Origin of the sequence: Nitrosopumilus maritimus SCM1, from assembly GCF_000018465.1 — an archaeon.
GTDB classification, from domain to species: Archaea; Thermoproteota; Nitrososphaeria; order Nitrososphaerales; family Nitrosopumilaceae; genus Nitrosopumilus; species Nitrosopumilus maritimus.
The window spans coordinates 734,128-786,975 of record NC_010085.1 but is presented as its reverse complement, the minus strand read 5'-3'; the positions used below and the strand labels follow the sequence as shown (position 1 = coordinate 786,975).

At 33.8% G+C, this 52,848-nt stretch carries 77 protein-coding genes and 1 tRNA gene (1 of these 78 only partly in view); 45 read left to right on the top strand and 33 right to left on the bottom strand.

Features of this window, described 5'->3' with window-relative positions; translation table 11 throughout:
• Positions 1 to 138: 138 nt before the first annotated feature.
• From NMAR_RS09740 to NMAR_RS04780, 6 genes are all read right to left on the bottom strand, one after another.
• A complete protein-coding gene (locus NMAR_RS09740) occupies positions 139 to 297 on the bottom strand; it encodes a hypothetical protein (RefSeq protein WP_187146571.1) in 159 nt (52 codons plus the stop codon).
• 359 nt (positions 298 to 656) lie between these two features.
• The gene (locus NMAR_RS04800) at positions 657 to 1,124 is read right to left on the bottom strand and encodes a hypothetical protein (protein ID WP_012215281.1); all 468 of its coding nucleotides are present in this window, start codon (positions 1,122 to 1,124) and stop codon (positions 657 to 659) included.
• A 67-nt stretch (positions 1,125 to 1,191) separates the two neighbouring features.
• On the bottom strand, positions 1,192 to 1,425 hold the full coding sequence (locus NMAR_RS04795) for a hypothetical protein (protein WP_012215280.1): 234 nt from the start codon (positions 1,423 to 1,425) through the stop codon (positions 1,192 to 1,194).
• A gap of 712 nt (positions 1,426 to 2,137) precedes the next feature.
• Positions 2,138 to 2,467: a hypothetical protein gene (locus NMAR_RS04790; RefSeq protein ID WP_012215279.1), complete on the bottom strand. Its 330-nt coding sequence runs from the start codon at positions 2,465 to 2,467 to the stop codon at positions 2,138 to 2,140.
• Positions 2,468 to 2,502: 35 nt separating this feature from the next.
• Entirely contained in the window at positions 2,503 to 3,093 is a 591-nt protein-coding gene (locus NMAR_RS04785; RefSeq protein ID WP_012215278.1) for a hypothetical protein, read from the bottom strand.
• A gap of 41 nt (positions 3,094 to 3,134) precedes the next feature.
• Positions 3,135 to 3,338 (bottom strand): hypothetical protein, encoded by a 204-nt coding sequence (locus NMAR_RS04780; protein ID WP_148680105.1) that lies wholly within the window; start codon positions 3,336 to 3,338, stop codon positions 3,135 to 3,137.
• 57 nt (positions 3,339 to 3,395) lie between these two features.
• Here NMAR_RS04780 and NMAR_RS04775 point away from each other — a divergent pair, with 57 nt between their 5' ends.
• The 4 genes from NMAR_RS04775 (at position 3,396) to NMAR_RS09735 (ending at position 5,173) form a co-directional block, all read left to right on the top strand.
• A complete protein-coding gene (locus tag NMAR_RS04775; RefSeq protein WP_012215277.1) occupies positions 3,396 to 3,644 on the top strand; it encodes a hypothetical protein in 249 nt (82 codons plus the stop codon).
• 482 nt (positions 3,645 to 4,126) lie between these two features.
• Positions 4,127 to 4,399: a hypothetical protein gene (locus NMAR_RS04770; RefSeq protein ID WP_238523208.1), complete on the top strand. Its 273-nt coding sequence runs from the start codon at positions 4,127 to 4,129 to the stop codon at positions 4,397 to 4,399.
• A 41-nt stretch (positions 4,400 to 4,440) separates the two neighbouring features.
• The gene (locus NMAR_RS04765) at positions 4,441 to 4,977 is read left to right on the top strand and encodes a hypothetical protein (protein WP_012215275.1); all 537 of its coding nucleotides are present in this window, start codon (positions 4,441 to 4,443) and stop codon (positions 4,975 to 4,977) included.
• Between the two features lie 52 nt (positions 4,978 to 5,029).
• Entirely contained in the window at positions 5,030 to 5,173 is a 144-nt protein-coding gene (locus NMAR_RS09735) for a hypothetical protein (protein ID WP_187146570.1), read from the top strand.
• On the opposite strand, the gene NMAR_RS04760 is transcribed toward NMAR_RS09735, so the two are convergent.
• The 4 genes from NMAR_RS04760 to NMAR_RS04750 form a co-directional block, all read right to left on the bottom strand.
• Positions 5,170 to 5,436 (bottom strand): hypothetical protein, encoded by a 267-nt coding sequence (locus NMAR_RS04760; protein WP_012215274.1) that lies wholly within the window; start codon positions 5,434 to 5,436, stop codon positions 5,170 to 5,172. The two genes, NMAR_RS09735 and NMAR_RS04760, sit on opposite strands and share 4 nt — an antisense overlap.
• A gap of 87 nt (positions 5,437 to 5,523) precedes the next feature.
• Positions 5,524 to 5,655 (bottom strand): hypothetical protein, encoded by a 132-nt coding sequence (locus NMAR_RS10010; protein ID WP_274377698.1) that lies wholly within the window; start codon positions 5,653 to 5,655, stop codon positions 5,524 to 5,526.
• Between the two features lie 89 nt (positions 5,656 to 5,744).
• Positions 5,745 to 5,990, bottom strand: a complete 246-nt coding sequence (locus NMAR_RS04755; RefSeq protein ID WP_012215273.1) for a hypothetical protein — start codon at positions 5,988 to 5,990, stop codon at positions 5,745 to 5,747.
• A 63-nt stretch (positions 5,991 to 6,053) separates the two neighbouring features.
• The gene (locus NMAR_RS04750) at positions 6,054 to 6,371 is read right to left on the bottom strand and encodes a GIY-YIG nuclease family protein (protein ID WP_012215272.1); all 318 of its coding nucleotides are present in this window, start codon (positions 6,369 to 6,371) and stop codon (positions 6,054 to 6,056) included.
• Positions 6,372 to 6,465: 94 nt separating this feature from the next.
• Between NMAR_RS04750 and NMAR_RS04745 the strand changes: the two genes are divergently transcribed.
• Together NMAR_RS04745 and NMAR_RS04740 are read left to right on the top strand one after the other, a co-directional pair.
• A complete protein-coding gene (locus NMAR_RS04745) occupies positions 6,466 to 8,148 on the top strand; it encodes a helicase C-terminal domain-containing protein (protein WP_187146578.1) in 1,683 nt (560 codons plus the stop codon).
• A gap of 155 nt (positions 8,149 to 8,303) precedes the next feature.
• Positions 8,304 to 8,858: a hypothetical protein gene (locus NMAR_RS04740; RefSeq protein ID WP_012215270.1), complete on the top strand. Its 555-nt coding sequence runs from the start codon at positions 8,304 to 8,306 to the stop codon at positions 8,856 to 8,858.
• Here NMAR_RS04740 and ilvD read toward each other — a convergent pair.
• Positions 8,848 to 10,524, bottom strand: coding sequence for a dihydroxy-acid dehydratase (ilvD, locus tag NMAR_RS04735; protein ID WP_012215269.1), 1,677 nt, complete (start codon positions 10,522 to 10,524; stop codon positions 8,848 to 8,850). The genes NMAR_RS04740 and ilvD overlap by 11 nt on opposite strands.
• Before the next feature lie 96 nt (positions 10,525 to 10,620).
• On the opposite strand from ilvD, the gene NMAR_RS04730 reads away from it, so the two are divergent.
• Positions 10,621 to 10,815: a hypothetical protein gene (locus tag NMAR_RS04730; protein ID WP_012215268.1), complete on the top strand. Its 195-nt coding sequence runs from the start codon at positions 10,621 to 10,623 to the stop codon at positions 10,813 to 10,815.
• Between the two features lie 4 nt (positions 10,816 to 10,819).
• Here NMAR_RS04730 and NMAR_RS04725 read toward each other — a convergent pair whose 3' ends face one another.
• Positions 10,820 to 11,419: a hypothetical protein gene (locus NMAR_RS04725; protein WP_012215267.1), complete on the bottom strand. Its 600-nt coding sequence runs from the start codon at positions 11,417 to 11,419 to the stop codon at positions 10,820 to 10,822.
• A 107-nt stretch (positions 11,420 to 11,526) separates the two neighbouring features.
• Here NMAR_RS04725 and NMAR_RS04720 point away from each other — a divergent pair, with 107 nt between their 5' ends.
• On the top strand, positions 11,527 to 11,931 hold the full coding sequence (locus tag NMAR_RS04720; protein WP_012215266.1) for an HIT family protein: 405 nt from the start codon (positions 11,527 to 11,529) through the stop codon (positions 11,929 to 11,931).
• Here the strand turns inward: NMAR_RS04720 and prf1 are convergent.
• From prf1 to NMAR_RS04705, 3 genes are read right to left on the bottom strand one after another with little or no spacing between them, the layout of a single operon-like run.
• Complete coding sequence (gene prf1 / locus NMAR_RS04715) at positions 11,924 to 13,204, bottom strand: peptide chain release factor aRF-1 (RefSeq protein WP_012215265.1); 1,281 nt, start codon at positions 13,202 to 13,204, stop codon at positions 11,924 to 11,926. The two genes, NMAR_RS04720 and prf1, sit on opposite strands and share 8 nt — an antisense overlap.
• A gap of 55 nt (positions 13,205 to 13,259) precedes the next feature.
• Positions 13,260 to 13,904 carry a DsbA family protein gene (locus tag NMAR_RS04710; protein WP_012215264.1) on the bottom strand — a complete coding sequence of 215 codons (645 nt, stop codon included), beginning with the start codon at positions 13,902 to 13,904 and terminating at the stop codon, positions 13,260 to 13,262.
• A 35-nt stretch (positions 13,905 to 13,939) separates the two neighbouring features.
• Positions 13,940 to 14,569: a DUF4443 domain-containing protein gene (locus NMAR_RS04705; RefSeq protein WP_012215263.1), complete on the bottom strand. Its 630-nt coding sequence runs from the start codon at positions 14,567 to 14,569 to the stop codon at positions 13,940 to 13,942.
• Positions 14,570 to 14,649: 80 nt separating this feature from the next.
• Between NMAR_RS04705 and NMAR_RS04700 the strand changes: the two genes are divergently transcribed.
• The 7 genes from NMAR_RS04700 (at position 14,650) to phnE (ending at position 19,160) form a co-directional block, all read left to right on the top strand.
• Positions 14,650 to 14,865: a CbtB domain-containing protein gene (locus NMAR_RS04700; RefSeq protein WP_012215262.1), complete on the top strand. Its 216-nt coding sequence runs from the start codon at positions 14,650 to 14,652 to the stop codon at positions 14,863 to 14,865.
• A 12-nt stretch (positions 14,866 to 14,877) separates the two neighbouring features.
• Positions 14,878 to 15,606, top strand: a complete 729-nt coding sequence (locus tag NMAR_RS04695; protein WP_012215261.1) for a CbtA family protein — start codon at positions 14,878 to 14,880, stop codon at positions 15,604 to 15,606.
• Positions 15,607 to 15,671: 65 nt separating this feature from the next.
• Positions 15,672 to 16,004, top strand: a complete 333-nt coding sequence (locus tag NMAR_RS04690) for an ArsR/SmtB family transcription factor (protein ID WP_012215260.1) — start codon at positions 15,672 to 15,674, stop codon at positions 16,002 to 16,004.
• A gap of 5 nt (positions 16,005 to 16,009) precedes the next feature.
• Positions 16,010 to 16,360 carry a helix-turn-helix domain-containing protein gene (locus NMAR_RS04685; protein ID WP_012215259.1) on the top strand — a complete coding sequence of 117 codons (351 nt, stop codon included), beginning with the start codon at positions 16,010 to 16,012 and terminating at the stop codon, positions 16,358 to 16,360.
• An 87-nt stretch (positions 16,361 to 16,447) separates the two neighbouring features.
• Positions 16,448 to 17,536, top strand: a complete 1,089-nt coding sequence (locus NMAR_RS04680) for a phosphate/phosphite/phosphonate ABC transporter substrate-binding protein (RefSeq protein WP_012215258.1) — start codon at positions 16,448 to 16,450, stop codon at positions 17,534 to 17,536.
• Between the two features lie 18 nt (positions 17,537 to 17,554).
• A complete protein-coding gene (locus NMAR_RS04675) occupies positions 17,555 to 18,385 on the top strand; it encodes a phosphonate ABC transporter ATP-binding protein (RefSeq protein WP_012215257.1) in 831 nt (276 codons plus the stop codon).
• Entirely contained in the window at positions 18,369 to 19,160 is a 792-nt protein-coding gene (gene phnE, locus NMAR_RS04670; RefSeq protein ID WP_148680103.1) for a phosphonate ABC transporter, permease protein PhnE, read from the top strand. The genes NMAR_RS04675 and phnE overlap by 17 nt, the downstream gene beginning before the upstream one ends.
• A gap of 2 nt (positions 19,161 to 19,162) precedes the next feature.
• On the opposite strand, the gene NMAR_RS04665 is transcribed toward phnE, so the two are convergent.
• From NMAR_RS04665 to NMAR_RS04655, 3 genes are read right to left on the bottom strand one after another with little or no spacing between them, the layout of a single operon-like run.
• A complete protein-coding gene (locus NMAR_RS04665) occupies positions 19,163 to 20,188 on the bottom strand; it encodes a formate--phosphoribosylaminoimidazolecarboxamide ligase (protein ID WP_012215255.1) in 1,026 nt (341 codons plus the stop codon).
• Positions 20,189 to 20,215: 27 nt separating this feature from the next.
• Positions 20,216 to 20,425 carry a hypothetical protein gene (locus NMAR_RS04660; protein ID WP_148680102.1) on the bottom strand — a complete coding sequence of 70 codons (210 nt, stop codon included), beginning with the start codon at positions 20,423 to 20,425 and terminating at the stop codon, positions 20,216 to 20,218.
• A 49-nt stretch (positions 20,426 to 20,474) separates the two neighbouring features.
• Positions 20,475 to 20,660, bottom strand: a complete 186-nt coding sequence (locus NMAR_RS04655) for a hypothetical protein (protein WP_148680101.1) — start codon at positions 20,658 to 20,660, stop codon at positions 20,475 to 20,477.
• Positions 20,661 to 20,770: 110 nt separating this feature from the next.
• Between NMAR_RS04655 and aspS the strand changes: the two genes are divergently transcribed.
• The 7 genes from aspS to NMAR_RS04620 all read left to right on the top strand — a co-directional run bounded on the left by aspS (position 20,771) and on the right by NMAR_RS04620 (position 28,867).
• Complete coding sequence (aspS, locus tag NMAR_RS04650) at positions 20,771 to 22,081, top strand: aspartate--tRNA(Asn) ligase (RefSeq protein ID WP_012215254.1); 1,311 nt, start codon at positions 20,771 to 20,773, stop codon at positions 22,079 to 22,081.
• Between the two features lie 10 nt (positions 22,082 to 22,091).
• Positions 22,092 to 22,358, top strand: coding sequence for an Asp-tRNA(Asn)/Glu-tRNA(Gln) amidotransferase subunit GatC (locus NMAR_RS04645; protein ID WP_012215253.1), 267 nt, complete (start codon positions 22,092 to 22,094; stop codon positions 22,356 to 22,358).
• Positions 22,358 to 23,803 carry an Asp-tRNA(Asn)/Glu-tRNA(Gln) amidotransferase subunit GatA gene (gene gatA / locus NMAR_RS04640; RefSeq protein ID WP_012215252.1) on the top strand — a complete coding sequence of 482 codons (1,446 nt, stop codon included), beginning with the start codon at positions 22,358 to 22,360 and terminating at the stop codon, positions 23,801 to 23,803. The genes NMAR_RS04645 and gatA overlap by 1 nt, the downstream gene beginning before the upstream one ends.
• Complete coding sequence (gene gatB, locus NMAR_RS04635) at positions 23,800 to 25,203, top strand: Asp-tRNA(Asn)/Glu-tRNA(Gln) amidotransferase subunit GatB (protein ID WP_012215251.1); 1,404 nt, start codon at positions 23,800 to 23,802, stop codon at positions 25,201 to 25,203. Before gatA ends, gatB begins: the two co-directional genes overlap by 4 nt.
• A 3-nt stretch (positions 25,204 to 25,206) precedes the next feature.
• Positions 25,207 to 25,470: a hypothetical protein gene (locus NMAR_RS04630; RefSeq protein ID WP_012215250.1), complete on the top strand. Its 264-nt coding sequence runs from the start codon at positions 25,207 to 25,209 to the stop codon at positions 25,468 to 25,470.
• Positions 25,471 to 25,513: 43 nt separating this feature from the next.
• Positions 25,514 to 27,439: an AMP-binding protein gene (locus NMAR_RS04625; protein ID WP_012215249.1), complete on the top strand. Its 1,926-nt coding sequence runs from the start codon at positions 25,514 to 25,516 to the stop codon at positions 27,437 to 27,439.
• 69 nt (positions 27,440 to 27,508) lie between these two features.
• Positions 27,509 to 28,867: a pyridoxal phosphate-dependent aminotransferase gene (locus NMAR_RS04620; protein WP_012215248.1), complete on the top strand. Its 1,359-nt coding sequence runs from the start codon at positions 27,509 to 27,511 to the stop codon at positions 28,865 to 28,867.
• On the opposite strand, the gene NMAR_RS04615 is transcribed toward NMAR_RS04620, so the two are convergent.
• The 3 genes from NMAR_RS04615 to NMAR_RS04605 all read right to left on the bottom strand — a co-directional run bounded on the left by NMAR_RS04615 (position 28,864) and on the right by NMAR_RS04605 (position 31,147).
• Complete coding sequence (locus tag NMAR_RS04615) at positions 28,864 to 29,421, bottom strand: SHOCT domain-containing protein (RefSeq protein WP_238523207.1); 558 nt, start codon at positions 29,419 to 29,421, stop codon at positions 28,864 to 28,866. The two genes, NMAR_RS04620 and NMAR_RS04615, sit on opposite strands and share 4 nt — an antisense overlap.
• A 99-nt stretch (positions 29,422 to 29,520) precedes the next feature.
• Entirely contained in the window at positions 29,521 to 30,744 is a 1,224-nt protein-coding gene (locus NMAR_RS04610; protein ID WP_012215246.1) for an ornithine cyclodeaminase, nickel-pincer nucleotide-dependent, read from the bottom strand.
• 55 nt (positions 30,745 to 30,799) lie between these two features.
• The gene (locus tag NMAR_RS04605; RefSeq protein WP_012215245.1) at positions 30,800 to 31,147 is read right to left on the bottom strand and encodes a hypothetical protein; all 348 of its coding nucleotides are present in this window, start codon (positions 31,145 to 31,147) and stop codon (positions 30,800 to 30,802) included.
• 35 nt (positions 31,148 to 31,182) lie between these two features.
• On the opposite strand from NMAR_RS04605, the gene NMAR_RS04600 reads away from it, so the two are divergent.
• Positions 31,183 to 31,524: a hypothetical protein gene (locus tag NMAR_RS04600; protein ID WP_238523206.1), complete on the top strand. Its 342-nt coding sequence runs from the start codon at positions 31,183 to 31,185 to the stop codon at positions 31,522 to 31,524.
• On the opposite strand, the gene NMAR_RS04595 is transcribed toward NMAR_RS04600, so the two are convergent.
• Both NMAR_RS04595 and NMAR_RS04590 read right to left on the bottom strand, forming a co-directional pair.
• Positions 31,521 to 31,745, bottom strand: a complete 225-nt coding sequence (locus NMAR_RS04595; RefSeq protein WP_012215243.1) for a hypothetical protein — start codon at positions 31,743 to 31,745, stop codon at positions 31,521 to 31,523. The two genes, NMAR_RS04600 and NMAR_RS04595, sit on opposite strands and share 4 nt — an antisense overlap.
• Positions 31,745 to 32,278 (bottom strand): HD domain-containing protein, encoded by a 534-nt coding sequence (locus tag NMAR_RS04590; RefSeq protein WP_012215242.1) that lies wholly within the window; start codon positions 32,276 to 32,278, stop codon positions 31,745 to 31,747. The genes NMAR_RS04595 and NMAR_RS04590 overlap by 1 nt, the downstream gene beginning before the upstream one ends.
• An 80-nt stretch (positions 32,279 to 32,358) precedes the next feature.
• On the opposite strand from NMAR_RS04590, the gene NMAR_RS04585 reads away from it, so the two are divergent.
• Both NMAR_RS04585 and NMAR_RS04580 read left to right on the top strand, forming a co-directional pair.
• Positions 32,359 to 32,895: a cob(I)yrinic acid a,c-diamide adenosyltransferase gene (locus tag NMAR_RS04585; RefSeq protein WP_012215241.1), complete on the top strand. Its 537-nt coding sequence runs from the start codon at positions 32,359 to 32,361 to the stop codon at positions 32,893 to 32,895.
• Positions 32,896 to 32,938: 43 nt separating this feature from the next.
• Positions 32,939 to 33,012 (top strand) — tRNA-Phe (locus tag NMAR_RS04580).
• 48 nt (positions 33,013 to 33,060) lie between these two features.
• On the opposite strand, the gene NMAR_RS04575 is transcribed toward NMAR_RS04580, so the two are convergent.
• Positions 33,061 to 33,348: a hypothetical protein gene (locus NMAR_RS04575; protein ID WP_012215240.1), complete on the bottom strand. Its 288-nt coding sequence runs from the start codon at positions 33,346 to 33,348 to the stop codon at positions 33,061 to 33,063.
• A 241-nt stretch (positions 33,349 to 33,589) separates the two neighbouring features.
• On the opposite strand from NMAR_RS04575, the gene NMAR_RS04570 reads away from it, so the two are divergent.
• Genes NMAR_RS04570 through NMAR_RS04555 form a run of 4 tightly spaced genes read left to right on the top strand, consistent with a single transcriptional unit; the run spans position 33,590 to position 34,835 of the window.
• On the top strand, positions 33,590 to 33,904 hold the full coding sequence (locus tag NMAR_RS04570; RefSeq protein WP_148680100.1) for a hypothetical protein: 315 nt from the start codon (positions 33,590 to 33,592) through the stop codon (positions 33,902 to 33,904).
• Between the two features lie 34 nt (positions 33,905 to 33,938).
• Positions 33,939 to 34,178 carry a hypothetical protein gene (locus NMAR_RS04565; RefSeq protein WP_012215238.1) on the top strand — a complete coding sequence of 80 codons (240 nt, stop codon included), beginning with the start codon at positions 33,939 to 33,941 and terminating at the stop codon, positions 34,176 to 34,178.
• Positions 34,172 to 34,390 carry an Lrp/AsnC ligand binding domain-containing protein gene (locus NMAR_RS04560; protein ID WP_012215237.1) on the top strand — a complete coding sequence of 73 codons (219 nt, stop codon included), beginning with the start codon at positions 34,172 to 34,174 and terminating at the stop codon, positions 34,388 to 34,390. Before NMAR_RS04565 ends, NMAR_RS04560 begins: the two co-directional genes overlap by 7 nt.
• A 34-nt stretch (positions 34,391 to 34,424) precedes the next feature.
• The gene (locus NMAR_RS04555) at positions 34,425 to 34,835 is read left to right on the top strand and encodes a VOC family protein (protein ID WP_012215236.1); all 411 of its coding nucleotides are present in this window, start codon (positions 34,425 to 34,427) and stop codon (positions 34,833 to 34,835) included.
• Here NMAR_RS04555 and NMAR_RS04550 read toward each other — a convergent pair.
• Positions 34,832 to 35,218 (bottom strand): hypothetical protein, encoded by a 387-nt coding sequence (locus tag NMAR_RS04550; RefSeq protein WP_012215235.1) that lies wholly within the window; start codon positions 35,216 to 35,218, stop codon positions 34,832 to 34,834. The two genes, NMAR_RS04555 and NMAR_RS04550, sit on opposite strands and share 4 nt — an antisense overlap.
• Positions 35,219 to 35,275: 57 nt before the next feature.
• Positions 35,276 to 35,647: a hypothetical protein gene (locus tag NMAR_RS04545; protein WP_012215234.1), complete on the bottom strand. Its 372-nt coding sequence runs from the start codon at positions 35,645 to 35,647 to the stop codon at positions 35,276 to 35,278.
• A gap of 137 nt (positions 35,648 to 35,784) precedes the next feature.
• Between NMAR_RS04545 and NMAR_RS09730 the strand changes: the two genes are divergently transcribed.
• Complete coding sequence (locus NMAR_RS09730; RefSeq protein WP_187146569.1) at positions 35,785 to 35,931, top strand: hypothetical protein; 147 nt, start codon at positions 35,785 to 35,787, stop codon at positions 35,929 to 35,931.
• Between the two features lie 13 nt (positions 35,932 to 35,944).
• Here NMAR_RS09730 and NMAR_RS04540 read toward each other — a convergent pair whose 3' ends face one another.
• Positions 35,945 to 36,736, bottom strand: coding sequence for an adenylate/guanylate cyclase domain-containing protein (locus NMAR_RS04540; RefSeq protein WP_148680099.1), 792 nt, complete (start codon positions 36,734 to 36,736; stop codon positions 35,945 to 35,947).
• Positions 36,737 to 36,938: 202 nt separating this feature from the next.
• Here NMAR_RS04540 and NMAR_RS04535 point away from each other — a divergent pair, with 202 nt between their 5' ends.
• The gene (locus NMAR_RS04535; RefSeq protein ID WP_012215232.1) at positions 36,939 to 37,775 is read left to right on the top strand and encodes a hypothetical protein; all 837 of its coding nucleotides are present in this window, start codon (positions 36,939 to 36,941) and stop codon (positions 37,773 to 37,775) included.
• Between the two features lie 180 nt (positions 37,776 to 37,955).
• The gene (gene ilvA, locus NMAR_RS04530) at positions 37,956 to 39,164 is read left to right on the top strand and encodes a threonine ammonia-lyase (RefSeq protein ID WP_012215231.1); all 1,209 of its coding nucleotides are present in this window, start codon (positions 37,956 to 37,958) and stop codon (positions 39,162 to 39,164) included.
• On the opposite strand, the gene purE is transcribed toward ilvA, so the two are convergent.
• Positions 39,165 to 39,740: a 5-(carboxyamino)imidazole ribonucleotide mutase gene (gene purE / locus NMAR_RS04525; RefSeq protein WP_012215230.1), complete on the bottom strand. Its 576-nt coding sequence runs from the start codon at positions 39,738 to 39,740 to the stop codon at positions 39,165 to 39,167.
• A 99-nt stretch (positions 39,741 to 39,839) separates the two neighbouring features.
• Here purE and NMAR_RS04520 point away from each other — a divergent pair, with 99 nt between their 5' ends.
• From NMAR_RS04520 to NMAR_RS04505, 5 genes are read left to right on the top strand one after another with little or no spacing between them, the layout of a single operon-like run.
• On the top strand, positions 39,840 to 40,982 hold the full coding sequence (locus NMAR_RS04520) for a 5-(carboxyamino)imidazole ribonucleotide synthase (RefSeq protein WP_012215229.1): 1,143 nt from the start codon (positions 39,840 to 39,842) through the stop codon (positions 40,980 to 40,982).
• Between the two features lie 33 nt (positions 40,983 to 41,015).
• Positions 41,016 to 41,408, top strand: a complete 393-nt coding sequence (locus NMAR_RS04515) for a hypothetical protein (RefSeq protein WP_012215228.1) — start codon at positions 41,016 to 41,018, stop codon at positions 41,406 to 41,408.
• 7 nt (positions 41,409 to 41,415) lie between these two features.
• Positions 41,416 to 41,553 (top strand): hypothetical protein, encoded by a 138-nt coding sequence (locus tag NMAR_RS09725; RefSeq protein WP_187146568.1) that lies wholly within the window; start codon positions 41,416 to 41,418, stop codon positions 41,551 to 41,553.
• Positions 41,540 to 41,809, top strand: coding sequence for a hypothetical protein (locus tag NMAR_RS04510; RefSeq protein ID WP_238523203.1), 270 nt, complete (start codon positions 41,540 to 41,542; stop codon positions 41,807 to 41,809). The genes NMAR_RS09725 and NMAR_RS04510 overlap by 14 nt, the downstream gene beginning before the upstream one ends.
• 36 nt (positions 41,810 to 41,845) lie before the next feature.
• A complete protein-coding gene (locus tag NMAR_RS04505; RefSeq protein WP_012215226.1) occupies positions 41,846 to 42,514 on the top strand; it encodes a nucleotidyltransferase family protein in 669 nt (222 codons plus the stop codon).
• Between the two features lie 9 nt (positions 42,515 to 42,523).
• Here NMAR_RS04505 and NMAR_RS09720 read toward each other — a convergent pair whose 3' ends face one another.
• The gene (locus tag NMAR_RS09720; protein WP_187146588.1) at positions 42,524 to 42,673 is read right to left on the bottom strand and encodes a hypothetical protein; all 150 of its coding nucleotides are present in this window, start codon (positions 42,671 to 42,673) and stop codon (positions 42,524 to 42,526) included.
• A 99-nt stretch (positions 42,674 to 42,772) separates the two neighbouring features.
• Here NMAR_RS09720 and NMAR_RS04500 point away from each other — a divergent pair, with 99 nt between their 5' ends.
• From NMAR_RS04500 to NMAR_RS04490, 3 genes are all read left to right on the top strand, one after another.
• Entirely contained in the window at positions 42,773 to 43,738 is a 966-nt protein-coding gene (locus NMAR_RS04500) for an LLM class flavin-dependent oxidoreductase (RefSeq protein WP_012215225.1), read from the top strand.
• Between the two features lie 2 nt (positions 43,739 to 43,740).
• A complete protein-coding gene (locus NMAR_RS04495) occupies positions 43,741 to 44,850 on the top strand; it encodes a thiolase family protein (protein ID WP_148680098.1) in 1,110 nt (369 codons plus the stop codon).
• A 98-nt stretch (positions 44,851 to 44,948) separates the two neighbouring features.
• Entirely contained in the window at positions 44,949 to 45,155 is a 207-nt protein-coding gene (locus NMAR_RS04490) for a hypothetical protein (RefSeq protein ID WP_238523202.1), read from the top strand.
• Here the strand turns inward: NMAR_RS04490 and NMAR_RS04485 are convergent.
• Positions 45,148 to 45,975 carry a hypothetical protein gene (locus NMAR_RS04485; RefSeq protein WP_012215222.1) on the bottom strand — a complete coding sequence of 276 codons (828 nt, stop codon included), beginning with the start codon at positions 45,973 to 45,975 and terminating at the stop codon, positions 45,148 to 45,150. The two genes, NMAR_RS04490 and NMAR_RS04485, sit on opposite strands and share 8 nt — an antisense overlap.
• A 45-nt stretch (positions 45,976 to 46,020) precedes the next feature.
• Positions 46,021 to 46,215 carry a hypothetical protein gene (locus NMAR_RS04480; protein ID WP_012215221.1) on the bottom strand — a complete coding sequence of 65 codons (195 nt, stop codon included), beginning with the start codon at positions 46,213 to 46,215 and terminating at the stop codon, positions 46,021 to 46,023.
• A 317-nt stretch (positions 46,216 to 46,532) separates the two neighbouring features.
• Between NMAR_RS04480 and NMAR_RS04475 the strand changes: the two genes are divergently transcribed.
• From NMAR_RS04475 to NMAR_RS04460, 3 genes are all read left to right on the top strand, one after another.
• Positions 46,533 to 47,081 carry a PDDEXK family nuclease gene (locus NMAR_RS04475; protein WP_012215220.1) on the top strand — a complete coding sequence of 183 codons (549 nt, stop codon included), beginning with the start codon at positions 46,533 to 46,535 and terminating at the stop codon, positions 47,079 to 47,081.
• Positions 47,082 to 47,490: 409 nt separating this feature from the next.
• Positions 47,491 to 47,940, top strand: coding sequence for a hypothetical protein (locus NMAR_RS10060; RefSeq protein WP_148680306.1), 450 nt, complete (start codon positions 47,491 to 47,493; stop codon positions 47,938 to 47,940).
• 55 nt (positions 47,941 to 47,995) lie between these two features.
• Entirely contained in the window at positions 47,996 to 48,310 is a 315-nt protein-coding gene (locus NMAR_RS04460) for a hypothetical protein (protein WP_012215218.1), read from the top strand.
• A 296-nt stretch (positions 48,311 to 48,606) separates the two neighbouring features.
• On the opposite strand, the gene NMAR_RS04455 is transcribed toward NMAR_RS04460, so the two are convergent.
• Entirely contained in the window at positions 48,607 to 48,993 is a 387-nt protein-coding gene (locus NMAR_RS04455) for a hypothetical protein (protein WP_012215217.1), read from the bottom strand.
• A 90-nt stretch (positions 48,994 to 49,083) separates the two neighbouring features.
• Between NMAR_RS04455 and NMAR_RS04450 the strand changes: the two genes are divergently transcribed.
• Together NMAR_RS04450 and NMAR_RS04445 are read left to right on the top strand one after the other, a co-directional pair.
• On the top strand, positions 49,084 to 50,421 hold the full coding sequence (locus NMAR_RS04450) for a threonine synthase (RefSeq protein WP_012215216.1): 1,338 nt from the start codon (positions 49,084 to 49,086) through the stop codon (positions 50,419 to 50,421).
• A 152-nt stretch (positions 50,422 to 50,573) separates the two neighbouring features.
• Positions 50,574 to 51,827, top strand: coding sequence for a hemolysin family protein (locus NMAR_RS04445; protein WP_012215215.1), 1,254 nt, complete (start codon positions 50,574 to 50,576; stop codon positions 51,825 to 51,827).
• On the opposite strand, the gene NMAR_RS04440 is transcribed toward NMAR_RS04445, so the two are convergent.
• A protein-coding gene (locus NMAR_RS04440) for a type II glyceraldehyde-3-phosphate dehydrogenase (protein ID WP_012215214.1) crosses the window boundary here: on the bottom strand, positions 51,824 to 52,848 show its 3' portion. Its footprint extends 28 nt past the window's final position; 1,025 of the gene's 1,053 nt are visible here — the last part of the coding sequence; its start codon lies beyond the right edge, outside the window — the gene reads right to left on this strand; the stop codon is at positions 51,824 to 51,826. The two genes, NMAR_RS04445 and NMAR_RS04440, sit on opposite strands and share 4 nt — an antisense overlap.

Below are 52,848 nucleotides of genomic sequence, written 5' to 3'. Positions count from 1 at the left end.
TGAATCTGCCATGATGATTTTATGACATTTACAATAGCAGTTTGTATGTGGCATGTCATTATTCATTCTGTACTTACATTCTTTGGTATGTTCTATTTGTGACACCTCAAACCCTCCTTTCTAAACTTAAATGACATTTCATTGACTTGCAGATTTGTACTCAAAATACTCTTTTATCTCTTCATTGAGTTTTTTTATTAGAACTTCATCTGTAAAATCTGATTTTTTTAATAAACCCCATGTTTCTTCAATTCCTTGCTTTAAGACAAATAATGTTCTTTTATCATCACAATGCATATTCTCTGTCTTAGATTATGGAATTTATGTATTAAATTAAAAAAATAATCCTTAGAAAATTCTAAGGTGTCTCGTTGATGTTTTTTGTTTTTTTACACCAACAGTTTGGACTGCATAGGGATTTAGGCATGCTCTTCTTCAGATATTAGCCATGAAAGACCAATTGCTTCTTCCCATGATGAATTGAAATTGTTATTATTCATAATTAGAAGTGGAAAATTTTCTATTTAACAAGAATGAACGATTCATCAGTATCAAAAATATGAACAAATCAGTAGTCATTCTTTATATCTAATTTTGAATAGAACTGTTACCCGACCATAGATGGTACGATTCAAATTATTTTGAATCTTACCATTTTAATTTGATAGTGTTGACATTTTCTCATAGTAGTATTCTTGTTTCTTCAAATCCTTTTCATTGATGATTCTAAATTTTCTAATTGGTATGAGTTTGGAGATTTCCTCATATGTGGTAATATCAATTGCATCTGCTGCATAGGCAATTTGTAATAGGGGGGCCTTTTCTTCTATGATTGGTTTTACCTGGTTATAGCCACTACTTTGTCTCATTCCTGTTCTAAACAACCCTATGTGTTTGTCACTTTTTGAGACTTGGGGATCTTGATAGCAACAAAGTGCAAATTCATCTTCCTCTTTTTCAATAATTGTCAATCTGGTAAATTTGTCGCTCCAATTCTCAATATTTTTTGAAATTTCTGCGGCCTCTTCCTTGTCTTCAAAAACTATTGATACGACAATCCTATCTTTTTCATGAGCCCATGAAATACCGTAAAAATTTTTTCTCCAGTCAATCTCAAATGACATAAAATTTCTAAAAAATTCTCACATTAATGCTTTCTAATGTTGGTATGTCTTTGTAAGAAAAAAAAGACTAGCATTCTTTGCCACATTCACATCCTCTGCTTGTAAACAGATTCTTGAATGCTTCAAATCTTGACTGGGTAATTGATGGTTTTGTTCTTCCAACAATTTTGAATAATTTGATCCCAGTTTCAGAGCTAGTTCCTTTCAATGCCCATGAACCATTCTTCATAAGATATGGTTGTGGGTCTTTCATTGACACTTTTTTACGTGCCTTGATATCGTATGCCTCTATTACTGACATGCCTCCTAATTGCTAAATTTCTATTATTAATCAAAAGTGAATTTTTTACAGTATCTAGCTGAAAAATAATTTCCAAAAATTAATGTCCATGCTGAACCTGTTTGAGAAAAAATATTATGGAATAGTAAGTACGCCTATCTCGCACTCACATTCCTCACGTTTTCCGCAATATGGACAATTACAATCACAATTTAGTAATGCTGTCCCGCATGTTGTGCACTTGGTATACTCTGCAAAATCTTCTCTCATGTTGATTAATACATTACAAAATTGATAAATCGTCTGCAAAGTTTTGTGTACATTAGTTTTGATTTTGGATTTTTTTTAAACAAATGTTTGGAAATTGATTGTTGGTTTTTTTATATTTCGAGCCTGTATTAGTAGTGACGCCTTCGATTAGTGGTCTAGGCATGCTATAAACGACCACTATTCCAAGACGTTGTCAGTCTCTTTTTTTCAATAGTGCCTCTTGAGGTGATTTGTCTTTGTTAGATTCCCAATGCCAATTATGATGCTTTTTCCAATGTTTTTCTAATTCATCCGTAGTTGGTTCTTTTCCTAATGGGGTCCCACATAATTTACACTGTATCATTTTTCTTACTGTCTTCCTTTTTCTTTTTTGGTTTTATTACAGGATGACATTGTGCAGGTAAATTCTCATCATCCATGCATTTTTGAACTGATTCTAGAAAATAAATATTTGTTTGAATGTTTATGTTGTTTTCTTTTTTTTGAAATTGTTTGTTTTCTGTCTTTTCCTTTTTTGTTCTGAATTCATTATAGAATATGCTTGACCTGCTTTACACAATTTCATCTCCCCTGATATTTCATCATGTATTGATTCTATTTTCCCTTCTGAGAGTAATTCACCTACCACATCCCATGCTTTGCTCTCAGACATTTCAAATTTGTATGGGATAGTTGTGACTTTGGTAAAAAAACCATTTTCAGAATTTCTCAAAATGAACTTCTCTACTTTTTGTTCCATACTCAATGAAGGACCTTTCTTTTGAAATTTTCTATATGGTCTTTTTTGGGACATATTTACTCAAGATATGTTTGGGTGTTTTAGATAAATCACTTTGCATTAATCGTGTCCGGATCATTGTTTCCTGGCAGATATTTGTCTCCCAAAATTGCTTTCATTTTTTCATCGAATTCTTCTTGTAGTCTTGTCAAGTACATTTCAGCTTCAGTCTCATCCTCTGGAATTCCAGTATCTGTATCATAATTGAAACCTGTTGCCAAATGATAAAATTCTTCAAAAAATTCCTTACAATCAATAACGTCGGCATCTGAATCTATGGTTGCAACAAAACACTCATTGTCTATTCTAAAATTCAAGCAAATCTCTTCCTCAATCATCACATCTGCCATGACTGCCATGAGATATGGTATGTGTTTCTCATCGATTTTCTTCTCATTCACATTTGAAATCCATAATTCTTCGCCATCTAGCATATGATCAAATGTTTTGACAACCATATCTCTAATCTCTGAATCTGGATAAGCAGATTTTGACTTCCATAAACTATCCTCATACTCTTGAGGTTTTACATAGATTGCATCAAATCTCAAATCCTCGTTTAATTGATCAAATTCCCAAACTTGTTTGTTAGTCCACATTGGTGAAAACATTCCAATTAATTCTCTTGTTGTTTGGTTCAATATTTTGTCCTAATTTCTCTATTGTTTAATGTTAACTAGACCTATTGAATTCCTGATTTTAGATACTCTATGGTGCACTCTGCAAGCTCTTTGTTAGAGTGTTTTTTTATGTCATGTTTACAATTGGGACATATTCCCTCTCGATCTTCAGTAAATTCATCCCCAACTTGCTTCATACAACATTCCATTAACTCTGCTGTTGAATGTGATTCCATTGCAAGTTTACATGTAGGGCATTCTGTCATATCTTTCTTAATTATTAATTTCTAATAAATTATATTTAATTTTAAAAATTAATTCTTGTGGATTTTCAAAAATTTCAAAATGTAAAGTGTATTTGTAATGAATCTGTTAATTTTGAATTAATTGATGAAATTGAATGTGATTGGGGCAATCATGTTGTTATTCAGTGTCCAAAATGTCAAGAATTATTCTCAATTGATAATGAATGTCCTGCTTTTCATGATGTTTTGGATTTGGAGAAAAATAATTTCCAACTGTTTTCTGATAAAGAAAAATTTGATTATGCATCAAACTCTCACCCTAATTGATTGGCCACAGATAAAAGTTGATAATCAATGCCGTGATGCGTTAATGCGATTATCAACCATCCAGCTACACCTATGGCAATACTTTACTTCTAAGAATCTTGATAAAATAAAAAAACAATGTAAAAATTGATCATTGAAATCAAAAAAGTTAATCTGATTAGCCGAACAAAAGAATGAATCCTACTGCTAATGCGGCCACTGATATACCCATCCACATGTAAAACTTGCTGTTCATCATAAAATGTTGAAATTATCTAAAATTAATAGTTTAGATTTGGAAAGCAAGCAAGTTTGATATCTTTTTTGCATCGACTCTTTGGGAGTTACGGCCAGATATCAAACAGGCAATCATCCTTGCTTCCAATATTTGTAATGATTAGTATCTTCAAAAATTCTTAAAATAAAATGTGTCTTGATTTTTGATCAAAATGGGTTGAAAAAATGATCCATTTTTGTGCCTGATCAATTTGAGCCTAGAATTCTTGTTGACTGTTCAAGGCAAATCCGTTCTAACAAAAAATTTTTCAGTTCTAAAGCACAACAATTCTTGCTTGTTAATCACGTGCAAAGGAATTAAAAAAAATGGAATTCATGAAAAATGCCCCTTTATTCATGAGGGGGATTGGGGAGATTTGGAATTGACAGAACATCAAAATTTTCACGATGCCCAAGAATCTCAAAACTATTCTTGGCTAGGATTTGATACCTCTCAGGCTATTGGAAAATTCAGTGGACGTGATGGAAAGTCTTCTTGAATCACAATCTAATTATGCTGAAATTTTCAAATTATTAACTAATGAGCGAAAATGAGAATCTATTTTGGTCAAAACATTATTCTCTAAAATGGTCTGATTTTAAGGCAGAACACAACCCTGCATCATATGCAGATTCTCATAGTGTGATAAAATATAGATTCACTTGGACCGTTGATTCTGAAAAAATGGGAAGCGAAATACTGTTTTTAATAAAAAACATTCAGGTTTCTGTAGAGTTTTGCCCTTTGTTGTCTTCAGTTAGACCTTCTGAGACAAGCGATCAATTACTAAAATATGAACAAGGGCGTTTTGATTTGGCAGAATTAGTAAAACGTGAACATATCTCAAACTTACAAACTAAATTTGAAGGCAAAAACTTTCCAACACGAGGAAAAAACGAAGAACAGAGAAAACAACTTGCAAAAGAAGATTCTGGAAAAATGATTGCTCAAGAAATAGAGCAATTACAACAAATTTTAGAAAAAAGATTACAAGAATATGATGAAACTACTGATTATGGAAACAATCCAGAAAAACAGTTGGAATATGCTTTGAAATTTGAAGAATTAAAATTATAATGTCTTGCAGTGCAGACTGATTTTTTATAATCTATTTTTTTGATGCCAAAATATGGAAACTGCCAAATTGCCTAAATTCAATTGGGGTGAAGTATCTGAACTTAATTCAGGTCACACTTCAGAAGAATGGGGAATAAGCACAAAAAAACCACTGCCAAAAACATTTGTTGCGTACACTGTTTCTTGGAATGATTAGTGCTGATTCTCAAAAATTTTATTTTCATGAACTGAATTAATGTAATTTACCAAACTTCGATAATATTTTAGATGGAAGTCCAAGTCTCTAATCTCAGTTTGTTTTAGTTCTTCTAACTCTGGTCCAAAATCTCTTTTGTCTGACTGAATTTGATGCATAGTGTTTTCATTAATTTCAATCATGTGAAATAGGCTGTGAAGGACTTCTTCTTTGGTTAGTGTTCTGTCACATGATTTACGAAGTAATGCTTCAACCCAATCCATATTGTTTTGAAACCAAGTTGTTATATCACCACCTGAATGTGATTATTTCTTACCTTTACTCTATTTTTTTTAATTGAGGCTGAAAATTTAGTTTTTTTGTGCCTTCTTTTTTCTATCCATTATTTCCTTATTTCTTTCTGCATCTGAATGTACTTCTACATGGTCATATAGTGCTTCTTTTGAATCAAAAATCTGTTCACAGTAATAGCATTGATGCATTGCTAAATTACTGCATTCTTAGATTAATTGTTTTCTCCAATGATTAGGTGTAGAATGATGAAAAATAAAATAAAAAGAAACTTGGTGGGTTATCCACCAGACTCGTATGCTGCTCTAACTTCAGCTGCTCTATCACCAAATGGATCTTCATGCCACTGTTCTTTATTCAGTTGGACCATTCCAGTATCTGATGAAAATGCGCCTTGTTCTGCAGCGGGTGCTAGTACTGCATCATCTCTAAGATAATTTTCTTGGTTATCGTGTGCATAGACCATAATTCCAGCCAATGCAGCTACTCCAATTGCAATACCTGCATAAATCATTGCGTTTCCCATGTTGAGAATTTCATATTTTTTCTATTAATCCAGTAGGTCTTCAGTGCAATGCACTGAAAGAATCTATCGTGTCTCTACTTTGATCTCAGAATTACAGGAAGGTAATTCATTCGTCTCATTTCTGAACTGTTCAATTAGTTGTAATTGCAGTTCCTTTGGGTTATCTTCAAAAACTCTTTGATAATATTGAGTTTTTTTCATGCATTCATTATCTTCAAAATCTGTATCTACATATTTTGTAAATGTCTCTTCAAGATTACTGGTCTCTCCAATGTATATTGGGTGTTTGCTTCTGTTGTATAGTACGTATACACCAGGGTTTGGTTTTACAAATTTTGCACTTTCTAACCAAACTCTCATCTTATCATCAAGTAATTCCATGATCTATAGTGTATTTACTAGATATTAAACTAGATTACAACTATTGATATCACAAGAACCTTCATGCTTTTAATATAAAGACTAAATCATAACAATCCTGTCACTTTTAGAAAAATTTCCAGAGCAATTCACTCCTAGAGATATTCAAAAAGAAATTCTTGCAGATATTGAAGAGCAATTTAACTCGGGCTACAAGAAAATCGTTCTATGTGCACCAACCGGAGTTGGAAAATCTCTAGTTGGTGCAACTGTTTCTAAATTTTTTGATAGTTCGTTTACTGTAACTGCATCAAAACATCTTCAGGATCAATACATCAAGGATATACCTTTTCTCAAACCTGTAAAAGGAAAACAAAATTTCCCTTGTTTAAAATTAATGGCTTCTGAAAAAGTAGACAATTCTAGAAGAGCTATGAGATGGGGACTAACCTGTGAAAAAGGAGAATGTATTGAAAGAACCAGTAAAAACGGTAAAGAAGTAATTGAAACCTGCAAATTCAAACCTACAATAAAACAAGTTGAAGAAAACACTCAGGATTCCCAGTCATGTCATTATTATCTTCAAAAATATGAGGCACTAGTCTCCAAACACTCTCTTTGGAATTATCATGCATTTTTTCAAATTATGAAATTTAACAAGAAACTGTTTGAAGATTATTTGGATAGAAAGGTCTCTGTTTTTGATGAGGCTCATAAAATTGAAGATCAAATTATTCAGTTTGTAGGATTTGATATCTTTGCTGGACAAGTTGATGAATGTAATCTTAATGCAGACAAGTATGATTTTGCTGATTTAGATTCTATGATATCTTTAACTGACGACATTGCATATTCTTATGCAAAAAAAATCAAAGATATCAAAGAAAGTCCTGGTTTTGAAAATGATCCTGATTATGAATTGATATCAAGATTAGAAAGAAGATATGATAGAGCGGCACAGGCAAAAATCGACATTTCTTCAGACAAAAATAATTTTGTTGTAAATGATCCTGTACGTGATTTGAATGGAAATTTTCGAACTATTTCTGTAAAACCAATTGATGTATCAAAATTTGCAAACGAGTTTTTTGAAACAGAATATCAAATTTTCATGTCTGCTACAATTGACAAACAAAGTTTTTGTGAAAATATGGGTTTGAAAAAAGATGAAGTTGCATTTGTTGACACTCCAAAATCTCCATTCCCAATTGAAAACAGAAATGTTGATCTGTTGAACATTAGGAGATTAAGTTATGGTTCAACTGAAGAAGATGAGTTAGAAGTAATCAAAACAATTGATCGAATACTAGATGAACATTCTACTGAACGTGGGTTAATTTTGACATCATCTATTCCAAGATGTCAAAAAATTCTAAGATACCTTTCTCCAAAAAACACTCGTAGAATCAGAATATGTCACAGTAAAAACAAGGATGGTAAAACTCAAGATGAAGTAATATCAGAACACGCCTCTGATCCTACTGGGGTTTTACTCTCATCTTCTCTTTGGGAAGGAGTTGATCTAAAAGATGACCTTTCTCGTTTTCAGATTATTGCAAAGGTTCCCTACCCTAACTATAAGGAAAAAAGAATCAAGGCCAAGATGGACAAATTTCCCCTTTGGTATACCTCTCAAACATTGACAAAACTACTACAGGGATTTGGACGTTCTATTAGGAGTGAGGATGATTGGGCTAGGACCTATGTTCTTGATGCTGCTGCAAATAATGTGTTTTTCAAGGCACAACAGATGATTCCAAAATCATACTATGATGTTCTAGGCATAGAAGACCTGTAGTAGATAACAGAAATTTGATAAGAATAATCGATTTTTGCACCTGTTATCTCTAGAGGAACTTCTGATCGCTGATCTATAAAGATTATGGACAAATTGATCATCTTGTCTTGAAAATCTGCCAAATCCTTAATTGATTGATAAGATTTTGTTGCCACATGAGTGTTTCAAAATTTTTATCAAATCTCAAAAAAAGTAAAATCATTTCTCCTAAAATTCGATTATATCTAATTGACAAAGACAAACATTACTTTATCAATGAAGGTTCAATCAAAAACGGATTTAACTCTAAACTGACTATCTCAAAAAATAGAGATAGCGTATTGTCTGCATTCTCAAAAATGGCATTCTTGTTTGATGAGATTATTCGGTTACGAATTGTAAAATATTCAAATGAAAGTGATAGTAATGAGTTACTTTACCTTCTTAATCTTGTTCCAATTAACAGAAAAATTAGAACGTTTCTTGACTGGAAAGTATTTGGTCCAGAATTTACCCGAGACATGTCTAGGTTATTTGAAGTGAGAAATGATGCTGTTCATTGCATTTCTATAACCGAAGTATTTTACAATCCAAAATCAAAAATTTCTTTATCCACTACATCAGGATTTAAAAGATTTACAACTGATTTTCAAAAAGCTTGGAAAGAATTACTAAAAATCTATGTTGCTGAACAAGAAAAATTAGATTTGAAAAAACTTTCTATAGATTAGGTTTTGTAATAGCACCTTCAGCTGCAGAACCAACTAATGTTGCAAATTTTGCTAAAGCCCCTGATGTGTAATTTGGTTTTGGAGGACTCCATTGTTTTCTTCTATTTTCTAATTCTTCAGATGACACATGAAGATCAATTATGTTAGTTTCAGTATCTATTGTAATTTCATCATCATCTTTTACAAGTGCTATTGGTCCACCGACATATGCTTCTGGAGCAACATGTCCTACCATGAACCCTCTTGTTCCTCCTGAGAATCTTCCATCAGTAACCATGGCTACTTTCTTGCCTAATCCCTGACCTACGAGTGCTGCAGTAGTTGCAAGCATCTCTCTCATTCCTGGACCTCCTTTTGGTCCTTCATATCTAATTACTACAACATGTCCTTCATCAATATCGCCTCTTTTTACTGCCTCAAATGCTAATTCTTCTCTATCAAAGACACGAGCCTTTCCTGTGAATTTTGTCATTTCTACTCCCGCAGTCTTTATCACTGCACCATCTGGTGCAAGTGAACCCTTGAGAATTACTGCAGTTCCAACATTGTGAAGTGGGTTCTCCATTGGTCTGATTATTTGTTGTTCTGTTTGTGGCATGACCATGGCATTCAAATTTTCTTTGATTGTCTTTCCAGTAATTGTAATACAATTTTCATTTAAGAGTCCTTTGTCAAGTAGTTTCTTTAATACAAATGGAATTCCTCCAATTTTATCAAGTGAATTCATAACATAGTTTCCACCTGGTTTCATGTCTGCTATGTGGGGTGTCTTTTTTCTAACTCTTTCAAAATCATCATATGTTAATTTGATACCAACTTCATTTGCAAGTGCTAACAAATGTAAAATTCCATTTGTTGAACCTCCAACAGAGTTTAGCATTGTAATTGCATTCTCAAATGCTTCAAAAGTAAGAACTTCTCTTGGTCTGATATCCATCTGTAGTGCTTTTGCACATGCTACTCCAGTATCATACACCATCTTTTCTCTTCTATCATCTTCTGCAGGTGGACTGGCACTGCCTGGTAATGCAAGACCAATTGCTTCTGAAATTGATGCCATAGTATTTGCAGTAAACATTCCTCCACAGGATCCTTCGTTTGGACATGCAGTATTTTCAATATTTTTTAGACCTTCTAATGATAACTGTCCTGCATCATATGCTCCAACTGCTTCATAAACATCTACAACTGTTAATTCTTCTCCATTAAGCATTCCTGGCATGATAGTTCCCCCATACACAAACACTGATGGAACATTCAATCTTGCCATTGCCATCATTGTACCTGGAAGGCTCTTATCACACCCTGCAATTCCTACTAGTGCATCGTATTGATGTGCTCTTACCATTAATTCAATAGAATCTGCAATTACTTCACGAGAAATTAATGATGATTTCATTCCTTCATGTCCCATTGCAATTCCGTCACTTACTGCAATTGTTGAAAACTCTCTAGGTGTTGCACCCGTATCTGAAACTCCTTCTTTTGCTTTGAGAGCTAATCTTGGAAGATGGATGTTACATGGAGTTGCTTCATTTCCTGTATGACAAACTCCAATCATTTGTTTTGATAAATCACTATCATCTAATCCCATAGCTTTGTACATTGCTCTTTGTGGAGCACGAGAAGTACCTTCTACAACATTTCTACTAGAGATTTCTTCCATGAAGAGAATTCTTGATTGCTATAATTTAGACTTTTGTTGAAAATTCAATTCAAAAACTTTCATTGAGTTTAAATTCTAACTGCATGTTTGAAATTCATGGAACAAAAAGCACTAGAATGTCCTGTTTGTAAAAGCAACAAAGCCGAAATTGCAGGTGAAAACGTCAAACTAAGTGGTAGGTTTGAAGATAAAGAATTTCTTACAACAGATTTGACTGTTCTAAGATGTGTTCGTTGTGGATATTACATGTTCTTTGATAAAATGGCACAATTCACAACAAAAGAATCTTGAGATTCTATTTGACTATGATTTGATTCTCTAGCTCTATTAGTTGACTTTCAAGCTCTTCAGGTGTTTCTCCACCATACGATATCAAAATTCTGTCATCTTCCATGATTTCAATATCTCTGATATCTTGTACCTGTTTTCCATTGTAGAAGAACTTTAGAGAATAGTCTTCATTAGTACAAAACTCTCTACCATCTTGGAATACGAAACATTTGTCATCAAGACCTAATGATAATGACTCAAACAGATAGTCCAGAGTTACACCTGTTGCATGTTTGTGTATTGTAGAACCATCTCTTCCTTCAAAGTGAATCCAAGGTGATTTGATTTGGTATGCTGGGGCTGAAAAGTCAAAATAGTCACCAAATACTCTTACTGCAAGTGCAGCGTGTGTGTGATCACTACCTAATGCTCCTGCATTTTCAGGGCCTCCTGGAGCAGTACTTTGATCCATGTTAACAAACATCCATCCTGCATATCCTACAATGACTGCAATTACTGCCAAAACTCCAACAGCAATTAGTGTCTGTTTTCTTTGCTGTGCTGAATGTTTTGTAGCATAGTTTTCACGTTTTTGTTCACGTGCTCTTCTCTCTTTTCGGCCCATAGGATGCTCAAACTTTGAAATTTGCCCTAATTAACCATTCGATAAACTCGTATCTTTCCAAGTAATTTTCTAACAAATAATAAATAAAATTACAAATTGCTGAATTTATGACTTGTATCTTTTGTGATATTTTGGATGGAAAAAGAGATGCTCATATCTTGTATGAAGATGATTCTCATGTTGCATTTTTAGATAGATATCCGATTGATGTTGGTCATAGTTTACTGATCCCGCGTGAGCATCATGAACGAATTACTGAGATGACTCCTGAAAATGTTGGAAAATTGTTCTCACTTGTTCCAAAAATAGCCAATGCCATCTTAGTTGGTGCAAAAGCTGATGCATTTAGTATTGCCCAAAATAATGGTCGTGCTGCAAAACAGATAATCCCTCATGTGCACATTCACATTATTCCTAGATACAACAGCAAAGGAACTATTTGGACAAAACGACAAATCTCTACTGATTCTGAACTTGAAGAATTGGCAAAAAAGATTCGTAGTGCTATTTAGAATGGCCTGGATTGTATCTTAAAATCGCACCAATCTTTCCAAGACTTGCTAACATGTTTCCATGTTCTGCACTACCTGATACTACCTCTAACTGCGAACCTGTCTTTGATGCTATCAATTCTAAATAATCTACAATGTCTTGCTCATTTACTTCAACTTCCATAGCGTTACATCCTGGACATGGCTTGCTGCTGTACTCTGTTTTCTTTGGAATTACGTCTGGTCTTTCAACAATGTCTTCTTGAAGATGTTTACATCTTTTACATATACCTTCAACCCTGTTCAAATTTGTGTTATCTGTAATGATCAACGTTTCAACTACATTGTTTTTTAGAAAATCTATTACTTCTTGCAATCCATATGATCCTTTTCCAGTGTTTCCGTTAATCTCTCTGAATAATGCTTCCACAAGCTTCTTTTCTTCTACAAGTCTAAAGTTGCCTAAAATGTCTGAAGATTTTGCAAATGCTTCTCGTATTCCTTCTGAGCCAGAATATGATGAGTCAATTGTTGCAATGATATTGTTTTGTAATCTGTATTCTAGATAATTTCCGTTAATGAAATCTTCTTTTGTTGGTCCTGGACCTGAAATAACTAATCCCTTTACTGGATAAATGTCAATAAAGTATTCTCTTGTTGTTTGAGCAACTCTGTTAAAGTAATATGTCAACTCCATCTCTCTGAGTTTTTGGAATCTTTTTGCAGACTGTCCTCCTTGTCTGTGTTTTCCTGCAACACCTGAACCAGTTTGAGCTAGAACTTCGATTTTGTCTCCATGTAACAATCCCCATCCTGCATCCTTTGAGTCAATTGCCAAGAATCCAATTAGGTTGTCATCTTTGAGCATATCTTTTAGAATGTCTACATGGAAATGATCATCACATCTGTACAGATATTGATTCAAATCTTTAGGAGGATCTATCTCCCAAACCTTTACTACTTCACTTCCTAAAGGCCCCCCTTCTTCTGGAGGCAATGCTCCACAAAACATTACCAATCCTCTTTCAGGAGTTTTTTTGTATAGCTTTAATCTTTGAACAACTTTTCCTAATGAATCTACAACATGGGACCTAGTTAGATCTGATTTGATGTTATCGGCAGTACCTTGTTCTTGTTGAAGTGTACCAATAATTTCGTGAAGTTGTTTTCCTTTTGGAATGTATACTGTGATTAATTCTGTACCGCGACCAGATTTTTTTGATAATTCTTCTAATGTTTTTCTAATTTTATAGACTTTAACCGAATCTTGTTTTTCTATGTCAATTTTGCCCATTTGTGCTTTCTCCAAACTATGCAGATATTAATTTTGATTGATTGTTTGCATATGATCACAATTCATCAATTGTTTTGAGAAATACCTCTAATGGTTGATTTCCTCTTATTTTGATAATTTTTTCATCATTGAATACAAGAAATGATGGAGTGGCATCAATTCCAATTTCTCTTCCAAATTCATACAATGCATTTACCTTGTTTTGGTACTTGTGCTCATCAAGGCATTCGTTGAATGTCTGTAAATCCAACCCAACAGTTGATGCAAATATGTCTAATGATTCTCTGGTGACCCAACCTGTTCTTTCTCCTCCCCAATTCTTGTAAAGTTCATCATGATACTCCCAATACTTTCCTTGATCTCTAGCACAAAATGATGCTTCACCTGCTAATACCGAGTCAGGACCATTTAGCGGAAAATCCTTGAAGACAAGTTTTACTTTACCTGTTTTAATGAAATCCTCGTTGATTACATTTAGTGTATCTTTGTGAAATTTGTAACAAAATGTACATTGGTAATCTCCCCATTCTAAAATTGTAATTGGAGCATTACTGTTTCCTAGAATTGGGGAACCATTTTCAATTAATGTGGATGGCGTCAATTTTGTAGGATTTTTTTCAGGTTCAGGGTAAAATGCTAAAAATCCTCCAGCAATAATTCCTATTGCAATTGGAATTACTAGAAGATAGTATTTTGTCATGTTAAATTTTCACTCAATGCCAGTAAAAGTCTTCTTTAATTTGTAGCAATAGTCCAAAGGGCTGAATTTTTTGCTGAAATTTCTGCTACAAAAGAATCATTTGATGATGAAATAATGATAATGTCTTCATCAGAAGGTTCTAGTTTTTCCAAAAGAATCTGTCTTGTTTTTTTGTCTTTGTTTAAACAATCTTTGTCTTCCCCTGGAAAAACAAATTTGTTGTTTTTGAATGTCAACGTAGTGCACCCTGATGAGCCATACATTATTGCGTAATCTCTTTGCTCTACTCCTGTCTTTATTGCAGATGAATATTTTTTCAAAATTATTGCATGATTGTTTTTACTTGGAGTCAGATTGTTTTTTTCAATCTTGCATTCTTTTGGAATAATTTTCTGTAACTGTGATGTGAATTTTTTCCCTTTTTCTGTCAAGTAGTTTCCTGATCTGGTTGATTCTATCATTTTTACTTCTTTTAGGTGTGAAATCAGTGTCTTTACTGCCCCTTCTCCGAGATGAACCTCTTTTCCTAATGTTGATCTGCTCACATACTTTTCATTTGATAACAATTGAAGAGCTTTGAACACATGTGGAATACTAAATGTTAGAACTTTACTTGATCCTTTTCGTGAAACAATATTTTGCAAAGTTTGGATGTTCTTTTTCAATAGACTCTAGATCTTTTTCTGGCTTTATAAATTGGATAAATCATCCAAGAGGTTAAATACGCTCATCTGGTGCTAACGTCATGTCTGAAACAAGACAAATGAATGTGTCTAAATCACAAGTACCAAAATTAGCAATTATTGCATTAGGTATCATCTTTGCAGCAGGATTGTTTGTTGTAGGATTTGATCAAGGACATATTTTCAGTCTAGTTTATGGTGAACAAGCATTTACTGATTTGTACATCCATGAGCTTACTCATGATATGAGACATGCAGCTGGCTTTCCATGCCATTAGAGGCACCTTATCATGAAAACGTCTCTTTTTATCATAATTGTATTAATTTCAGGTGCGTTTGCAGGACTGATTCACGGTACTGTTAATTTTGCAATTGTAGAACCTTATCTTGATCAAGCAATAGGAATTGAAAATCAAAACTTGTTTGCATCTGGTGAAGAAGAAGACACTCCTGAATTTTGGGTAGAGTATGAAGGATACAGAACTTGGCAGAAAGGTGGACAAATTCTTGCAGGGGTGATATTGGGAACTTCGGTCGGTGCATTGTTTGGAATTGTATTTGCACTGTCTAGAAATGCTTTACCTGGAAACAATGATGTCAAAAAATCATTGATACTAGCAGGTATAATGTGGCTTACACTTTACATCATTCCATTTTTGAAATATCCTGCAAATCCTCCTACCGTTGGAGATGGTGAAACTGTCGTATTAAGAGCGATTTTGTATCTGTCCTTTATTGCAATTTCAGGATTTGGAGCAGTTGGATTTTATCAATTATCAAAGAAGTTCAAGAATAACAAAAAACTTGTTGCGCTCATAGGCTATGGAATTTTCATTTCTACTGTATTTTTCGCAATGCCAGAAAATCCTGATGAAGTAACTGCCCCTATGGATTTAGTAAACGAGTTTAGATTCATGTCTGTTCTTGGTGTGACATCATTTTGGGCATCAATAGGAATTATTCTTGGTTTGTTCTGGAGAAAACTCTCTCCAGAGCAAGAAACTACTCGCTATAACTAATTCTAAATCTATAGAATGAGAACAAGTTATCTAGTTTTAAATACACCAAATAATTTTCAGAGTTTGTGTCACGAAAACTCACATTACCTCAACTAAAAAAATATGATATTACTCAAAAAGTAATAGAAGCATTAGCTGATTCTGAATCTAGAGCAATTCTATTTTCCATAATACGAAAAGGAAATACTGCTGCTGAACTATCTGATAAACTTAAGATTCCTCTTAGTTCTGTATACAAAAAACTGGCAGATCTTGAAGAACTTACACTAATTGAAGTTGAAAAATGGATGTTATCTGACAAAGGTAGAAAATACAAGGTCTATAGAAGTAGAATCAGTAAAGCAGATATCTCTATCAAAAAACCTGAACCTGTACTTACACTATTGCCAAACAAGTGATATTCATGTCAAAACCAAACATCATTCAATTATCTGAATTTGATATAACTCAAAAAATTATTGAATCTCTAAGCAATGTATGTACAAGAGCTGTATTGTTTTCAGTCAAAAACGAATCAAAAGATGCAACACAGATTGCAGAAGAACTAAAAATTTCACTCTCCACAGTTTACAAGACATTATCAAATCTTGAAGATCTTGCTTTAGCTGAAGTAGATAAATTCATCATTTCCCCAGAAGGAAAAAAAATCAAACAATACCGAAGTAGAATTGGAAAAGTTGAGATTACTGTGGACAACCTTGAGCCTAGTTTGAATCTGTATCCTAACACAGATAATCCAAAATCGAGCCTATAGTTATTCTCGTTCTATAGATTTAGAATGTTTCTTTGGAATGAATATTCAGTTTAAATAATTTAGCTCTTCCTAATTTTCTTAGAAATCATGAAACAACGAACAACCATGGCGGTAATTGTTGCATTTGTAGCTATTGGCATAGCAACAATTCCTTTGAGCCAAACAGCACAAGCACAAAGTTCTCTTCCTGATTGGATTAAGACTAATGCTGGTTGGTGGGCAGAAGGCGCCGTAGATGACGCAACTTTTCTAAACGGAATTGAATACCTTATAGAAAATGGAATCATCAATGTTTCATCTGATTCAAAATCTGTTGATGTTGACACCTTAACTATCGGATTTATTCCAGTTGAAAAGGCTGATGAGTTAACTCCAAAAGCCGAAGCACTAGAACAATTCCTTGAAAGCGAATTAGGTGTTGATGTTGAATTAGTTATTCCAACAAACTATGAGGCCATTATTGAAGGAATGAGATTTGGTCACATTGATGGTGCCTTTATGGATACTGGACCTGCATGGATTACCCATGAAAGAACAGGTGCAGAAGCTGTATTGGCAGAACTTGTTAAAGGTAAAGTGAATTACCAAGCAACAGTTTGGACACTAGCAGAAAATGATTCTCTTCAATCAATTGAAGATACTGTTGGCAAGAAAGTTGCATTTACCAGTATGACTGGTTCATCTGGTTTTGTTAGACCAATGGGAACCCTAGTTACTGAAGGACATGTAACAATTGAAGGTGACGATATTGTTGCCCTCGAATCTGCATTGGCAAATAACTTTGAAAGTTACACCTTTGCAGGAGGTTACAAAGCAGCATTAACCTTACTTCTAGAAGGAAAAGTTGATGTTGCATTTGGTTCTGATATTGCACCTGCAAAGTATCTTGAATTAGAGGATCAAAAGAAATTACGTCCAGTTACAACAATTGGACCAGTACCATCTCATGTGTTTATGGTAAGTGCTGACATGTCAGATTCTACCAAAAATGCCCTAGTTGATAGTCTTATCAAACTAAATTATGATGAGAATAATGCAATCTTGACAGACTTGTATGGTGCTGAAGCACTAGTTCCAACAACAACTACTATGCACATAGGTGAATTTGGTGAATTCATCAATGCATTGACAGGACTTGATCAGAAGATACTCGACAAATACGACAAGAGCAAATAAAAACAGGAATTCTGAAAAATGAAACAAATTCAGATGACCGCAAACCCTTCTTTTTCTTCAATTGCAACAAAGAAAATTATCCAAATGAATGATGTTTGGACATCATATGATTCGAAAAATTTTGCACTAGATGGAATTAATCTGTCTATTGATAGGGGAACTAACTATGCCATAGTTGGACAATCTGGCTCTGGAAAATCTACTTTACTAAAATTGATGAATGGAATGATGATTCCAAGCAAAGGTACAATCAAAATTGATTACATCACTCCAAACATGAATGATAAAAAATTTAAAAAAATGATGCATACAATTGGTTACATTCCTCAAAATCTTGGATTGGTAAAAAACAGCACTGTTCTTGAAAATATTCTCATAGGTGCCCTACCAAGATTAGGTAAAATTCAATCTTTTCTCAAAAAGTTTCCTGAAAATGAAATTGATGAAGCCAAAAAAATTATTTCTCAAGTTGGTCTTTCTGGAAAAGAAGAAAGAAAAGCCTACATGTTAAGTGGTGGTGAAAAACGAAGAGTTGCAATTGCTCGTGCATTAATGCAACATCCAACAATACTTCTTGCTGATGAAATTGTATCTGAGTTAGATCATGTAACAGCTCGTGAGATTATGGATTTGATTGCAGATGCTCAAAAGAACATGAACCTTACTGCAATAATGGTCCATCATGACATGCAACTTGCTTTAGAGTATGCTAATCGTGTTGCAGTAATCAAAGAAGGTCAAAAGATTCTAGAGATTGGTGTTGAAGGCGATACTATTGTTGATTTCCAAACTGGAGATATGAGCACTGAAGAAATTATGGAGATGTATGCTGATGACGCCAAAAAATAACATCATCATCGGAATTATCATTGCATTATTGGTAGCAGCATCTTACAATGTAGATGCAAATCCTATTGACTTTGTTCAAGGATTACCAAATCTTGGAATTGTAGCTGAAGAAATGCTTGAAGTTGACTCAAAGTACATTCCAACTGCACTTTGGGCAATGTTTGAAACCATTCAGATGGCCTTTATTGGAACAATTGTTGGGGTTGCAATTGCATTACCATTGAGTATGTTTGCTGCAAGAAATCTCAACAGCAAGTATGTTTATGCCCCAATTCGTGCATTGCTGGCAGCAATCCGTACCTTTCCATCAATTCTTTGGGCAATTTTGTTTGTAATTATGGTTGGATTGGGTCCATTTGCAGGAGTTTTAGCAATTATCATGTATACAATAGGATTTGTTGCAAAGTTACAGTATGAGGCAATTGAAACAATTGATTCAGATCCTATGGATGCAGTCAGTTCTATTGGCGTCTCAAAATGGCAATTGATTAGATATGTTGTAATTCCTGAATCTGCTTCTCACTTGCTCAGTCAGATGCTCTACATGTTTGATTACAATGTTCGTCAAACTAGTATACTTGGATTAGTTGGTGCAGGTGGAATCGGATTTTACATTATCAATTACATAAAGTTCTTTGAATACGGAAAAGCTGCTGTCTTTATGTTAGTAGTTTTGGCAGCAGTATTAGTAATTGATTGGGTTAGTGTCAAAATTAGAGACAAGTATATCATAAAATCTCAACATGGAATGGAAGTTACTGCAAAAAGTAATTGATCTTATGTTGTAACTTTATCTAACTGGTTTGTTTCTGCGGCTGTCTTTACTTCTCTGGCTATTCTTTTTCCCATACTCATGGTTTCATTGAATAGTAAATTGTAGTATGGAGAGCCATCCATGTAGATATTAGAGCCTGCAACAATTCTTGCTGAAAATTCAAATGATGTGAATTGTGCATTCTCATCATATACTCCTTCTATACAAAATGGACCGTTCATTCCAGGTGCAACAATTCTTTTTGATGCTTCAACAAAATTCTCACCCATTGTGTATACTTCATCTAACAATGATTCGCGCAAAACTAGTGGACTGTTTCCAATGACATTGAATGATGGAACTTTGTTTGATTTCATTTGCTGCTCAGCTGGAATTCTTCCCAATCCTTCAATATCTGATTCATGTCTTTGATCAACTCCATAGAATTCTAATTCTTCTTTTAGTGGAGAATAGAAAAATGTCAAGTATGCTAAAACACCTGCAGCATATTCTTGAATGTACAATGTTTCATCTTCAGAAATAACTCCTTCTGAAATCAATTGATTTCTTTTTGTATTGTAATCATCCTCATTTGCTGCCATAAAGTAACCTTTACCTCCGGCTGCACCCTGTCTTTTTACAATTGATAATTTTTCAATCTCACTAGGATTTGTAACTGGTTTTGGCATTGGAAGAGTTGCTTCTCTCATGAGTTTTTCTTTCATCTCTCTATCTGACTCCCATCTAAGAATCCATTTATTACCAAAGATTGGGGTCTTGATTGATTCAATCTCATCAGAACTCATCTGTGCAATTAAGGTTCCATGAGGAATCAACACTGCATCATTTTGTTCAAGAGTTGACTGGACTTTTTCATCAAGAACTTCTCTGAATTTGTCTACTATGATTAATTCATCAATAAATGGAAATCTTCGGTATAGTTTTTCACGTTTTTTCTCACAAACTAGAATTGTTTTCAAGCCTTCATCTTTTGCACCTTTTAGAACCTGTAGTGAACAGTGAGAACCTAGTGTTGCAATCGAGGCCATTTTATGAATATCCTAGAATTTTGTACTTTATGAACTATGTGCGGATGTGACGTATTGGAAAACCTCATCTATCAACTCTACACTGAGTTCAGATTTGAGATCTTCTGGAATCACCTTTAGAACAAAATCATACACTGTTGTATTTTTTGGAAGTTCTTCTCTTTCTTGTAACAAAGAAAATACTGATACTCCATTTGCAATAACTGCTACAAGTTTTTCTTTGTTTGAAAGAACCATGAAAAATTGTGAAAATTACTGGTAAATTAATGTAAATTTTATCTTGATCTCAAGATATTGATTTGGTCATTGCTTGATTAAATGACTGAATGGATTTGGTTTCTGTGTCGAGTACTTCTAATTCCAGTGGTATGTCGTGTCCACCAGCTTTAGGTTCTTCTTGAGATGCATAATATCCAACATATCCTGCCACTACGAGGATAAATCCAATAACGATTGCTATTAGTACATCCATCTTGTTTTGGAGTGGAATCGGTACTGGCTATAAGCATTATGAAAATTGAGAAATTGGCTGATCTCTGAATATAAAAATTAATTACACCATGAAATATGCAGTAGAGTAATTTGATAGAAACTGAGCTAGGAACTTTACGTAGATCTCATTATTCTGATGAAATCAATTCCTCAATGGATGGCACCCAAGTTACTGTAATGGGATGGGTTCTAACTGTTAGAGGACATGGAAACATCAGTTTTGCTACAATTCGTGACAAAAATGGTGATGTTTCTGTTGTTGCAAAGAAAGGCGATTGTCCTGATGATATTCGTGAAAAGATATCCTACCTCAAAGCACATTCTTCAATTGCAATTACTGGAAATGTAAAATCCTCTGAAAAAGCCCCTAGTGGTTATGAGATAGTTCCAACTGAACTTCGAGTATTTTCTGAAGTTGAAAAAATTCCTCCCTTTGAGCCTATAGCCAAGACTGTCAAAAATATCGATACAAGACTAGAGGTAAGACCAATTGACCTTAGAAGAAAGGTACTACAACATATCTTCAACACTAGAAGTTTAGTTCTAAAATCAATTCGCAGTTACTTTAATGATCAAAATTTTGTTGAAATCAATACTCCAAAGATGATTGCAACAGCTACTGAAGGTGGCGCTGCATTATTTCCAATATTTTACTATAACAAAGAAGCATTCTTGGCTCAGAGCCCGCAATTGTACAAAGAACAATTGACAATGAGTTTTGAAAAAGTTTTTGAAATTGCTCCAATTTTTAGAGCAGAACCATCAAGAACTAACCGTCATCTTGCTGAAGCAATATCTATTGATTTGGAAGAAGCATTTATTGATTACAATGATGTGATGAGTAGGATTGAAGAAATTATCAAAATTTCAATTAAAACAGTAACTGATTATGCAAAAGATAATCCTGATGCAGAGTTTACAATTCCAGAAATCCCTGAAACCATCCCTCAATATTCTTATGATGATTTAGTTGATAAAATGCAAAAGGCTGGTGCAAAAACAGAATGGGGTGATGACTTGTATCCATCAAACCTCAAAAAAATTGGTCTTGAAGGATTTTACTTTATCAAAGATTGGCCATTGGCACCAAAACCCTTCTATGTAAAAGACAGCAAAGCTAATCCAAAAATTTCTGAATCCTTTGATTTGATGTTTGGTGATTTGGAATTGTCTTCTGGTAGTACAAGAATTGAAAAACGAAATGAACTAGCTGAGAGAATGAAGAATAAAGGCATGAACACTGATGCATTTGAGTACCATCTTGGTGCATTTGATTATGGAGTTCCTCCTCACGCCGGATGTGGTATTGGTCTTGAGAGGCTAATTATGGCCTTGACAGGCACAGAAAACATCCGTGATGTAACATTTTATCCAAGAGATGTTGATAGACTAACACCATAGGTGTGGTAAAATGGTTACAGAAGAAGAGATTGAGAAAGTAGCAAAATTAATGAAAATCGAGGTAGATGATCATAAAGAGTATGTAGACAAGGTACATGCTATGATCGATTATTTTGACATTTTAGATTCTGCAGGAGTTGAGGATGAAGAAATCTCTATGCAAGAAATTCCTATTACTGCTTTACGTGAAGATAAACACATCCCATTTGATGAAAAACTCATTGAAAAACTAAATCACTACAAAGGAACCTATGTTCGAGCTCCAAAGATGTCATAATGAATCTCAAAATTTCTGCTCTAGACTATGTACAAGAAGTACAAAATGGAAATATCTCTGCTGAAGATTTTACTGCTGCAACTTTAGAACACATTCACAGTGTAGATGAAAAACTACACGCATTTTTATCTGTAAATGATGATGCAATTAACCAAGCAAGAGAGATTGACAAGAAAATAAAATCTGGAGATAAAGTAGGTGTATGTTTTGGAATGCCAATTTCAATTAAAGACAACATGTGTATCAAAAATAGCAAAACCACTTGTGCATCAAAGATGCTTGAGAATTTTGTTGCACCATATGATGCAACAGTAATATCAAAACTCAAAGAACAAGATGCAATCTTTATTGGAAAAGCAAACATGGATGAGTTTGCAATGGGGTTGACAACTGAATTTAGCGCATATGGTCCAAGCAAAAATCCTTGGAATGTTGACTGTACTCCTGGTGGTTCATCAGGTGGCAGTGCTGTTTCTGTAAGTGCCTTTGAATGTGTAGCATCCCTTGGTTCTGATACTGGTGGTTCTGTCCGAAACCCTGCTAGCTTTTGTTCAGCAGTAGGTTACAAACCAACATATGGTCTGATTAGCAGATATGGTCTCATCTCCTATGCAAACAGCATTGAGCAGATTGGACCTGTTACTAGAACTGTCAAAGATACTGCATTTTTGCTAAACATGATAACGGGATTAGATCCTAATGACAACACTACAGTTGATAACAAGAGTGAGGACTATCTTTCAGGCATAGATTCGGGCGTTGAAGGCAAGAAAATAGGCATAATCAAAGAGATGATGGCTGAAGGTACAGATCCTGCAGTGGTATCTGCAACAAAGGATGCTATATCAAAACTTGAAGGATTAGGTGCAATATGTGAGGAAGTCTCACTTGACATGGTGAAATATTCTGTTGCAGCATACTATACTATTACTGCAACTGAAGCTGGAAGTAACTTAGCAAGATATGACAACTTGAGATATGGTTATGATTTTTCAGTTGAAGGATACGAGTTTAATTCATACATTCAAAAGGCAAGAAAGAACTTTGGACCTGAAGTTACAAGAAGAATGATCATTGGTGGATTTGTTCCATCTGCAGGACATGCTGGCAAGTATTTCCTAAAAGCACTCAAAGTAAAAAATAAACTCACAAAGGAAATCAATGATGCTTTCAAAAAATATGATTTACTAATTGCACCAACTGTTCCAATCTTACCATTCAAACTTGGAGAAAAAATTGATGATCCTGTTGCATTATTCCTAGTTGATATCAATACTGTTACTGCAAATCTTACAGGAAAGCCTGCAATCTCTGTTCCATTTGCTGTTTCAAACGGATTGCCAATTGGAATTCAATTACTGGCAGATTCTATGAATGATAAAATGCTACTTCAAGCAGCACAGGCATTAGAACAAACTGTAAAACTACCGGAGGTTCCAATATGACCAAAATTGGTTTGGAGATTCACTGTCAATTAACAAATCTTGAAAGCAAATTGTTCTGCTCATGTAAAGCAAACTATCGTCAATTCGAAATCAATGAAAACATTTGTCCTGTGTGTATGGGATTGCCTGGAAGTTTACCCCGACTAAATCAAGATGCTGTCAAAAAAGCAACAATGATTGCGATGGCACTAAACTGTTCTACTCCTGAAAAAATTGCATTCTTTAGAAAAAATTACTTTTATCCGGATTTGCCAAAAAACTTCCAAATTACACAACTTAACATCTATGGAGATACTAGTGTAGGTGGCCCTGGCTCTATCATGGTTGGAGACAAGGAAATCAGAATTACCAGAATCCAACTCGAAGAGGACCCGGGTAGGCTCATTTACGAGGGAACCTCTTCTAAAAACCAAATAACTCTAGTTGATTACAATCGTGCAGGTACGCCTCTAGTTGAGATTGTTACAGAGCCAGACTTTGAGAACCCAAAACAGGTAAGAGAATTTCTCAATATTTTATCTGATTTGTTAGAAAATCTCGGAGTATCTGATCCTAGTTTAGAAGGTGCAATGAGGGCAGACGCAAACGTTTCCATTGAAGGTGGAAAGAAAGTTGAGATAAAAAATATTGGTTCATTTCATGATTTAGAAAAAGCAGTTCATTTTGAAATTACAAGACAAGAGAGTTTGCATTCTAGAGAGATAGAAATTGCACAAGAGACTCGTCATTGGGATGATAAAAGAAAGATAACAATTTCATCTCGTTCCAAAGAAGAAGCATTGGACTATCGTTATTTCTTGGAAGGTGACATTCCTTGGGTTACAATTGATCCTGCAATACAAGAGAAATTAAAATCTGAAATGCCTGAAAGTATTAGTTCCAAAAAAGAAAGATATGTTTCAAAATATAATATTCCAAATCAAGTAGCAGATGTTTTATCATCAGACAAATTCTATTCGGATTTGTTTGAGGATTCTCACACTGAATCAAATGCAAAAGAGATTGCAAATATCATTACAACTGATTTAATGGGATTGGTAGATACTAGAGAAAAACGTGAAGCATCAAAGATTACTGCTACACATTTGAGAGATTTGGCTGATGCAATTCAAACAGGAAAGATTTCAAGAAATTCAGCTAAAAATGCCTTGCATGAGATTGTAAAATCTGGTAAAGAATTATCACAAGTAATGTCTGATCTTGATTTAGGAAATGTATCTGATGAATCAGAATTACTTACAGTTATCAAAGATGTAATTTCAGAAGAACCTCAAGCGGTAGAACAAGCAAAATCAAACCCTCAAACAATAAACTATCTTGTAGGAAAGGTGATGCAAAAAACAAAAGGCAAGGCAGATCCTAAACTCACCCTTGATTTACTCAAAAAACAGATTGAATAAGAAATGTCTGAACTCTCCCTTGAGGATATAGAATTTATCAAAATTTTAGCAACATCTGATGCTACTGTGCTTCAGGCAGGCATGAATGATGCTACTCGCAAGCGATTAGACGAGCAGGTAGGCGTAATTTTGAGGGAATACTATCATGAAAATACAACATTTTCTGGAACAAAACGAATCAAAGAATTTGAAAAAGCAGGAATTACTGAAGATCACGGAAAGGCAGCAATTGCCTGTGCAAGACGTCTTGGAATTGATATTTCTTAATCTAAAATCTTTTTACAGTCTATCTGATTTTAAAAATTGAATATTGTCTGATTTTGAGTTTGTTCCAACACAAAACCAAGTTGAAGAGTCCAATATCTTTCGTTTTATGCAAAAACATGGACTATCATCACTATCTGAACTATCAAAAAAATCAAAAGATGAACTAGAATGGTTTTGGCAAGAAGTTGATAAAGACATCGGAGTAGTTTGGGACTCTCCATATTCACAAATACTTGATTCCTCAAATGGAATTGCGCATTCTAAATGGTTTGTAAATGGTAAAACAAACATCTACAAATCTACAGTTGAAAAATTTGTAAAATTAACTCCTGATAAAACTGCATATCACTTTGTTTCAGAAGATGGGGCAACATCCAAACTCACATACCAAGAATTAGACAACAAAGTATCAAAACTTGCAAATGGTCTCAAATCACTTAGGGTCAAAAAAGGAGATGTTGTGGCAATTTATCTTCCGATGATTCAAGAAGCAATTTTAGCAATATTGGCTTCAGCTAAAATTGGCGCAGTTCAAACTGTAATCTTTTCAGGATATAGTACTGAATCACTGCATATTAGATTACAAGATTGTAATGCGAAAGTTCTTTTTGTTTCAGACGGTTTTTGTAGAAAAGGAAAACCAATCTCTCAAAAAGAAACCGTGCAAAAAGCAATTCAAGACACATATGTTGAAAAAACAATTGTAGTAAAATACAAAGGGGTGGACAAGTATGAAAACTCTGAAAATATTGTATTTTATAATGAATTGATAGAATCTCAAAACCCTGATTGCCCTACTGAAATAATGGATTCTGAGGATCCTTTATTCATCTTGTATACTTCGGGTACTACTGGAAAACCAAAGGGTGTGGTACATGTTCATGGTGGTTTTTCCGTATTTGCAGGACATCAGGCAGCATATTTGATAGATTTACAGGCACAAGATGTGTTATTTTGGCCTGCAGATATTGGTTGGATTACTGGTCTTGTCTGGAATGTCTATGGATTGCTAATCATGGGAGCAAGTTCCGTGATTTATGACGGAGCATTAGATTTTCCAAAATCTGACAGAGTATGGAAAATTCTTTCAGAGTATAATGCAACAATATTTGGAATCTCTCCTACTGCAACAAGATTATTCAAGAAAAATAATGAAGAACCATTACAAAATTTCTCATTAGATAAAATCAAAAATATTCCAACAACGGGTGAACCACTTGATGAGGATTCATGGTGGTGGTTGTTTGATAAAGTTGGAAACAAGAAAATTCCAATAATGAATTTGTCTGGCGGAACTGAAATTGGTGGTGCAATGTTGTCTGTTTTTCCAGGGATGAAACTAAAACCTTCAACTGTTGGTATTCCAGTTCCTGGAATGAACCTTGATGTAGTTGATAATGATGGAAATTCAGTCAAAAACAAAAATGGCTATCTCATAATTAGATCACCTTGGCCAGGAATGACTCGGGGGTTACTAAATGACAATGAGCGGTTCATTGAAACTTATTGGTCTAGATTCAAAGACATTTGGTTTCATGGGGATTATGTCTTTGTTGATCAAGATGGTCTTTGGTATATGCGTGGAAGAACTGATGATGTGATTAATGTCTCTGGACACCGAATGAGTACTGCTGAAATTGAACATATGGTAATTTCACATGAAAAAATTTCTGATGCAGCATCTATTGCAATTCCTGATGATATTACTGGCGAGGCTATTGTTATTTTCTTTGTTGCAGATAGTAAAGATGATTCTAATTTGGAAGGTATAGTTTCTGATTTTATTTCTCAAAAGATTGGCAAAGTTGCAAAACCAAAGTTTGTTTATCAATTGACTGATTTGCCAAAAACTAGAACGGGAAAAATTATGAGACGATTACTAAAATCAAAATTATTGGGAAAAGAGTTAGGTGATTTGTCTTCTCTAGAGAATCCTCAGATACTAGATGAGGTTCCAAAAATTGGTTAACATTTACTAACTTTTTGATACTTTCTAATTCACGTTTTATGTAATAATCAAAATGGCTGATACTGAGCATTGAAATTTGTTGTTGATCAGCAGGTAGAAGATATTGAGATGCCTGAGAATCTCAAATTAAACACGTTTTTGCAAGAATTTCACTCTGATTGTACTCATCCAGAGTGTGGTTTTGGATTTTATGGCTTTGCCTTTGGTCAATCACCATTTCCTGTGCCTAGATTAATTCAAGAGGCACTCATCAAAAATGTAAACAAGGGAGAATATGCTGCAGTTCCTGGTATTCCTGAACTACGCAATGCAATTTCAAAATACAACAAACATTACTTTGGAATGGATGTATCTCCTGACAGAATCTATGTTGGTCCTGGAACCAAAGAACTCATCTTTAATTTATTAGAAATTTTACATGGAACAGTAATTCTACCTACTCCTGCATGGTTGGGATATCTTCCACAAATCAGATTCTTAAAGAAAAACTATCACATGTTACCAACTCGTGCAAATAAAAAAATTGCACCAAATGATCTTAGAAGATTAGCATTAAGATTACAAGACAGACAGAAAATTCTGATATTAAATAATCCTCACAACCCTACAGGATTGCTTTACAATCGGTTAGAACTTGAAGAGATTGCAGATGTTTGTAGAGAACTAAACATAACTGTAATTTCAGATGAAATTTATGCTCAAACTACATATGATTTTTCAAAATTTGTTAGTATGGGAAAAATTTATCCTGAAGGAACATTCGTTACAAACGGTTTATCAAAATCCCATGCTGCTGGCGGATATAGACTAGGTTATGTCATCTTACCACAACATGCAACTGATCTTAGAACACAATTCAAAAAAATTCTTGCAACTGAATATACAGCTGTATCTACTCCAATTCAACATGCTGCAGTACCGGGATTTGAAATCAGTCATGAGATGGATGAGTATTTTGAAATTACAAGAAATATTCACAAGATAATGGGAGAATACACATATCACAGATTAACATCAATTGATGGAATTAAAGCAACAAAACCGGAAGCAACATTCTATTTGTTAGCAGATTTCAATGCATACGCTCCTGAATTACAAAAAGCAAAGATTAGAACTTCACAAAAATTATCTGAATCATTAATTGTCCATCCATATCATACTGCAATAGTAGGTGGAGATAGCTTGGTTCTTGAAAGAACTGATTTTAGTGCAAGAATTGCGTATGTTGATTATGATGGTGCTGCTGTTTACCAAAACTATCAAGAAAATAGACCTAAAACCCACTCTGAGAGAACTGAATTTGTGACTAAAAATGCTCCAAAGATAGTATCTGGATTAGATATGATTGAAAAATTCTTTGGTTCTTTGAAAAAGGATGCCGTAGATGAATTAATGCTAATAAAAAATAACTTGAAAATCCCAAATTAAGATTGCAGTTTCTTTTCTAGTATCTCAAATTCTTCAAGTGATATCTCTCCTTTTACCAATCTCATTTGAAGAACATCTAAGGGATTTGTTCTTGTTATTGGTTTGATGATCTTGTTTTTGATTGTCTCTTTGTTAATTGAAATTTGTCTTGTGTTGTCATTTACTTTTCTTTTTATGCCATACACCGCTCCAAACAATATGCCCAAACCACCAATTGCTAGAATCATGTGTATTGTTTCAGAATTGTTTGTTTGAATTGGCTCTTGATGAACTAGTGTTGCATCAGCTTCTTGAATCAACTCTTTTTTAAGAATTGAATCAATTACAGAACTTTCTTCGTTTAATCCTACAGCCTCTTCAATAGTGATGTCTGGATAGTTTCTATCAAACCATGACTTGTATGTAACTTCATTGTAATACCTATCCAAATAGTACTGTGGGTCTTTGTTTGGATCTACAAAATCTGCTAGTTCTGCAAATACATCATTTTGTAATGGTATTAGAATCATTGAAAAAATTACAAACAAGAATCCAATTTGTGTTGTCTTTTTCAATAATGATTATTTGTCATTTTTTTCATTTAAAACATGCGTACTATTTTTTCATATGAAAAAATAGCAAGTTTTATTAGAATTAGAGATTTTGTGGTGTGATTATTTCTTTTTTCTAATTTGTTGAGCAACCATTGGCAAAAATGCCCCAACATCAGAGACAATTCCTAATGCTTGCCAGGTTCCTCTATCCATCAGTTTTGTTACTGTTGGTTGGTTGATATCAACAACAATTACTTTGACATTTGCAGGTAGCATATTCCCTGTTGCGATAGAGTGTAGCATGGTTGAAATCATGATGACCATTTTTGCATCTTTTAGAACTTTTTTGTATTCTCTTTGAGCTTGTGCAACATCAGTAATTACATCTGGTAGTGGACCATCATCTCTGATAGAGCCTGCCAATACAAATGGGACCTTGTTCTTTACACATTCATACATGATTCCTTTAGTAAGCTTCTTTGTTTTTACCATGTTTGCAATAGATCCTGCTTTGAATACAGAATTGATTGCATCCATGTGATTTCTATGACCATGATATGCCAAAGTGGCATCATGAACATTCATTCCTAATGATGTACCTATAGTTGCATATTCTATATCGTGAACTGCTAGTGCATTTCCTGCCAAAACCCCATCAATGTATCCTGATCTGATTAATTCTGATACTGCATCTGATGCGCCAGTATGCACAATTGCAGGACCACCTACAATGACAATCTTTCCGTCTTTCTTTTTTGTATTGTAAATATCATCAGCTACTTTTTTTGCAATGTGTTGAGTTGGTCTTTCACTAGAACTTGAGCTCCCCATAAATTCAAAGACGTTGGAGCCTTCTCTTGGTCTTTCAGGAGGATTAATTTTGACTCCTCCCTCCCCGACAATAATCTGATCACCTTTTTTGACATCTCTGACTGGAACACAAAATGCTCTGTTTCCTTTTACTACAATGCATTTGTCCATCATCATGTTTTCTACTTGAATCCATTTCCCTTTATGAAAAACTTGAGTATGGTTGTTAGTTGTACTGTAAAAATTATCAGGCATTACATAATTTTTTGGAGATTTTTTTAGAGTAATCTCTTTTTGAACTTTTGATACTGCCCCTTCTCTGTAAATTGTTTGTAAAATCTCATCAAGGTGTTTTTGATTTTTTCCTTTGACTAATAATCGAGCATAAGATTGATCTTTTTTTCTTTTACCTATGTTGATTTCTTGTACTTGAAACTCACCTTGCAAATCCATTATTTTATCAAAGATTTTGGTTAGGATCAATGAATCGATTAAATGTCCACTAACTTCGATCTCTTGAGAAAATTTGCTCATTTTACTATACTCCATACAATCATAACTAAAGCTTTACGTTTTATTTGAGGCTAAATTATACTGGAAGGATTACTTTGCCTTCAAATTTTGGGATATTGTCTGATTCAAATGCTTTTTCTAATTTTTCTTTTTGTTCTTGGGTTACACCTTGAACAATTGTTTTAGATGCACCACTATTGTCTACTAAAGCTAGAATGTATCCACTATTATCTGTCAATACAAAACCTGCAGATTCGTCAACGAATGCATAAAGATTCTCTTCTCCCACTGGTTTCCATACGTTTGATTTTGTATCTGTCAATGCTAATGCAGGCATTGCTTTTCCATCTGTTAATTTATTGAGATATTCTCTTGCATCTGCTACTCTTTTTTGGCCTAGTTTTAATGCTTGAAAATATTGCATAATTGTCAAAATATCTGATTGTTATAAAAACAATATTGCCTCAAAAGATAGTTATAGAATGTTGGGCAAAAAAATCCATGCCTCTTACAAACAATGTGATTATCAAATTAAATGAGATTACTACCCTGGTGGAAGACAAATCAAAATTGTCTGAATCAGAAGTAGAAGAAATAAAATCAATATTCAAAGAATTAGTAAAAAATGGAGAGAGATATGATGTTGATGAAATTGAATTTTGGTTTGAAAATGAAGGTAGTTGGAAAACAAGAGAACCTAGAATAAGAATTGCAAATCTTTCAAACTATATTCAGGACAAACATCAACAAACTGCCCATCTACGTATAATGTCTGATGATGATTGTAGTTGTGGACACTAAACCTCTAATTGTTCTAATAGTCTACCTACGATTTTTGCATTTTCCTTTCTTTCGTTAAGAATTTCATTTAACCGAGTCTCATTATTTTCTTTATTTGTGACGATTTCAAAATATTCTTCATCTAAATCACTATTGGCTTGTAGTCTTTTAATGACTTCAAAAAGTATTCCAATAACTTGTTTTTGCGCATCAATTAATTCATCTTTTTCTGTTTCAGACATTATTCTTCATCAATTATCTTTGTAAATAATTCTTTTAATTTTGGATGAGTTATACTTGATTTTGCAGATTCAAAAAAAGTTTCTAATTTGTCTTTAGAATATCCTTGAGATTGGTAAATTTTTGCTTGAAGTGCCATCTCTAATTTGTCAACCTGATGAACAATGCTGCTTTCATCAGTATTGTTTTTCTGATATTCATTCCAAATTTCCACATAGTTATGCGTCAAAGATTCAGGCAATGTTTTGATAATTTCATCAAATGCAGAATTTTCTAATTTTTGTTTTTCTTCTAATGACATCTTGTCTGGAACAATGTCTCCTATTTTTGATTCAGCAAGATCATGCAATAGAATCATTTTGAGAATTTTTTCTGAATTCAAATTCTCCAAATCTGCAATTATCATTCCCATAATTGCCATAGAAAATGTATGGTCTGCAACAGATTCTGGATTATCTATAGAAAGTTTGTCAATCCACCCTTGACGTGAAATATTTTTTAGATTTGCTACATTATGAAAAAAATCTTCAATCATTATAAAATAGAACAACTAGTCTCCTAAAGAGTTTTGAGATTTTAGAATCACATAATAGTTGAAACAAGTCATGTATTTTTATGAAAATTTACACTAAAACAGGAGATGATGGAAATACTGGACTACAAGGAAATTTACGTATCTCAAAATCTCATCCGAGAATATTTGCATATGGTGCTGTAGATGAAGCAAATGCTGCTTTGGGTATTGTGTTAACAAATTCTTTAGATGAAGATATCTTTGATGTACTTAGAAAAATTCAAAATGATTTGTTTGTTGTAGGTTCTGATTTATCTAATCCTAATCTAAATGATGTAAAAAACAGAGTTTCCTTAGAGATGATACAAGAGTTGGAGCAAAATATAGATAAATTTGAATCAGAACTCCCACCACTAACTAATTTTATACTTCCAGGAGGCTCTACTCCTACATCTAAATTACATTATGCCAGAACTGTAGTACGTAGAGCTGAAACCCTAACTGTCCAACTTGCAGAAAAAGATGAAATTAATTCAAACTGTATAATTTACCTAAATCGATTATCTGATCTATTTTTTGTTATGGGCAGATTGATCAACAAAAGAAATGGTACGGAAGACATTATTTGGAAGATCTAAAAAGACACACTTTAATTCCTCGACAAAATTATTTTTTTCAAGTGCCGTGGTAGCTCAGCCTGGGAGAGCACTCGGCTGAAGACCGGGCTGTCGCGCGTTCAAATCCCGCCCGCGGCACTTTATTATTTTAAAAAAATAATGATGGTTTTGAGTTAATCTAACTCATCATGCATCTACTAAATTATAGAAATTTTTTCCAGAGGCTGATTTTTCAGAGACGCATTTTACTGGTCCTAATGAATTACCATTATTGACATCTGAACGTAATTTTTCATTACTGAATTTCTTTACAATTGCCACTCTTGTTGTATGGAATTTATTTACAAAATTGCCTTCAATCTCAAAAGTTTCTTTAGTTGTGATCTTTACTCCTTTTGTGATTTGATCTCCCTGAGTATAATCAGAATCTTCAATGAATGTAATTGTAAATGCCTTATCGCCAATTTTTGCCAAGCTGACTGAATCGCCTACAGTTGCATAATCTGCTAATGTTGCTATCTTCTTTCACCTCCCAACAAAATACCAAAAACTTGTTTTTTGATAAATTCAACTTTGAGTAAATTCTTGACCCAGATGGCTACTTTGATCTATTATCAAAAAAAGAATTGTTTGATCGGATAATCTGAATAAATTTGCGAAAAACCAATTCTACAAAATCTTTAAAAATAACGCAAACTCTTGATTTTCGACATTCATGGCTGAAAAAAAATCTACAAAGAAAGCAACCAAATCAAAAGATACTAAGGCTAAAACAACCAAATCAAAGGCTAAGGAAACAAAGGCCAAAGTCACAAAATCAAAGGCAAAAACCACAAAATCAAAGACAACCTCAAAGGCAAAAACAACCAAATCAAAGGCAAAAACCAGCAAATCAAAGAAGAAAGAAGAACCTGTCGGAGATATGGGAATAGTCATAGTAGATGATGATATTGAGATTGATCAAGAAAAAGTCAACGAAGAGAGACGCGCTTATCTTGAAGAAGCAAGGTCTCAAGAAGCATTTGACTAGGAATCTTTATCCGATTCAATAACGTAGTACTTGTATGCGCGCATTATGTCTAATTACCGTAAAACCTGGTAAAGTGGATACTGTAGTTCAAATTTTAAAGAAAAAACGTAAGATTGTAAAACAGGTAATGGTGGTTACTGGTAGAGCAGACATTAGTGTTCTTTTGCAAGGCGGAATTGATGATATCAATAACATGGTAATTGATTTTAAGAAAATTAAAGATATTGTAACTACAGAAACTTTGATTGAAGTGGAGGTAAATCTAGGTTGGTAAGGGCCATCATTTTAGTAAAATCTCCAAAAAAACTGATTGCGGCAAGATTGAGAAAGGTTGATTCCGTATCTGACTCTTTTCCTACTAGTGGTCAATTTGATGCAGTAGCCATTATTGATGTTGAAGAACTTGCTCAAATCAAAGATGTTGCCAACCAAATTCAAAAAATCAACGGTGTTGAACGAACTGAAACCATGGTTGAAGTTCAATGACAATTAATTTAAAGAACTTCGAGGTAGAACTCCTGTGAATATCAAAAAAGTCGGAAATGTGATTTTGGCCGTAAAAGACCTAGACAAATCAATACAGTTCTACAACGAAATTATTGGATTACCAATAAAAAATCAGAGAAGAACATGGGTTGATTTGGGCACATCTGGAGCTTTATTGAGTCTACATCCAGCTTCACTAACAGAACAACAGGGAAATGCTCTTGAGAGTGGAATCACAGTCGGTTTTCTAGTCGGAGATGTAAAATCTGCAGTAGACGAATTGAAAGAAAAAGGAGTCAATATTCATCGAGACATTGTTGAGAAAGATGCAGGAAAAAATGCTGTAATTTCAGATCCTGATGGTTATTTGATTTCTTTGTTTGAACCAAGTTTCTCAGACAAAGCTGAACAAACTGGTGGATACCACGGATTTACACCTGCTTAGACAATCTTCTTTATTGAAGAAATAATTTTCTCTAAGCCTTTTTCTTTTCTATTAATGGAAACATAGTAGGTAATTTCATTTTTTTGTACAAGAACAATTGTTACTTTTTGATGTTGTAGAATTACATGTTCTAATTTTCCAACAGTACTTGCAGTATTTTTTCTCAAAGATATCAATGTTGAAATTATGAAAAATTCATTTTTTACCTGTTCAGATTTTAACAATGGTTTAAGATTTGGTTGAACAATTCCTGCCAAAGTTCTTCCATAAACATTAATCACTCCCGCATATCTTACATTCTTTGATACGTCCAAAATTTTTTGACATTGTTTTCTATATTTTACAACAGTATCTTTCCATTTGTCTGCAGGAGTTTTAGCCATATACTAAAAATTGGATTTGCAACTAATAAGGCTTATTCTAAAAAGTTTGAATAATTTTTAATCTTGTTTTTTGGATTCTTTTTCTAATTTTTTCTTTAATTCTGTATTTTCTTTTAGCAGTTTATCATTTTCAGCTTGAAGTGCTTGTACAGAATTTTGTTTAGTGTATAATGGGTGTCCTGGAGGAATTACTTGGTTTCCAGTCAACAGTCCTGCTGCATATTGTTGATACATGTGTTGGAATCCTTGAAGTTTTTGATTGATTGTTTCTGCATCTCGTGAAAATTGTTCTTTTACAGGATTTTTGTGAATGTTAAACATAGGATGTGTTAGTCCTGGGGGCAATCTAGGAAATTGTAGTGCCATATGAGGGATGTCTGGATTCAATCCATAGAGGTCTTGTAGGTGTTTATTGACGGTGTTTTCCACGAAATTAGTCTGATTTTGCTATATTTCTGCCTTGCTTTGGGCATTTGATATACAGTTTAGTGAAATCAGAGTCATTTTTGCTCAATTTGAGCTGATCGCAGATCCTTATAGATTCGCAGTTTAGATCGCTGGTACGCATGGCCGAAATGAAAAAGACGTGTCTCAGATGCAAAAAAGACATTGACGAAAAGGATCTACACAAGATTGTAATCTATGTTGTTCAAGAAAAATTCACAGAACATCATTACGAACATGTAGAATGTCCTGACAAATTCACCGTATAATAAAAAATCGGATTTATCCTTTAAACTCGTAAACCTTGTAAATTTCTCCAGTGACTCTGGAGCGATATTTCCATTCATCTTGTTTCCATATTACTTCAACAAAATCTCTTTGGAAATTTGGATGTAATCTCTGATAGACATCTTGTCCGATTAAAATTTGATTAGGTTTTGCCATGTTTTGTATTTTAGCTGCAATATTCATTGCAGGTCCCATTACATCTACATGGGATTGCTGTTCATCGGCACCGTATCTTACAACAATATTTTTACCAAAATCTACACCAATCTTTACCATCAAATCTGGATAATCATATTGATTCAAAATTGGATTGATTCCTTTTTGAATTACAGTAATCATAGATTTTGCACAATTTACAGCGTTATCCGATGCAAGTAAACCATTACTTTGTGCATCAAAATATCCAATCACAGCATCCCCTACAAATTTGAGAACATAGCCTTCATACTGTCTAATTACTGCAGCCATCTCTTGTGCAAAAGAACTGATAATGATTGCAATCTTTTCTTCAGGCATTTCCAATGTCATTGTGGTTGAACCAACCAAATCAACATAAAGTACAACCAAATCTAATTTTGAAAATACATTTTTTCTCAGGAATATGTCAGATTCATCAGCTACTCCTGAATACTGATATCCTTTCTTTAATGCTCCCCATACTCTTTTTTGAGTTTCTAAAATCATTGATTCAGAATCTAATGTCTTCTCTGATGCAGAACTGAGTAACATGTCTACTACTTTGTCTTGCTTGGAATCTGATTCTTTTTCTACACTGTTTTCAGCCATTTTTTCTCCTATTCTAAAGGAAATTCCTGTCCACATTGGGAACATTTCCCTCTTTTCCCCTTATACCCTTCATGATAATATTCTACAATTTCGCCATCACATTCATCGCAGGCAAAACCAGAGCTTTCCATGCCTAAAATTACTCAATTACATATTTAGACATTGATGAAGGTTTAAGGCAAGTAATAATTTTGTAAATCTTGTGCGTTTAGGTACACGATCTCCCAATGAATTCATCAAACTTTTGAATGAAAAAAATGATCTTATTCAAAAATCATTTCTTACAAAAATTACAGACATGACAAAAATGATCGATGCCAAAGTCATGTTGGGAGATGCAACAGTTTCAGAACAAAAAACCTTTGATCCAAAACTAGTGATGGATTATTTTCAAAACATTGGTACAAATCTCAAAGATTGGTCAATACAAGATGTAACAATATCAAACAATGAAGATCTTAGAAGAATTTTCATGAAGTTTGAAATCATGGAAGGAAACTATTTGATTTCAGGACATGTCTCAATACAATTTCATGTTTTGTTATACTACAAACCAGATCAAAGAGTGATTGATTGCCAAAAAGAATTATCTGAAATTATTGACATGACTAAAAACAAAGAAGAAGAGTTATCAAACAACAGTGATCAATATGTGTTAGACAAATTAAAAGAAATGGGATACAAGGATTTTGATCATCAAAAACTTTTTGAAGTTTTTTATGAAAATGATGAGTTTCGAGAAAAAATTTTTTCAGAAATTGAAGAACAGTCAGGAGTTGATTTTCAAAAATTATCTGAAAAAAAGACTCAGTTGTTTAATGAATTGGATTCACTTTTAGTTGAAACATATCAGACAACTCCCACATTAATTGATGATTCAAAACTTGTATCTGGTGAAGAGGGTTGTTTGTGTACATTTGATTTAGAATTTGTGAAAAATAATACTCGAGAAGGGTTGTTTGACCCTAGAAAAATGTCTGAATCTGCAAAAGAAGGTATTGTAAAACGACTAGACGAGTTTGTAACTATAATTAACTAAAAGACCAAGGAATCAGATATGAGAAAATTTCTCACAGGGGAGTTCTGATTCCCTGATATGATTTAAACGCGATTTGTTTACTATTTAGGCATTCCTAGAAATTTACGCATAAAATTTGACTAAAAAAATAATTTTTGTATAGAAGAAGTCAAATACATCGTTTTCTTAGCAACATTTCCAATGGAACCAACATTTGACGAGATACAAAAAGCAAACTCTATGCGAGGAAATGAAATAAAGAAAACTCCTTTAATTCATTCACCTACTTTTAGTGAGCTTACAAAGTCTGAAGTTTATCTTAAAGCAGAGTTCCGACAAAAAACTGGTTCATTTAAAATTCGTGGCGCTTATTACAAAATCAAATCATTATCTGATGAAGAAAAGAAACAAGGAGTGGTTGCAGCATCTGCTGGAAATCATGCACAAGGTGTTGCATTAGCTTCAGCACTTGAAGAAATTCCTTGTACTATAGTTATGCCAAAAAATGCATCCCCTGCAAAAGTGGCTGCAACAAAAGGCTATGGTGCAAATGTGGTTCTAGAAGGTGTAAACTATGATGAATCTTCTGCAAAAGCAAAAGAGATTGCAAAAGAAACTGGGGCAACTATGATACATGCATTTGATGATCCTCAAATTATTGCAGCACAGGGTGTAATTGGTTTAGAAATACTAGAGGACTTGCCAGATGTTGATCAAGTGTATCTTCCAATAGGTGGTGGAGGATTGGCTGCAGGTACCTTAATTGCAATTAAAGAAAAAAACCCCAATGTTCAGGTTATTGGAGTACAATCAAGATCTTTTCCATCAATGTATGAATCAGTAAAACAAGGATCAATCACTGCAAGTGGAGGTGCAAGAACAATTGCAGATGGTATATCAGTAAAAGTTCCAGGACAGTTAACGTTTAGTGTAATTAATGAACTCATAGACGAAGTTGTTCTAGTAGATGATACTGAAATTACAAAAGCAATGTTTCTCTTAATGGAGAGGATGAAATTTGTAGTAGAACCCGCAGGTGCTGCCAGTTTAGCTTATCTAATTTCAAAAAAACCTGCCCCAGGCAAAAAAGTAGTTGCAGTATTGGCAGGAGGAAATGTGGATATGTATCTCTTGGGACAAATAGTAGACAAAGGTCTTGCTGCTATGGGTAGATTATTGAAATTATCAGTATTGCTACCTGACAGACCAGGTTCATTCAAAGAAATTGTTGATGTCATTACCCTTGCAAATGCCAACATTGTAGAAGTTGTTCATGACAGATTAAGTTCAAATGTTAATGCAGGTTCGGCATCAGTTACTATGAATTTAGAAACTCAAGGAAAAGAGCAAGCAGATGCGTTAATTGAAGCATTAAGAAAGAAAGATGTTCAATTCACATTATTGACATAATTATTTGAATTTCTTTTTAGCAAAAGAAGATAATCCTTGTTTCTTCATCATTTCTGATTCTTTAACAACTGATTCATGTTGATTAGATTTATGTTGTTTTAGTTTCTTTTTGAGTTCTGGGAATTTGTTTGCTAAAATTTTCATTGCATAAATTCCTGCATTACCTGCTTTGTTTACTCCTACTGCAACTACAGGAGATCCCGAGGGCATTTCAGTAATAGACAACAATGAATCCAATCCTCCAAATGCTGAAAATTTTTCAGTATCTGTTTTTTTGTGGTGTTTGTCATTGTAAACTAGTATTGGTACGCCGATTACTGGAATGACTGTATGTGATGCAATCATACCTGGAAGATGTGCTGCTCCACCAGCACCTGCAATGATTATATCAAAACCCATCTTTTCTGCATGTTGTGCATACTCTGCCAATCTAGCTGGAGTTCTGTGTGCTGAAATAATTTGATCTTCATGCTTTACTTTAAAATCATCAAGAATTTCAGCTGCTCCTTTCATTATTCTAGAATCCGAACTAGAACCCATTATGATTCCAACAAGGGGTTTTTTTGAATATGTCACGATATTAGAAAAAACTAGTTAGTAATTAATGATAACGATTTAGATTTTTGATGAATCTGTAACATTAGCTATTTTTATTCCATAGATATTGGGTGTAATATGACCAAAATTTTAGGGATCATAGGCGGAGGACAGCTTGGCATGATGATAGCAGAGGCTGCCAAAAAGATGCCTGAAAATGTTTCAAAAATCATAGTATTGGATCCTACAGAGAATTGTCCTGCAGCTCAAGTAGGTGCAGAACAAATTGTTGCAGATTTCAAAGACAAAAATGCCATAATTGAACTCTCAGAAAAATCAGACATTATTACATATGAAATTGAATCAGGAGATAGCGAAGTCTTAAAATCCGTTGAAAAAAATGCAGAGATTAACCCTTCTCCTGAAACATTACATACAATTCAAGACAAATTCTTACAAAAAACATTTCTTAAAGAACACGGTATCCCTGTTCCAGAGTTTATAGAAATTTCAAACATTGATGATGTTAAAGAGGGATTGAAAAAATTTGGATATCCTGCATTGCTCAAAGCAAGACGTGATGCATATGATGGACGAGGAAACTTTAAGGTAGACTCTGAAGACATGGTCCAAACAGCATATGATTATTTCAAAGATCAAAAATTGATGTTAGAAAAATTTGTGCCATTCAAAATGGAAGTATCTGTAATTGCAGCTAGAAACACTAAAGGCGAAATCAAAACATTTCCTCTTGTAGAAAATATTCATGAAGAAAATATTTTGCGCGAAACAATTGCTCCTGCAAGAGTTTCTGAAGAAATAACAAAGAATGCCGAAAAAATTGCCAGTCAAACTATGGACGTACTAAAAGGTGCAGGAGTGTTTGGAATTGAAATGTTTGTAACTCGAGATGATCAGATTGTAATTAACGAAATTGCTCCTAGAGTTCACAATTCAGGACACCATACTTTGGAATCTAGTGAAACATCACAGTTTGAACAACATTTGCGTGCAATTTTAGGATTAGATCTTGGAAGTACCAAACTTTTACGTCCTACCATAATGTACAATATACTTGGAACAAAAACCTTTGAGGGAGAATACAAGCCATTAGAAATCCCCGAAGAAAATCTATTTCTCAAAATGTATGGAAAGAAAATTTCTAAACCCATGAGAAAACTAGGTCATTTTAATCTGATATCTACAAACAATGAATCAGTTGAAGATCTATTGAAGAAATTGGAATCCATAAAACCTAGGGCAGCAGTTCAATCTATCTGATAAGTATATTAGTTGTGAGGAAAAAAAATTATCATGGCACTAACTGCAGCACTAGTCATTACAGGAATTGCAATAGGATTGCTATTGATTTATGCTGCAGATGTTGCAGTTGCAATGTCTTCAGATAGCGACTATGGATTTTTGCCCCTTGATCACATGCAAAGAGGTATGGGATTGGGAGCACCTGCATTAATTTTACCAATTATAGCATTCTTCATTTCTCTAAAAGAACCCTCCAAAGGATTAGGAGTCATGATCATCATTACAGGTATTTTGATTATTCTTGGTGGAATTGTAGTAATGGTAAATCCAGCACCTTCAGCTGAAACCTCAGATAGAGACCCTATGGCTTCAATGGCCATGATGTTGATTCCAGCCATAATCCAATTGGCATTAGGTGGAATAAAGATAGCAAAATCTAACTGAGAATATCATGCCAATTTGTGCAAAATGTAGTAATGATGTAAAAAAAGTCTATGATTGTGATCATACCAACTTTGAAGAATATTGCGTTGAATGCTATACTGAACTCCACTATTACATGACAGAGAGTGATAATGATGCTAACTGAACGTGAAATAGCCATTTATGCTCTAGGAAAAACAGAGGGAGTTCACTCCATAGCTGAAACTCTGGGAAAGGGTCTTGATGATGAAAAATACATTGAATCTTGGAATAAAACTATGAAATTACTAGGTATTGAATTACCATTAAAAGAACTAGAGAAAATTTACAAGGAATTTGCCGAAAAGATGGAGCAAATAGTAGATGAATCAGAATCAAAAAACAAAGACAGTATAGGTAAGAAAACTCAAGAAATAAAATAGAAAATTTTGATATACTCTAAAAATTAGACAAATTTATTGAAAGCAATTATTTTAGCTGGAGGTCGTGGAAAGCGACTAAAACCTGTAACAGATTATGTCCCAAAACCACTTGTTCCAATAAAGAATATTCCAATAATAGAATGGCAAATCAGGTATCTCAAAAAATTTGGAATTAAAGAAGTCATTATTTGCACAGGTTACAAAACAGAGATGATTGAGAATCACTTGAACATGAAAGATATTGGAATCAAAATAAAATTCTCTATTGAAAAGACACCACTAGGTACTGGTGGAGCCATAAAAAAAGCAGGAAAGATGATCAATGAAAAATCATTTTTTGTGTTAAATGGAGATACAATTACAAACATTGATTTAAAAAAATTACAAAAAAAGAAAAATGCAATTGCAGCAATTGAATTAAGAACAAAATATGGCATATTGGAAACTGATGATGATAAGATCCTAAATTTTAGAGAGAAAAAAGAAATTTCAGACACATGGATGAATGCAGGAATTTATCATCTAGAAAAAACAGTTCTAAAAGAACTCCCTGATAAAGGAGACATTGAAAAAACAGTTTTCCCAAAATATGCAAAAAAAGGTACTCTGAACACTGTTAAATTCAAAAATACAAAATGGTATTCTGTAGATTCATTCAAAGATATGGAAGAATGCGCATTAGAAATAGAGAAAATAATAAAATAGATTTTTGGCTTATGCGCCAGTTCTATGAAGAGTTACCATCATGTATGCAACTTCTTCAACAAAGGGTTCATCTTTGCTAGCTGAAGCATATTTGGTAGCATCATTCCAAAAAGTAGATTCTTTGGATGAGATTTGTGCAAATGTTTGTTCGCTCAACATTTCATAGTGTATAGATTTTCGAATAATACGGCACCTCAATCAAAATTAACCCAATGCTAAAACAGAACACTAGAATATCCAATCTGCATTAGGTAATTCATGCGTATTGCATGTAGTCTAGGCTCAATGTTATCCGTAAATGAGGTTCTAAATTGTGCCGAAATTATATCTAAAACCACTGCAGACGCAATCTGGATGCCTGAAACATGGGGTATGGAGAATTTTTCAATGTTAAGCGCAGTATCAAGCAAAACTTCTACTCAAAAAATAGGCTCATCAATCATCAACATCTATTCTCGTAGTCCTGCAGCAATTGCAATGGGGGCAGTCACAGTAGATACAATATCTAAAGGAAGGGTAATTCTAGGTCTCGGAACTAGTAGTTTGCCAATCGTAGAGACTTTTCACGGATATAATTTTGAAAAGCCTTTGCAAAGAATGAAAGAATATGTTGAGATAATCAAGATGATAACATCTGGAAAACCAATAAACTATTCAGGAAAAATTTTCAATTTGAAAAATTTTACATTATTGATCAAACCACAAAGAGAATCAATTCCAATATACATTGCAGCAGTTAATGAAAAAATGGTAAATTTAACATGGGATCTTGGAGATGGTGTGATTTTTTATCTTAGACCTAAAAATGAAATGAAAGAAACGATTCAAAAAATGCAATCAAAAAGAAAGATAGACGTCACATGTCAAATAATTACATGCGTATCAAATAACGCAGAAGAAGCAATAGAACGTGCAAAAAAGACATTAGCATTCTACGTTTCCGTTGGTAAAATCTATAGAGAATTTTTGGCAAAAAATGGATTTGAAAAAGAAACATCAAACATATTTGAAGAATTTAAAAAATCAGGATTTTCATCAAATCATGAACTAGTCCCAGATTCAATGTTAAAAGAACTTACAATATCAGGAACTCCTGAAGAATGTAAAAAACAACTTGATGTTTTCAGACAAACAGGAATTGATTTGCCAATAATACAATTCAATCCAGTAGGTGACACAATGGAATCGTTTAGATTATTACAAAAAACATTTTTGGATGAATGAGTATGAACAAAGTAGGTATTGCAGCATATGGAATTACACCATTTACCAAAGATGATAAAAAAATAGAATCTGCACTTTTTGAATCAACAAAAAATTTGATTGAAAATAATCCCAAAATCAAAAAAAATGATATTGATGCAGTTTTGGTTTCAACTAACAACAACTCAAAATATCTTGCACCTATATTGTCAGAGGCCATAGGAATTCAACCAAAAACGGCACATTCTATAGAAAATCTGTGTAATTCAGGCACAAATTCGATTGTTTCAGCCTATTCGTACATAGCAGCAGGTCTGGCAGATATGGTGCTAGTAAGTGGTGCTGAAAGATATGATAGTCCAGGCCAAATTTTAGAATGGGACAATTCACGTGGAGAGTTTAAACATCCAATATTTTGGGCATCAATTTTTACGAGTTCATACAAACGAAAATTCTCAGTTACTGATGAACAGTTAGCAATAGTTTCAGTAAAGAATCACAGTCAAGCTCAAAACAATCCAAATGCTCTCTCTAAAAAAACATATTCAGTTCAAGATGTAATAGATTCTAAAAAAATTACTGATGATCTTAGATTACTTGATTGTTCGAGATCATGTACGGGAAGTGCATCAATTATTTTAGCATCAGAAAACATGATGAAAAAAATTACTGATCAACCAATATGGATTACCGGAGTAGGTCAAAAAACAATTTCAGCAGGATTTACAAAAAATGAATCATTCAATTCAATGGAATCTACAAAACATGCAACACAAACAGCACTAAACATGGCAAAGAGAAAAATTAAAGACATTGATGTGGCAGAAGTTCATGATGCATTTTCAGTATGTGAACCAATGGCATTAGAAGCAATTGGTATGGCAAATCCTGGAAAAGGTACAACCATTGTAAAAGAACTTTATGAAACAAAAAACCTCAAGATTAATCCAAGAGGAGGACTGATTGGTTGTGGACATCCTTTAGGTGCAACAGGTATTGCACAAACTATCGAGATTATGCAACAACTGCAAAATAATGCAGAAAAAAGACAAGTTGAAAATGCAAATGTTGGTCTAGTTCACAACATGTCTGCAGCAGCAACATCTTCAACTATTTTGGTGTTAGAAAAGTGATTTTTGAAGAAGAGATTTCTAAAGGGAATTTTTCAATCCCAGAATGCACTATTTGCAAAAAAATAGTGTGGCCACCAATAGAATTTTGTGACACTTGTATGGGTAAAACATCCCTCAAAAAAGGAGATTTCCAAGGTAAAATCATTGAATTTTCAAAGCAAAACGAAGATTATTTTTGCATTGTAGAGATAGAAGATTCTTTTAGAATCATGGCAAAAATGTCTAAAGAACCTGAAATTGATCAAATTGTAAAAATTTCAAAATGTGGGATGAATGAAGGGAATTATTTTTTCGAAGTTAGTTGAATTTTGTATAGATGTAAGGGGTTTCAGTAGTTTGATCAAATGTCCAAACAGTAGGAAGCGAAACTGTTTCAATTACTTGCAAATTATGATTTTCAATTAACGAACTCCATCCACCATTTGCCAAATTTCCAGACAATTGTCTTTTAGAATGAGTTCCAGCAAAAACTATCCCAGTAGAACTTTTGAGTTGATCAATAGAATTTATTTTATCAATGATACTTGTTGCCAACATATCTCCTCCCATTTGAGGCAATCCACCAATGAAAAATACTGGTTTTGATAGCTGAAATTTAGAATAGTCAAACTCTAATGCATCGTCACATATAGGATCAAAGCTTTGTTTTGTATCATTGCAGATTATTTTTTGCAATTCCACTAGACCATCATCAATTTCAATACTGTGTGTTGTAAAACCTAAAATTTTCCCACAAAATGCAATACGTCCATCACCTGAACCAATGTCAATTAGTTCTTCATATCCCAAATTTTTTGCAATTAATGTCATCAAATATGCAGAAATCATCCATGTTGGATAAAATGGCTGACAACTTGTTCCATGTTTGATACTGTTTAACCAGTAATCATTAATGTCGCCTTCATAAACTACACAATCAGTGCCCAAAATTTTTTCTTCAAAAGAGTCATGGTATATTGGATTTTTTTCTGCAAAGTTATGAATAGATTGTAAATGACCTTCATCAAGGGGGAATTTTTCAGAATTTGAGGCAGGAACAACCTCCTGAATGTGGGCATTTCCTGAATAATTTTTGGCAAAATCTTGTTTTATTGAAACTAAATTTTGAACTATTTCATCAAACATGAATTTTGTAAAAATAAGGGTTTGATAAACTCATTGTAATTTATGTTATTTTTGGGAATTAAGATATGCAATTTCTTGTTCCACTTTTTTTAATTGATCAACAGTAGTTGTTTGTAATTTCTCAATTTCTTTTAGTTCGTTTTCTGTTGGGTCCATTACTCTTTGAAATTCTAATTGTTTGAGTGTGCTAAGGTAAAAATCTCGTTGTTCAAGTAATTTTTCAATTATAATTTCAGACACAAATTATTTGAAATTAGGTCATATTTAGATAAACTGTTAACGAATTTCAAAAGTGAAATTGTCAAATTTAGTATGATTCATCATCGTTTCGGCAGTCTTCACATGGGCAATGCCAATGACATTGAAGATTTTGGCGTTGTTTTAATTCCTGTTTCTTTTTAGCCATGAATGATGTTTTTCCTCAAGAGTATTATTGTTTTACCAAATTTATCCAAGATTTGGTTTCTATCACAAATAAGAAACGAACAACTCAATGAAATTTAACGGGTATTATGTAATTACCCACCTTACTATATCTAAAAAAGAGGAAAAAAAGTATGCGTTCAAGAACAGTAACAATATCAAAGTTATCTAAAAAAACTAAAACAAATAATCAAAAAGCTGCAAAAACCCGCAGACAGCGTGGGTATCAATGGGAAGATACATTGGTTAAACGATTCAACGCTACTCCAAACTGGAAGGCATTTCGATTAGGTTCTCCCAGCATTGCACTGCCTGATGTATTGGCAGTAAACACTGAAGACAGTGCCATTTTCACTATTGAGGCAAAGTCTGGAACAAGCACTTCACTCCCAGTACCATATGATCAAATTGAAAGGTGTTTAGAGTGGGCAAAGACGTTTGATATTTACAAAAAAAGAAAGGTGTTATTGGCATTCAAATTTCTATCAAAGAAAAGATTGGGAATAGGAAAATACGAAAGCCGAGAATTAAGAGAGTTTTACAAGATTTGGGATGAAAAATTAGACATTACTGATTGTGTCTGCACATATGATGGAAAAATATATGCAAAAGTAGATGGGATGCGAAAAGAGATCAATCTAAAAGAATGTAAAATGCCATTTAAAACAAAACAACGCAAATAGTGCCAATTTTTACAAAATCTTCAAATCGTTTTTAAAGAATAAACAAGAATCAATGGTATTGTCTGAAGTAAACAAAGATGAAGAAGCCCAATTACAATGGGAAAAGGAAGCAAAAAGGATTCAGCAAATTAAAAATCCTACTGAACCAGTTGTAGAACCTACTCCAGAACCTGAACCAGTTGTAGAACCTACTCCAGAACCTGAACCAGTTGTAGAACCTACTCCAGAACCTGAACCAGTTGTAGAACCTACTCCAGAACCTGAACCAGTTGTAGAACCTACTCCAGAACCTGAACCAGTTGTAGAACCTACTCCAGAACCTGAACCAGTTGTAGAACCTACTCCAGAACCTGAACCAGTTGTAGAACCTACTCCAGAACCTGAAGAATCACAATTACCTGAAATTAGTATCAAAACAAGTTATGATGAAACTCCATCAACAGAATTTAATTCTGCAGCATTATTAGAAACAGCATCTGATGAAGAAGTAAATTCCAGAATTACTTTTGAAGAATTTACAGATGAAAAGACTCTGATCAGCCATGATGCATTTGGAAATAAACAAATGAAAATCAAAGTGTTAGAAGTATCAGATGAAAACCCTCCAATGAAATGGAAATTTGGAGATAGAGTAAAAGTAACTAAAATTCTTGTAACCATAAAACATCTAGCAACACAAGAGGTAGAAGAAGGAGAATTTGATGTAGAAGCAATTGAAAGAGAATTGCAAGAAAAGAGACATTATACATCAACAAACAGATGGATCCCTGCAGAAGACATCAAAAATGGGTATGTAGTAGGTTCAAAACATACTAGATTAATCAGTGATGCCTCAGCATTAGATTACATAGTATTCTAATAGTTCATCATTTTCCTCTGAAAAACATTATAAAGATAAGATTTCGAAAAATGTTATGAGTTCAAAAGAATTCGACGTTAATGGAACTGATTACAAAATTGTAATAACGGATCAAGTAGTAGGACATGTAAATAACCTCAAAAATCTCTACAATTCAACATATGAGGATCCTGAGAGTTTTGAAGATGTTAGTGCAGAAATTTCAAACACAATTAATGAAATTGCAGCCACAGTAGAGCCGGAAGTAGAAGATAGTGATCTTGACGGATTAATTCAAGAAGTAATCAAAGCAGTTGATAGTAAGGCTGAAGAGATTGAGAAGGAATTAGAAGGAAAAGAGTCTAAGAAAAAATCAAAATCTAAGAAATAATCTCATTTGACCTCAAACTCATAAAAATTTGGAGGATAAATTATATTCCAATTATATCAATATAGAACATGGCTAGAAGTTGCGAGTGCGGCATATGTGGGCACCATTCTGAATCAGAATGTCTTGAAAAAGAATGCAAATGTTGCATAAATTTTCATGAAAGATCTGGACCTAAACAAAAATAATTTCTAAAAATTAGTTTTCTTCTTTAAAACAACTACACTTTTTGGACATGTGCCTATTGCATCCAAAAAGTTTATGATCTTTGCAACCACATAATACGCACTTTTTATCACTCAAATCTTATCGACAAACTCCTTGATATCAGTCATAATTTTGTTCTCATCAAATGATTCTAAAATCTTTAATCTCATATTCTTTATTCTATGCACATCATCTTGATAAAGAGGAGCCATTGTCTCAATTTCTTGCTCAAAGAAATAATTTTCTAAATAACTTTTGAATTTTGATTTAAGAGGCTTGAAATCAGAGTGAGGGATTTTTGTGTCCTCAACTTTGTTTGAGACAACCTTCAAAAATCCATTGATTTTGAGTGATTCTTTTTTGATAAGGTCTAGATCTCCGGGTTTATCTTGAATTTCTTTTAGTATCTCATAAGATTCAAGAATTTGCAATAGTATGCTTTTTAGATATTCGATGTATGTTACCACAGTTAATTTCAAAATACATCTAATCTAAAGTTTAGGAAAAATAGCTTTAACTTTGTAAAATTGTACCTTTGCTTTAAATTATCATAATTTTTTGTAAGGATTATGCAGGGAGACGCATATCTCAAGTGTATTGATCCACAATGCGGTATGGAATACCCTATTGAGAGCACAAATGTTCAATGTGAAAAAGGACATCTGCTTGATGTAAAATACAAACATACTCCCTCAGAAAATCTTAAAGAAGTTTTTTACAATAGAAGAAACTCGCAAGGGAACATATTCAATGAAAGTGGAGTTTGGAGATTCAGAGAATTACTAAACTTTTGTCAAATAGATACTGAAAACATTGAAGAGTGTTCAAAATATTTGGTTTCACTTGATGGTGCAGAAGGAAGACTCTCAAAGCCTTACCATATGGCAAAGGCTTCAGAACTTGTAGGAATTTCAAATGATAATTTATGGTTACAGCCTGAAGGATACAATCCAAGTGGTTCTTTCAAAGATAATGGCATGGCAACTGCAGTAACTCATGCAAAAATGGTAGGTGCAAAAAAGATTGTTTGTGCATCTACTGGAAACACTTCAGCATCTGCAGGTATGTTTGCAGCAAATGAAGGGATAAATTGTGATGTATACATTCCCGCAGGACAAATTGCTCCAGGAAAATTAAGCCAAGCGTATCAGTTTGGAGCTCAGATTTTAGAAATTGATGGAAATTTTGATGATGCTCTAAAACAATCATTAGATGATGCACAGAATCATGATGGGTATACTGTAAATTCTGTTAATCCATTTAGAATTGAAGGACAAAAAACCATACCATTTAGAGCATTAGAATATTTGAATTGGGAAGTTCCAGATTGGATTGTTTATCCAGGTGGTGCATTAGGGAACACATCTAGTTGTGGAAAAGCATTGATGGAACTATATGAATGGGGATGGATTAAAAAAATTCCAAGAATTGCAGTGATAAACTCTGAAGGTGCAAGTACATTATCTGATTTGTATAATGGTAAATTTGAAGGAGAGGAATTAAGATGGAATAAAGGAAACCCCAATACTGAATTAATTACAAGATATTATGATGATTTAGACTCAAAAGGAATTAGACCAAAAACCAAAGCTACTGCAATTCAAATTGGTAGACCTGCAAATATTTTGAAAGGATTACGCGCACTTGAATTTACAAACGGTGTTGCAACAACTGTTTCAGATTCTGAAATGCTTGATGGAATGTCAGTAGTAGGACTAAACGGTTTTGATTGTGAGATGGCATCAGGTGCATCAGTGGTTGGAGTTAAGAAATTGACGAGTGAGGGAATAATACAAAAAGACGACACAGTGGTTGGAATTCTTACAGGCAGACAAAAAGATGCAATGCTTCCAGTAGATTATCACAATAATCCCCAAAACAAGTTTGCAAAACCTCCAAAAAATTAGCCTCAATTTTTAGGCTCAATTAATTTTAAAAATAATTAGAATCTTAAAGGTTAAATCCCTGTTTTACGAATTTAGTATACCAAAGAGATGGTGCAACAATACTAAATGAAAAAACAACATAGTTGTTCTAAGAAAATTTTCCGGAGGATATCATGGTAGATTTATGGGTTGAAATTGGAGCGTTAGCTGTACTTATTGGATTATCTGGATTCTTCAGTGGGTTAGAGGTTGCACTAGTAGGAGTAAGAAAATCCAAAGTTGTTCAATTATTCAATGAAGGTAAGAAAGGTGCTAAGGCACTTTACAAATTAAAAACAAATCCTGGATGGATGATGTCTAGTGTCAATCTGGGCAATAATTTGGTGAATGTTGGGGCATCTGCATTGGCAACAAGTGTTGCAATCAGAATGTTTGGTGATGAAGGGTTAGGAATTGCCGTGGGCATCATGACATTTTTGATTCTAATTTTTGGAGAGATTACCCCAAAAACATACTGTAATGCAAACTCTACAAAAATTGCATTAAGATACGCTCCAATATTATTAGGATTTAGTTACGCATTATATCCAGTTGTAAAATTCTTTGAAACCATTACAAAAGGTGTAGTAAAGATGACAGGTAGCAGTTATGCTCCTCCACCGATTACTGAAGAGGAGATTAAAGGAGTTATTGATCAAGGCTTGGAAGAAAAAGCACTTGAGAGAGATGAAATGGAATTAGTTCACGGGGCATTGAAATTTGATGACACTGTAATTCGTTCAGTGATGACCCCAAGAACAAAAATGTTTACACTAAATTCAAAAATGTTACTTTTTGAAGCATTACCACAAATTAACCAAAGTGGTCATTCTAGAATTCCAATTTATGGGGACACACAAGATGACATTGTAGGTTTTATTCATGCCAGAGATGTCCTAAAAGAATTAGAAAAAGACAACGAAGTTGTTAGTTTAGAGCAAATTGCAAGAAAACCAGTATTTGCATCTCAAGAAAAGATGGTTAGTTCTTTGCTAAAAGAGATGAAGGGAAGAAAAACACACATGGCAATTGTTGTAGATGAGCATGGAGGAGTTGAAGGGTTAGTCACACTAGAAGATTTGTTAGAAGAGATTGTCGGAGAGATTGAAGATGAAACGGATCTAACTAGAACTATAGGCTATGAAAGAATTGATCAAGACACAATTGTCACAAACGGAGATATTGAAATTGATATTGTAAATGAAATTTTCAAAACTAACGTACCTGAAGGTGATGATTATGCATCATTGAGTGGTTTGTTACATGAAAGACTACAAGACATTCCACAAGAAGGGGACAAAGTAGAGGTAGAAGATCTTAGAATAGTTGTAGAAAAAGTATCAAAGAATATTCCTCAAAAAATCAGAATAGAGAAAATTAGAACCTAGTCCTTCTTTGCAAAGTGTTCTTGCAATTTTTGTTTCTTTTCAACCATGTGGAAGATTGATTCAGTGTGAGCAAATGCATCAGCATATGATTTTTCAAACAACATTGCTTGCATCAACATGTGATTTTCTGGAATAACAATTCCTGTTTGATCATCTGAATACATCATTTGTACCGTATCACCGATGGAAGTAGTCATGTTTGCATGAATGTGAATCATATTAGTATCTGTAAAATTAAAGCCCATATTTTGTGCATAATCTCTAACATCTTTTGTTCCCTTTGCAGTCCAAAGTGTTGCAACACCAAATTCATTTGTAAAGAGTTCATGAATCTCAGAAGGTTTTGGTGCAGTATCTTTGAATCTAATATCCATAATGTGTAAGTGCATCTGTCTTGTAGGAACTTTGATTGCACGGACATAAAGTGGTGCATCTTTTCCAAAGTATAATTTTACATCATCACCATGATGAGGTTTTTCAGTCATTTCAATGGTGTCTGAAAGTTTTTTGTCAGTTTGTTCAATGTCTGCCCATCTTCTAACAAGTGTAACATCAAATCTAATCAAATTATCTCCAAATTTGTCCCTTAATGGTTCAAGGATTCTACCCATTCCAGTTACATTACAACTTCCTTGCATGACATGATGTTTTCCTATTGCAAGATCATAGTTTGCTCTAGAGTTAAACAACAAATCAGAAACTGCATCATCGCCCATTGTTGATTCACCACCTTGGTAAATTGCAGGAAGGTTACGTGGTTCATACAAATTTTTCTTGTTTTTGTATCCATGACCGCCAGGAGCTGCATCAATTACAAGATCAGAATTGTCTAATGCAGACTCAATAGAACCAGATATTTTGAAATCTTTGAAATCATCTAATTTTTTTTCAGGAACATAAACATTCAAGCCTCTAGAGATTGCAAGATTGACATCATCGTCTGGAGAGTATTTTCCTACGCCCACAACTAAGATTTCAGGATCATCTTTGAGAAAAGCAGTGATTCTACTGCCAATGGAAC

What these genes read in the sequence shown, in the direction of transcription:
- NMAR_RS09740 (WP_187146571.1), bottom strand. Translation starts at nt 297, where the DNA reads ATGCATTGTGATGATAAAAGAACATTATTTGTCTTAAAGCAAGGAATT.
- NMAR_RS04800 (WP_012215281.1), bottom strand. Translation starts at nt 1,124, where the DNA reads ATGTCATTTGAGATTGACTGGAGAAAAAATTTTTACGGTATTTCATGG.
- NMAR_RS04795 (WP_012215280.1), bottom strand. Translation starts at nt 1,425, where the DNA reads ATGTCAGTAATAGAGGCATACGATATCAAGGCACGTAAAAAAGTGTCA.
- NMAR_RS04790 (WP_012215279.1), bottom strand. Translation starts at nt 2,467, where the DNA reads ATGTCCCAAAAAAGACCATATAGAAAATTTCAAAAGAAAGGTCCTTCA.
- NMAR_RS04780 (WP_148680105.1), bottom strand. Translation starts at nt 3,338, where the DNA reads ATGACAGAATGCCCTACATGTAAACTTGCAATGGAATCACATTCAACA.
- NMAR_RS04765 (WP_012215275.1), top strand. Translation starts at nt 4,441, where the DNA reads ATGAGCGAAAATGAGAATCTATTTTGGTCAAAACATTATTCTCTAAAA.
- NMAR_RS09735 (WP_187146570.1), top strand. Translation starts at nt 5,030, where the DNA reads ATGGAAACTGCCAAATTGCCTAAATTCAATTGGGGTGAAGTATCTGAA.
- NMAR_RS04760 (WP_012215274.1), bottom strand. Translation starts at nt 5,436, where the DNA reads ATGGATTGGGTTGAAGCATTACTTCGTAAATCATGTGACAGAACACTA.
- NMAR_RS10010 (WP_274377698.1), bottom strand. Translation starts at nt 5,655, where the DNA reads ATGCATCAATGCTATTACTGTGAACAGATTTTTGATTCAAAAGAAGCA.
- NMAR_RS04755 (WP_012215273.1), bottom strand. Translation starts at nt 5,990, where the DNA reads ATGGGAAACGCAATGATTTATGCAGGTATTGCAATTGGAGTAGCTGCA.
- NMAR_RS04750 (WP_012215272.1), bottom strand. Translation starts at nt 6,371, where the DNA reads ATGGAATTACTTGATGATAAGATGAGAGTTTGGTTAGAAAGTGCAAAA.
- NMAR_RS04740 (WP_012215270.1), top strand. Translation starts at nt 8,304, where the DNA reads ATGAGTGTTTCAAAATTTTTATCAAATCTCAAAAAAAGTAAAATCATT.
- ilvD (WP_012215269.1), bottom strand. Translation starts at nt 10,524, where the DNA reads ATGGAAGAAATCTCTAGTAGAAATGTTGTAGAAGGTACTTCTCGTGCT.
- NMAR_RS04730 (WP_012215268.1), top strand. Translation starts at nt 10,621, where the DNA reads ATGGAACAAAAAGCACTAGAATGTCCTGTTTGTAAAAGCAACAAAGCC.
- NMAR_RS04725 (WP_012215267.1), bottom strand. Translation starts at nt 11,419, where the DNA reads ATGGGCCGAAAAGAGAGAAGAGCACGTGAACAAAAACGTGAAAACTAT.
- NMAR_RS04720 (WP_012215266.1), top strand. Translation starts at nt 11,527, where the DNA reads ATGACTTGTATCTTTTGTGATATTTTGGATGGAAAAAGAGATGCTCAT.
- prf1 (WP_012215265.1), bottom strand. Translation starts at nt 13,204, where the DNA reads ATGGGCAAAATTGACATAGAAAAACAAGATTCGGTTAAAGTCTATAAA.
- NMAR_RS04710 (WP_012215264.1), bottom strand. Translation starts at nt 13,904, where the DNA reads ATGACAAAATACTATCTTCTAGTAATTCCAATTGCAATAGGAATTATT.
- NMAR_RS04700 (WP_012215262.1), top strand. Translation starts at nt 14,650, where the DNA reads ATGTCTGAAACAAGACAAATGAATGTGTCTAAATCACAAGTACCAAAA.
- NMAR_RS04695 (WP_012215261.1), top strand. Translation starts at nt 14,878, where the DNA reads ATGAAAACGTCTCTTTTTATCATAATTGTATTAATTTCAGGTGCGTTT.
- NMAR_RS04685 (WP_012215259.1), top strand. Translation starts at nt 16,010, where the DNA reads ATGTCAAAACCAAACATCATTCAATTATCTGAATTTGATATAACTCAA.
- NMAR_RS04680 (WP_012215258.1), top strand. Translation starts at nt 16,448, where the DNA reads ATGAAACAACGAACAACCATGGCGGTAATTGTTGCATTTGTAGCTATT.
- NMAR_RS04675 (WP_012215257.1), top strand. Translation starts at nt 17,555, where the DNA reads ATGAAACAAATTCAGATGACCGCAAACCCTTCTTTTTCTTCAATTGCA.
- phnE (WP_148680103.1), top strand. Translation starts at nt 18,369, where the DNA reads ATGACGCCAAAAAATAACATCATCATCGGAATTATCATTGCATTATTG.
- NMAR_RS04665 (WP_012215255.1), bottom strand. Translation starts at nt 20,188, where the DNA reads ATGGCCTCGATTGCAACACTAGGTTCTCACTGTTCACTACAGGTTCTA.
- NMAR_RS04660 (WP_148680102.1), bottom strand. Translation starts at nt 20,425, where the DNA reads ATGGTTCTTTCAAACAAAGAAAAACTTGTAGCAGTTATTGCAAATGGA.
- NMAR_RS04655 (WP_148680101.1), bottom strand. Translation starts at nt 20,660, where the DNA reads ATGGATGTACTAATAGCAATCGTTATTGGATTTATCCTCGTAGTGGCA.
- NMAR_RS04645 (WP_012215253.1), top strand. Translation starts at nt 22,092, where the DNA reads ATGGTTACAGAAGAAGAGATTGAGAAAGTAGCAAAATTAATGAAAATC.
- gatA (WP_012215252.1), top strand. Translation starts at nt 22,358, where the DNA reads ATGAATCTCAAAATTTCTGCTCTAGACTATGTACAAGAAGTACAAAAT.
- gatB (WP_012215251.1), top strand. Translation starts at nt 23,800, where the DNA reads ATGACCAAAATTGGTTTGGAGATTCACTGTCAATTAACAAATCTTGAA.
- NMAR_RS04630 (WP_012215250.1), top strand. Translation starts at nt 25,207, where the DNA reads ATGTCTGAACTCTCCCTTGAGGATATAGAATTTATCAAAATTTTAGCA.
- NMAR_RS04610 (WP_012215246.1), bottom strand. Translation starts at nt 30,744, where the DNA reads ATGAGCAAATTTTCTCAAGAGATCGAAGTTAGTGGACATTTAATCGAT.
- NMAR_RS04605 (WP_012215245.1), bottom strand. Translation starts at nt 31,147, where the DNA reads ATGCAATATTTTCAAGCATTAAAACTAGGCCAAAAAAGAGTAGCAGAT.
- NMAR_RS04595 (WP_012215243.1), bottom strand. Translation starts at nt 31,745, where the DNA reads ATGTCTGAAACAGAAAAAGATGAATTAATTGATGCGCAAAAACAAGTT.
- NMAR_RS04590 (WP_012215242.1), bottom strand. Translation starts at nt 32,278, where the DNA reads ATGATTGAAGATTTTTTTCATAATGTAGCAAATCTAAAAAATATTTCA.
- NMAR_RS04585 (WP_012215241.1), top strand. Translation starts at nt 32,359, where the DNA reads ATGAAAATTTACACTAAAACAGGAGATGATGGAAATACTGGACTACAA.
- NMAR_RS04570 (WP_148680100.1), top strand. Translation starts at nt 33,590, where the DNA reads ATGGCTGAAAAAAAATCTACAAAGAAAGCAACCAAATCAAAAGATACT.
- NMAR_RS04565 (WP_012215238.1), top strand. Translation starts at nt 33,939, where the DNA reads ATGCGCGCATTATGTCTAATTACCGTAAAACCTGGTAAAGTGGATACT.
- NMAR_RS04550 (WP_012215235.1), bottom strand. Translation starts at nt 35,218, where the DNA reads ATGGCTAAAACTCCTGCAGACAAATGGAAAGATACTGTTGTAAAATAT.
- NMAR_RS09730 (WP_187146569.1), top strand. Translation starts at nt 35,785, where the DNA reads ATGGCCGAAATGAAAAAGACGTGTCTCAGATGCAAAAAAGACATTGAC.
- NMAR_RS04540 (WP_148680099.1), bottom strand. Translation starts at nt 36,736, where the DNA reads ATGGCTGAAAACAGTGTAGAAAAAGAATCAGATTCCAAGCAAGACAAA.
- ilvA (WP_012215231.1), top strand. Translation starts at nt 37,956, where the DNA reads ATGGAACCAACATTTGACGAGATACAAAAAGCAAACTCTATGCGAGGA.
- NMAR_RS04520 (WP_012215229.1), top strand. Translation starts at nt 39,840, where the DNA reads ATGACCAAAATTTTAGGGATCATAGGCGGAGGACAGCTTGGCATGATG.
- NMAR_RS04515 (WP_012215228.1), top strand. Translation starts at nt 41,016, where the DNA reads ATGGCACTAACTGCAGCACTAGTCATTACAGGAATTGCAATAGGATTG.
- NMAR_RS09725 (WP_187146568.1), top strand. Translation starts at nt 41,416, where the DNA reads ATGCCAATTTGTGCAAAATGTAGTAATGATGTAAAAAAAGTCTATGAT.
- NMAR_RS04510 (WP_238523203.1), top strand. Translation starts at nt 41,540, where the DNA reads ATGATGCTAACTGAACGTGAAATAGCCATTTATGCTCTAGGAAAAACA.
- NMAR_RS09720 (WP_187146588.1), bottom strand. Translation starts at nt 42,673, where the DNA reads ATGTTGAGCGAACAAACATTTGCACAAATCTCATCCAAAGAATCTACT.
- NMAR_RS04500 (WP_012215225.1), top strand. Translation starts at nt 42,773, where the DNA reads ATGCGTATTGCATGTAGTCTAGGCTCAATGTTATCCGTAAATGAGGTT.
- NMAR_RS04495 (WP_148680098.1), top strand. Translation starts at nt 43,741, where the DNA reads ATGAACAAAGTAGGTATTGCAGCATATGGAATTACACCATTTACCAAA.
- NMAR_RS04490 (WP_238523202.1), top strand. Translation starts at nt 44,949, where the DNA reads ATGGGTAAAACATCCCTCAAAAAAGGAGATTTCCAAGGTAAAATCATT.
- NMAR_RS04485 (WP_012215222.1), bottom strand. Translation starts at nt 45,975, where the DNA reads ATGTTTGATGAAATAGTTCAAAATTTAGTTTCAATAAAACAAGATTTT.
- NMAR_RS04475 (WP_012215220.1), top strand. Translation starts at nt 46,533, where the DNA reads ATGCGTTCAAGAACAGTAACAATATCAAAGTTATCTAAAAAAACTAAA.
- NMAR_RS04460 (WP_012215218.1), top strand. Translation starts at nt 47,996, where the DNA reads ATGAGTTCAAAAGAATTCGACGTTAATGGAACTGATTACAAAATTGTA.
- NMAR_RS04450 (WP_012215216.1), top strand. Translation starts at nt 49,084, where the DNA reads ATGCAGGGAGACGCATATCTCAAGTGTATTGATCCACAATGCGGTATG.
- NMAR_RS04445 (WP_012215215.1), top strand. Translation starts at nt 50,574, where the DNA reads ATGGTAGATTTATGGGTTGAAATTGGAGCGTTAGCTGTACTTATTGGA.